General features: G+C 47.7%; 51 protein-coding genes (2 of these 51 only partly in view). 24 read left to right on the forward strand and 27 right to left on the reverse strand.

What is annotated here, in order from left to right; translation table 11 throughout:
• Together FN124_RS29225 and FN124_RS29230 are read left to right on the forward strand one after the other, a co-directional pair.
• A protein-coding gene (locus tag FN124_RS29225) for a DUF5017 domain-containing protein (RefSeq protein ID WP_142688332.1) crosses the window boundary here: on the forward strand, nucleotides 1-53 show its 3' end. The gene continues 859 nt to the left of window position 1, outside the view; the window shows 53 of its 912 coding nt (coding positions 860-912); the start codon falls outside the window, past its left edge; it ends in the stop codon at nucleotides 51-53.
• 3 nt (nucleotides 54-56) lie between these two features.
• A complete protein-coding gene (locus FN124_RS29230) occupies nucleotides 57-1,292 on the forward strand; it encodes a glycoside hydrolase family protein (protein WP_142688333.1) in 1,236 nt (411 codons plus the stop codon).
• Nucleotides 1,293-1,349: 57 nt separating this feature from the next.
• Here FN124_RS29230 and FN124_RS29235 read toward each other — a convergent pair whose 3' ends face one another.
• Nucleotides 1,350-1,661: an EF-hand domain-containing protein gene (locus tag FN124_RS29235; protein WP_142688334.1), complete on the reverse strand. Its 312-nt coding sequence runs from the start codon at nucleotides 1,659-1,661 to the stop codon at nucleotides 1,350-1,352.
• 805 nt (nucleotides 1,662-2,466) lie between these two features.
• Between FN124_RS29235 and FN124_RS29240 the strand changes: the two genes are divergently transcribed.
• Nucleotides 2,467-2,910 (forward strand): hypothetical protein, encoded by a 444-nt coding sequence (locus FN124_RS29240; RefSeq protein WP_142688335.1) that lies wholly within the window; start codon nucleotides 2,467-2,469, stop codon nucleotides 2,908-2,910.
• 113 nt (nucleotides 2,911-3,023) lie between these two features.
• Complete coding sequence (locus FN124_RS29245) at nucleotides 3,024-3,272, forward strand: hypothetical protein (protein ID WP_142688336.1); 249 nt, start codon at nucleotides 3,024-3,026, stop codon at nucleotides 3,270-3,272.
• Between the two features lie 57 nt (nucleotides 3,273-3,329).
• On the opposite strand, the gene FN124_RS29250 is transcribed toward FN124_RS29245, so the two are convergent.
• The 6 genes from FN124_RS29250 to FN124_RS29275 all read right to left on the reverse strand — a co-directional run bounded on the left by FN124_RS29250 (nucleotide 3,330) and on the right by FN124_RS29275 (nucleotide 12,001).
• On the reverse strand, nucleotides 3,330-4,475 hold the full coding sequence (locus FN124_RS29250) for a TlpA disulfide reductase family protein (RefSeq protein WP_142688337.1): 1,146 nt from the start codon (nucleotides 4,473-4,475) through the stop codon (nucleotides 3,330-3,332).
• Nucleotides 4,476-4,533: 58 nt separating this feature from the next.
• Nucleotides 4,534-5,994, reverse strand: coding sequence for a RagB/SusD family nutrient uptake outer membrane protein (locus tag FN124_RS29255; protein WP_142688338.1), 1,461 nt, complete (start codon nucleotides 5,992-5,994; stop codon nucleotides 4,534-4,536).
• Nucleotides 5,995-6,004: 10 nt separating this feature from the next.
• A complete protein-coding gene (locus tag FN124_RS29260; protein ID WP_185937448.1) occupies nucleotides 6,005-9,379 on the reverse strand; it encodes a SusC/RagA family TonB-linked outer membrane protein in 3,375 nt (1,124 codons plus the stop codon).
• A 285-nt stretch (nucleotides 9,380-9,664) separates the two neighbouring features.
• The gene (locus FN124_RS29265) at nucleotides 9,665-10,834 is read right to left on the reverse strand and encodes a FecR family protein (protein ID WP_142688340.1); all 1,170 of its coding nucleotides are present in this window, start codon (nucleotides 10,832-10,834) and stop codon (nucleotides 9,665-9,667) included.
• Nucleotides 10,835-10,881: 47 nt separating this feature from the next.
• Complete coding sequence (locus tag FN124_RS29270; protein ID WP_142688341.1) at nucleotides 10,882-11,466, reverse strand: RNA polymerase sigma factor; 585 nt, start codon at nucleotides 11,464-11,466, stop codon at nucleotides 10,882-10,884.
• Between the two features lie 88 nt (nucleotides 11,467-11,554).
• On the reverse strand, nucleotides 11,555-12,001 hold the full coding sequence (locus FN124_RS29275; RefSeq protein ID WP_142688342.1) for a YqgE/AlgH family protein: 447 nt from the start codon (nucleotides 11,999-12,001) through the stop codon (nucleotides 11,555-11,557).
• A gap of 118 nt (nucleotides 12,002-12,119) precedes the next feature.
• On the opposite strand from FN124_RS29275, the gene FN124_RS29280 reads away from it, so the two are divergent.
• A complete protein-coding gene (locus FN124_RS29280; RefSeq protein ID WP_142688343.1) occupies nucleotides 12,120-12,821 on the forward strand; it encodes a hypothetical protein in 702 nt (233 codons plus the stop codon).
• Nucleotides 12,822-12,924: 103 nt separating this feature from the next.
• On the opposite strand, the gene FN124_RS29285 is transcribed toward FN124_RS29280, so the two are convergent.
• The gene (locus FN124_RS29285; RefSeq protein ID WP_142688344.1) at nucleotides 12,925-14,277 is read right to left on the reverse strand and encodes a beta-L-arabinopyranosidase; all 1,353 of its coding nucleotides are present in this window, start codon (nucleotides 14,275-14,277) and stop codon (nucleotides 12,925-12,927) included.
• On the opposite strand from FN124_RS29285, the gene FN124_RS31080 reads away from it, so the two are divergent.
• Entirely contained in the window at nucleotides 14,276-14,434 is a 159-nt protein-coding gene (locus tag FN124_RS31080) for a hypothetical protein (protein ID WP_185937449.1), read from the forward strand. The genes FN124_RS29285 and FN124_RS31080 overlap by 2 nt on opposite strands.
• An 85-nt stretch (nucleotides 14,435-14,519) precedes the next feature.
• Here FN124_RS31080 and FN124_RS29290 read toward each other — a convergent pair whose 3' ends face one another.
• The 8 genes from FN124_RS29290 to FN124_RS29325 form a co-directional block, all read right to left on the reverse strand.
• Entirely contained in the window at nucleotides 14,520-14,747 is a 228-nt protein-coding gene (locus FN124_RS29290; RefSeq protein ID WP_142688345.1) for a hypothetical protein, read from the reverse strand.
• A 58-nt stretch (nucleotides 14,748-14,805) separates the two neighbouring features.
• On the reverse strand, nucleotides 14,806-16,245 hold the full coding sequence (locus tag FN124_RS29295; protein WP_142688346.1) for a baeRF3 domain-containing protein: 1,440 nt from the start codon (nucleotides 16,243-16,245) through the stop codon (nucleotides 14,806-14,808).
• A gap of 272 nt (nucleotides 16,246-16,517) precedes the next feature.
• Nucleotides 16,518-18,716 (reverse strand): acetolactate decarboxylase, encoded by a 2,199-nt coding sequence (locus FN124_RS29300; protein WP_185937450.1) that lies wholly within the window; start codon nucleotides 18,714-18,716, stop codon nucleotides 16,518-16,520.
• 124 nt (nucleotides 18,717-18,840) lie between these two features.
• Nucleotides 18,841-20,226: a RagB/SusD family nutrient uptake outer membrane protein gene (locus tag FN124_RS29305; protein ID WP_142688348.1), complete on the reverse strand. Its 1,386-nt coding sequence runs from the start codon at nucleotides 20,224-20,226 to the stop codon at nucleotides 18,841-18,843.
• Between the two features lie 20 nt (nucleotides 20,227-20,246).
• Nucleotides 20,247-23,465, reverse strand: coding sequence for a SusC/RagA family TonB-linked outer membrane protein (locus tag FN124_RS29310; protein WP_142688349.1), 3,219 nt, complete (start codon nucleotides 23,463-23,465; stop codon nucleotides 20,247-20,249).
• A gap of 85 nt (nucleotides 23,466-23,550) precedes the next feature.
• On the reverse strand, nucleotides 23,551-24,570 hold the full coding sequence (locus FN124_RS29315; protein WP_142688350.1) for a FecR family protein: 1,020 nt from the start codon (nucleotides 24,568-24,570) through the stop codon (nucleotides 23,551-23,553).
• A gap of 74 nt (nucleotides 24,571-24,644) precedes the next feature.
• Complete coding sequence (locus tag FN124_RS29320) at nucleotides 24,645-25,250, reverse strand: RNA polymerase sigma factor (RefSeq protein ID WP_142688351.1); 606 nt, start codon at nucleotides 25,248-25,250, stop codon at nucleotides 24,645-24,647.
• 96 nt (nucleotides 25,251-25,346) lie between these two features.
• Complete coding sequence (locus FN124_RS29325; protein ID WP_142688352.1) at nucleotides 25,347-26,372, reverse strand: LacI family DNA-binding transcriptional regulator; 1,026 nt, start codon at nucleotides 26,370-26,372, stop codon at nucleotides 25,347-25,349.
• 294 nt (nucleotides 26,373-26,666) lie between these two features.
• Here FN124_RS29325 and FN124_RS29330 point away from each other — a divergent pair, with 294 nt between their 5' ends.
• The 17 genes from FN124_RS29330 (at nucleotide 26,667) to FN124_RS29410 (ending at nucleotide 46,371) form a co-directional block, all read left to right on the forward strand.
• Nucleotides 26,667-27,728 carry a tellurite resistance/C4-dicarboxylate transporter family protein gene (locus FN124_RS29330; protein ID WP_142688354.1) on the forward strand — a complete coding sequence of 354 codons (1,062 nt, stop codon included), beginning with the start codon at nucleotides 26,667-26,669 and terminating at the stop codon, nucleotides 27,726-27,728.
• 39 nt (nucleotides 27,729-27,767) lie between these two features.
• Nucleotides 27,768-28,832, forward strand: a complete 1,065-nt coding sequence (locus FN124_RS29335; RefSeq protein ID WP_142688355.1) for an MFS transporter — start codon at nucleotides 27,768-27,770, stop codon at nucleotides 28,830-28,832.
• A gap of 38 nt (nucleotides 28,833-28,870) precedes the next feature.
• Nucleotides 28,871-31,084 carry a molybdopterin oxidoreductase family protein gene (locus FN124_RS29340; RefSeq protein WP_142688356.1) on the forward strand — a complete coding sequence of 738 codons (2,214 nt, stop codon included), beginning with the start codon at nucleotides 28,871-28,873 and terminating at the stop codon, nucleotides 31,082-31,084.
• 24 nt (nucleotides 31,085-31,108) lie between these two features.
• The gene (locus tag FN124_RS29345) at nucleotides 31,109-31,678 is read left to right on the forward strand and encodes a 4Fe-4S dicluster domain-containing protein (RefSeq protein WP_142688357.1); all 570 of its coding nucleotides are present in this window, start codon (nucleotides 31,109-31,111) and stop codon (nucleotides 31,676-31,678) included.
• A 10-nt stretch (nucleotides 31,679-31,688) separates the two neighbouring features.
• Nucleotides 31,689-32,201: a Rieske (2Fe-2S) protein gene (locus FN124_RS29350; protein ID WP_142688358.1), complete on the forward strand. Its 513-nt coding sequence runs from the start codon at nucleotides 31,689-31,691 to the stop codon at nucleotides 32,199-32,201.
• A 59-nt stretch (nucleotides 32,202-32,260) separates the two neighbouring features.
• Nucleotides 32,261-32,512, forward strand: a complete 252-nt coding sequence (locus FN124_RS29355) for a DUF6755 family protein (RefSeq protein WP_142688359.1) — start codon at nucleotides 32,261-32,263, stop codon at nucleotides 32,510-32,512.
• 157 nt (nucleotides 32,513-32,669) lie between these two features.
• Entirely contained in the window at nucleotides 32,670-33,833 is a 1,164-nt protein-coding gene (locus FN124_RS29360) for an acyltransferase family protein (protein ID WP_221887957.1), read from the forward strand.
• Nucleotides 33,834-34,025: 192 nt separating this feature from the next.
• Complete coding sequence (locus tag FN124_RS29365) at nucleotides 34,026-34,355, forward strand: ArsR/SmtB family transcription factor (protein ID WP_142688361.1); 330 nt, start codon at nucleotides 34,026-34,028, stop codon at nucleotides 34,353-34,355.
• A 40-nt stretch (nucleotides 34,356-34,395) separates the two neighbouring features.
• Nucleotides 34,396-35,490, forward strand: a complete 1,095-nt coding sequence (arsB, locus tag FN124_RS29370) for an ACR3 family arsenite efflux transporter (RefSeq protein ID WP_142688362.1) — start codon at nucleotides 34,396-34,398, stop codon at nucleotides 35,488-35,490.
• Entirely contained in the window at nucleotides 35,483-35,998 is a 516-nt protein-coding gene (locus FN124_RS29375) for a DUF6428 family protein (protein WP_142688363.1), read from the forward strand. Before arsB ends, FN124_RS29375 begins: the two co-directional genes overlap by 8 nt.
• 17 nt (nucleotides 35,999-36,015) lie before the next feature.
• Complete coding sequence (locus tag FN124_RS29380) at nucleotides 36,016-36,429, forward strand: arsenate reductase ArsC (protein ID WP_142688365.1); 414 nt, start codon at nucleotides 36,016-36,018, stop codon at nucleotides 36,427-36,429.
• A 221-nt stretch (nucleotides 36,430-36,650) separates the two neighbouring features.
• Complete coding sequence (locus FN124_RS29385) at nucleotides 36,651-37,196, forward strand: RNA polymerase sigma-70 factor (protein ID WP_142688366.1); 546 nt, start codon at nucleotides 36,651-36,653, stop codon at nucleotides 37,194-37,196.
• Nucleotides 37,197-37,289: 93 nt separating this feature from the next.
• The gene (locus tag FN124_RS29390; protein ID WP_142688368.1) at nucleotides 37,290-38,321 is read left to right on the forward strand and encodes a FecR family protein; all 1,032 of its coding nucleotides are present in this window, start codon (nucleotides 37,290-37,292) and stop codon (nucleotides 38,319-38,321) included.
• A 33-nt stretch (nucleotides 38,322-38,354) separates the two neighbouring features.
• Nucleotides 38,355-41,906 carry a SusC/RagA family TonB-linked outer membrane protein gene (locus tag FN124_RS29395; protein ID WP_142688369.1) on the forward strand — a complete coding sequence of 1,184 codons (3,552 nt, stop codon included), beginning with the start codon at nucleotides 38,355-38,357 and terminating at the stop codon, nucleotides 41,904-41,906.
• A 22-nt stretch (nucleotides 41,907-41,928) separates the two neighbouring features.
• Complete coding sequence (locus FN124_RS29400) at nucleotides 41,929-43,287, forward strand: RagB/SusD family nutrient uptake outer membrane protein (protein WP_142688370.1); 1,359 nt, start codon at nucleotides 41,929-41,931, stop codon at nucleotides 43,285-43,287.
• Nucleotides 43,288-43,309: 22 nt separating this feature from the next.
• Nucleotides 43,310-45,292 carry a TlpA family protein disulfide reductase gene (locus FN124_RS29405; protein WP_142688371.1) on the forward strand — a complete coding sequence of 661 codons (1,983 nt, stop codon included), beginning with the start codon at nucleotides 43,310-43,312 and terminating at the stop codon, nucleotides 45,290-45,292.
• A complete protein-coding gene (locus FN124_RS29410) occupies nucleotides 45,289-46,371 on the forward strand; it encodes an alpha/beta hydrolase family protein (protein WP_142688372.1) in 1,083 nt (360 codons plus the stop codon). The genes FN124_RS29405 and FN124_RS29410 overlap by 4 nt, the downstream gene beginning before the upstream one ends.
• A gap of 49 nt (nucleotides 46,372-46,420) precedes the next feature.
• Here the strand turns inward: FN124_RS29410 and FN124_RS29415 are convergent, their stop codons facing one another.
• Nucleotides 46,421-47,116 (reverse strand): DUF3592 domain-containing protein, encoded by a 696-nt coding sequence (locus tag FN124_RS29415; RefSeq protein WP_142688374.1) that lies wholly within the window; start codon nucleotides 47,114-47,116, stop codon nucleotides 46,421-46,423.
• 120 nt (nucleotides 47,117-47,236) lie between these two features.
• Between FN124_RS29415 and FN124_RS29420 the strand changes: the two genes are divergently transcribed.
• On the forward strand, nucleotides 47,237-48,049 hold the full coding sequence (locus tag FN124_RS29420) for an FkbM family methyltransferase (protein ID WP_142688375.1): 813 nt from the start codon (nucleotides 47,237-47,239) through the stop codon (nucleotides 48,047-48,049).
• Here the strand turns inward: FN124_RS29420 and FN124_RS29425 are convergent.
• The 10 genes in view from FN124_RS29425 to FN124_RS29470 are tightly spaced (at most 38 nt apart) and all read right to left on the reverse strand, a layout consistent with a single transcriptional unit that may run on beyond the window.
• Complete coding sequence (locus tag FN124_RS29425) at nucleotides 48,043-49,446, reverse strand: undecaprenyl-phosphate glucose phosphotransferase (RefSeq protein WP_142688377.1); 1,404 nt, start codon at nucleotides 49,444-49,446, stop codon at nucleotides 48,043-48,045. The two genes, FN124_RS29420 and FN124_RS29425, sit on opposite strands and share 7 nt — an antisense overlap.
• A 38-nt stretch (nucleotides 49,447-49,484) precedes the next feature.
• A complete protein-coding gene (locus tag FN124_RS29430; protein ID WP_142688378.1) occupies nucleotides 49,485-50,675 on the reverse strand; it encodes a glycosyltransferase family 4 protein in 1,191 nt (396 codons plus the stop codon).
• Nucleotides 50,659-51,411, reverse strand: a complete 753-nt coding sequence (locus tag FN124_RS29435; protein ID WP_142688379.1) for an FkbM family methyltransferase — start codon at nucleotides 51,409-51,411, stop codon at nucleotides 50,659-50,661. Before FN124_RS29435 ends, FN124_RS29430 begins: the two co-directional genes overlap by 17 nt.
• Entirely contained in the window at nucleotides 51,408-52,508 is a 1,101-nt protein-coding gene (locus FN124_RS29440) for a glycosyltransferase family 4 protein (protein WP_142688380.1), read from the reverse strand. Before FN124_RS29440 ends, FN124_RS29435 begins: the two co-directional genes overlap by 4 nt.
• A 14-nt stretch (nucleotides 52,509-52,522) precedes the next feature.
• Nucleotides 52,523-53,143: a hypothetical protein gene (locus tag FN124_RS29445; RefSeq protein ID WP_142688381.1), complete on the reverse strand. Its 621-nt coding sequence runs from the start codon at nucleotides 53,141-53,143 to the stop codon at nucleotides 52,523-52,525.
• Nucleotides 53,127-54,557, reverse strand: coding sequence for a hypothetical protein (locus FN124_RS29450; protein ID WP_142688382.1), 1,431 nt, complete (start codon nucleotides 54,555-54,557; stop codon nucleotides 53,127-53,129). The genes FN124_RS29445 and FN124_RS29450 overlap by 17 nt, the downstream gene beginning before the upstream one ends.
• A gap of 13 nt (nucleotides 54,558-54,570) precedes the next feature.
• Nucleotides 54,571-55,476 (reverse strand): nucleotide-diphospho-sugar transferase, encoded by a 906-nt coding sequence (locus FN124_RS29455; RefSeq protein ID WP_142688383.1) that lies wholly within the window; start codon nucleotides 55,474-55,476, stop codon nucleotides 54,571-54,573.
• Nucleotides 55,476-56,123: a class I SAM-dependent methyltransferase gene (locus tag FN124_RS29460; RefSeq protein ID WP_142688384.1), complete on the reverse strand. Its 648-nt coding sequence runs from the start codon at nucleotides 56,121-56,123 to the stop codon at nucleotides 55,476-55,478. Before FN124_RS29460 ends, FN124_RS29455 begins: the two co-directional genes overlap by 1 nt.
• 1 nt (nucleotide 56,124) lies before the next feature.
• A complete protein-coding gene (locus tag FN124_RS29465; protein ID WP_260607613.1) occupies nucleotides 56,125-56,808 on the reverse strand; it encodes an FkbM family methyltransferase in 684 nt (227 codons plus the stop codon).
• Nucleotides 56,809-56,813: 5 nt separating this feature from the next.
• A protein-coding gene (locus FN124_RS29470) for a flippase (RefSeq protein ID WP_142688386.1) crosses the window boundary here: on the reverse strand, nucleotides 56,814-57,671 show its 3' portion. 489 nt of this gene lie beyond the right edge of the window; 858 of the gene's 1,347 nt are visible here — the last part of the coding sequence; its start codon lies off the right edge, out of view; the stop codon is at nucleotides 56,814-56,816.

Here is a 57,671-nt window from a genome sequence, read left to right on the forward strand (position 1 = left end):
TGGATGAAGAAAGGCGTGTAATACGGGAGTTTATCATTAAAGTGATACCATAGCATATGAAACCATTGTTTTATTTCATCTTAACCGCCGGACTGAGTGTTTTCATTGCCGGCGGTGAGAAAGACTTTGTAGACAGTAATGCAGGCTTTGCGAGGCAACAGCTGAAGCATATGCTGAAGGATACGGAATCGCGGGAGCGACTGGCATTTCCCCGTACTACCAATAAAGAGGGAAAAATGATCACCACCTCTATGTACGACTGGACGCCTGGTTTTTTCCCGGGCTCGCTCTGGTATGCCTATGAGCAAACCAAAGATCCTGTATGGCAGCGGGAGGCTGTTAAATGGACAGAGAAACTGGAGCCGCTGAAGGATTTTACCCAACACCATGATCTTGGCTTCATGATGTATTGCAGCTATGGTAATGCTTACCGTCTTACCGGTAACAAAACATACCGCGATATCCTCATCCAGGGCGCCCGCTCACTCAGCACCCGCTTTAACCCTGTAACCCGGAGCATTAAGTCATGGAACGCCTTTAAATCCTGGCATGGCCAGCAGATGTATTACTATCCTGTGATCATCGACAACCTGATGAACCTGGAGCTGTTGTTCTTTGCTTCCAGGGAAACGGGCGATACCAGCTTCCGCCACATAGCGGTGAGCCATGCAGAAACAGCCATGCACAACCAGGTACGGCCCGATTACAGTTCCTATCATGTAGTATGCTACGATACCACCAATGGTAAGGTACTGGCCCGGGAAACCGCGCAGGGCTATGCAGATAATTCTACCTGGTCGCGCGGCCAGGCATGGGGCATTTATGGTTTTACCATGATCTACCGGGAAACGCATGATCCCCGTTTTCTTAAAACAGCAGCCGGGATGGCGGATTGGTTCCTGGATAATAAAAATCTGCCGGAAGACAAAGTGCCTTATTGGGATTTCAACGCAGAGGAAGCAGGGTATCAACCTGGCATACGTTCCAATGCCAACCGCGTAAAAACAAAATACCGGGATGTTTCTGCTGCCGCTATCGTGTCGTCGGCATTATTTGAATTGAGTGGTTATGTAGATAAGAGCAAGGGAGAGGGCTACCGTAAGGCGGCCATCGCCATACTGCATTCACTGGCAAGTGCTGCATACAGGGCGCCGGAAGGGAAGAACGGTAATTTTATACTGATGCATAGCGTGGGAAGCATTCCGCATAATACGGAGATTGATGTGCCGCTGGTGTATGCGGACTATTACTTTATGGAAGCACTGGAGCGCTACAAGGCTTCACTTGATTGAGATAAAGAGTAAAGAGGGCAGTTGTCCGGTGATCCGGATAACTGCCACTTTTTTGTGCTATTTATTACCGTCCTCTTTTTTGCGTGGTCCCTGACTTTTTCTATATGCCTTCAGCTCATCTTTGTCAAGAAAAGAATCCTTGTTAGTATCAATAGCGGCGAAGTTTTCGCTTATTTTGGAAAGCCGCTTATTGTCTTTAGCCGCTGCATCTACTTCCGTTTTGCTCAGTTTACCATCCCCGTCTGTATCAATCTTCTTAAAGAATCCTTCCCGGTCGTGTTGCTGTGGCTGTTGCGGTTGCTGTGCATAAGATTTTACAGAAACCAGTGTTGTCATTAACAAACCTGCTACAAGAAAATGCTTCATCATAATTGTGTGTTTTTAGTTTTGAATGAATTAATGTTCCTGGTGTTAACTACAGAAACCAGTTCGACATATAGTTTTTAGATGGTTAGCGGGAATGGAAGTTTAAGGAGAGAGAAGCAGAGGCTGAGGGGCTGCAGGATAAGTTGGCGGCTGGTATGGCTTGATAGTATTGGATTTAGGTGTGTTTTAATGGTTGGGGTCCTTAACACTGTTTAACGTTGGTTAGTAGTAATTAACGGTTGTTCTGCCAGATGTGAGCCCGCTATATTAACTTTAGGGCATCATGAAGCGTATAGAAAATATTGAAAGCATTACTGCATTTTTTTCCGATTGGAGGAGCTGCAGAATTGGTGATTGAGAAAAAATGAATACAATATATTAGCATTGCAATGCTCTCATGATCCGCCGAAGGCGCTCAGGTGCCACTCTACGGATAATTGCAACAGATACCGGTATACGAATTGAAATAAAGTCTACCGCTAAATTACCATCCAGGCAATAAGTGGTAAAATCAACCCGCCGGTTTTGCCGCTTATTGCCGGTTCTCGTGACCCGTAAATTGGGTAAGTGCATGCACTAAGCATTGAAATTGCATCATTAGTGCGTGATTGCTGTATGAAGAGTATATGAGGACTATATGATGAGTACTACATATAGACGACTCTTAAGTATGCGAGAAGTATCTATGCGCTCATTCATCTTTTATTGTAAAAAAAATTATCTTGAACAATTAAAGCCTCATTGTGTAATGAAGCAGATGAAGATATTCTTTTTTGAAGTTATCTGAAATAACTGATTATATCATTTTATGAAAGACAAAAAATATAAACCATCTAAATTATTATCAATCTTCAGAAGAAAAGGCGGTGAAGGGTTAATGACTAAAATAATCAACAATGAAAACAGCCCTGACTTTCATCATCAATTTACTTTTTTAAAAACCGGTGAGCAACCGTTATTATGTTTTAAGCAAGATGAATCAAATTGGTTGTTAGTAACGGGTGACCGGATCATAGAAGAGAAAAATGGAGCAACATTGTTTATACCCTATCGGGAGCTGATTGAAGTAGGTATTGCACTTTATGAGGAATATAAAGATGGGGTAATAGATAAAACTGCATTTACACGCCTTGTTTTAAAAGATACTAATGGTAAAAGCTATATCATAAAGTCAGAGAAAGGAGAAGCATATAAGGGAATTTATCAGATGTTGCATCATGTGGCTTCAACTGCCAAAGATAGTACTACGTAATAGCGATATTTATTTTTCTTACGCTAGCAACACTGAACAGCTTTTAGCTATGGAAACAAATTTTTTCCGAACTTTGTATAAGGAAACAACATTCATCACTTAATACCCTTTAAATGGACACAAGAATAACTTTACCTAAAGGTGGTGACTTTTATCCTTTCGTTTTCCAGCTTTTCGAAAAGAAAGAGCAGGCTGCTATTCTTTATGAAGACAATGGGGTTACACGTGCCAATGGAATAATAGTAAGTATTTTTGAACGCGATGGCAAACGCTGGTTAAAGCTGGAGGATCAGACAGAGATCAGTCTTGATAAGCTGTACGCGTTAAACGGTGTATTCTCAGCCGAATATTCTGAATGTTAGAGATACGTGTGTTAGTAAAAAAAATTAACTAACACACGTCATACAAATAACCTCTTATCATCTCCCCAATATCTCTCCAAGCCTCTCTTCCAACATCTCTCCCCGCAGGTTCTTTGCCACAATCTTCCCACCGGGATCAATCAGGAAATTCTGAGGTATCGAGTGCACCTGGTACAACTTCGCGGCGGCATTTTTCCAGAATTGCAGATCGGAAACCTGGGTCCATGGTAAACCATCTTTTTCAATCGCTCCAAGCCATGCTGCTTTTTTTCCGGGTTGATCCAGCGAAACACCAAGTACGGTAAAGTTGTTATCCCTGAACTTGTGGTATGCTTTAACCAGGTTCGGGTTTTCAGCCCGGCATGGCCCGCACCAGGAGGCCCAGAAATCCACCAGTACATATTTCCCCCTGAAATCAGAAAGCTTTACAGGTTTGTCGTTTACATCGTTTTGTGTAAAATCAGGGGCAATTGCTCCAATGGAAAGGGGGCCCAGGTCGTACAGTATTTCCGCAAATCGTTTACCGCTATTGCTGTGCTGCAATACAGGAGAAAGCGTTTGGAAGATCGGCTTAATACGGGGTACATCTATATCATTCCCGGCCACTTCCACCAGGGTAAACAGGCTGATATAAGAGGCTGGATTGCGGCGGATGAAAACATATTTCAGGGAATCCGTTTTCTTTGAAACTTCCCGGTATTGTTTCATCACGCTATCCATCAGTGCAGGGTCTTTTTTCCGTTGGTCTGATGCGGTACGGAATATGGAATCCATGGACCTGCTCATCTGATCCATATAAAGCAGTACCGTTTGTTTGTATCGCTTGTAGTCGTTGTTTACAGGTCCGCCTTTAACGGTAGCGTTTTTGACAGTGCTTGTACCGGTAATGTCTATACGGCCTTTTTCCAGGTAGCAGTCAATAACATCGGCTGTCTTTGTCCATTTTCGGGCTGCTCCTCCGTCATGATCAATGAGCACAGTTACTTTTGAAGGTTCATCTACCTGTCCGTTAAAAGTATAAATACCTTTATGAGGCATTACCGAATCGAGAAGCTGCTGGTTGTTCCATCCGTAATCTTTTACCAGGTAAGCCTTTGCAGGTGTTGCGGTGGTGTTGAGCCTGACAGTCAGCGTGTATTTACCGGATTGTGCAAATGCAAGTCCGGGCGCCAGCAGGGCGGCAATGAAAATATTTTTTTTCATAAAAAGATTTTGTTGAGAAGAACAGGACAGCAGTTTTGCTATCCTGTTCCGGTATTATTTATTGAAGATATCCCGGGTTGGGAGTAAGGTTAGGATTTTGCAGCAGGTCGCCGGGCGGAATAGGCCAATACGCCATGTAACTTTTCCAGGTGGTTAATTTGATGGGCGCTACAACAGCCATTACGGCATCAATGGTACCGGTACGTTTCAGGTCGAAGAAACGGTGGCCGCTTTCTGTGAACAGTTCCGTTTGCCGTTCCCGGGCAATGGCGGCAACGAGAACAGCCTGGTTGCTGTTGGGTAAGGCTTGCAGCCCGGCACGCAGGCGTACAACGTTCAGGTCTTCCACTGCAGTGCTTTTATTTTGCATGGCCCTCGCTTCTGCACGGATCAGGTATTGTTCCGAAAGCCGCAGCAGCACCTGGTATTCTGCATTGGGTACGGCAGATTTATATTTGGCGGGGAAGTAGTAAGTGACCGCCGGACTGGTAGAAGTGGCGGCAACCGTTGAGGTACGCGTCCAACTGGTAAAACGCTGGTCCCCGTTCTCAAAGGTATTGAGCAAAATGCTGCTCAGCGCCACGAAAACGCTGGAGGAAGCAGGTGTTTGCGGCGGCGTGATAGTAGCCGGCATGCCATTATTGTAGTAGGAATATTCACTGGTTGTTTTCGGGTTGTTGGTAGCCAGCGCCCAGATGGTTTCTTTGCTGTTGGCAAGGAATACCTTATCCGGCGCAGGCATCTCATAATTCGTGTTGCCGATCAGTGCAGTAGCCTGCGCCTCTGCATTGGCCCAGTCTTTCGCATACAGGTATACCCTGGCCAGCATGGCTGTAGCTACCGCTTTATTAGGGCGAAATCGATTAGGAGTGGTGATGCCATAACCGTTTTTATATTCATCGCTCAGCAGCGATTGCGCCATTTTAAGATCGGCAATGATCTGCTTGTATACATCTGCTTCCGGTGCGCGCGACAACCGGTTGTTTATTGCGTAGTCGTTTGTTAGCGCAAGCGGTACAGGTCCGTAGATATTGACCAGGTAATAGTAGAAATACGCGCGGAGGAAATAGCACTCGCCCAGCCATTGATCTTTATAAACCAGGTTGCCTTTGCTGGTATTGATACCATCAATAGCGGTGTTAACTGTGAAAAGCTGCTTATACAAATCTGCCCAGTTGCCGCTTTGCCCGCTTTGAACCGCATTTTTATAAAACACATCTGCAAAGTTACCAGACAGCAGGCTTTTGAGCTCATCGGTATACAAGCCCATGGTATAACCTATATTGCCGCTCGCGTTGCCGGTAAAAGGGCCGGAGCTGTTCATGGCCAGGTAAAGGCCTGTAACAACCGTGGACACCATGTTGTCGTTGGAATAAACATCGGCAGCCGCAATGGTGTTGGCGGGCAGCTGAGTGCCGTCCAGGTAGGATTCACAGCTGCTTAGCGTGAAGGTAAGCATCGCTGCAGCAGCAAGCAGGCATTTTGGTAAGCTATGATCAGTATGAAATATCATCTTCATTTTCTCTACATTAAAGTGTTACATTAATTCCGGCTGTAAATACGCGCAATGGAGGAATTACGCCGGCGTTCAGGTTCTCCGGGTCGAGGCCGTCGAAGTTGGAAATGGTAAGCAGGTTTTGTCCCTGGAGGTAAACCGACAGGTTTTTCAGATGCAGCATTTTATTTACTTCAGGGCTGAAGCTATAGCGTATGCTTACGTTTTGCAGCCTTGCATAAGTAGCATTGCTGTATGCCCCGGTACTTTCCTGCAGTAGCCACTGCCGGAATATGCTGGTGAACTGGGAGCTTAGTTTGGGAATATCGGTTACATCACCCGGTTGCTGCCAGCGGCGCAGCCACATGGTGGACCCATTCAGGCCGTATAAGCCAAAAGGAAAGGCAGTTTGTCCAAGGAAGTTTTTACCTGTCCGGCTGGTAAAGCTGAATGAAAAGTCGAAGGTGAGCCGCTTATAGGTAAAGGAGTTTTGCAGTCCCCCGAAATATTTCGGGGCCAGGTCTACAAATTCAGTTTTATCTGCCCGTGTTAATCCTCCTGTGAAATCTGAAACATTGCCTTTTGCATCAGTGAAGCTGTAGTAGCCTGTTTCAGGGTTTACCCCGTTGTATTTATAAAGTAATATCCCGGTAACCGGTTTGTTCAGCACATAGTTCGAATTCTGGTTACTTTGAGATGGAAGCCGCAGCAGCTTGCTCTTTGGTACAGAAATGTTGAACCGTGTTGACCAGGTAAAATTTTTGCTTTTGATATTGGTGGTGCTAAGACTGGCTTCCCAGCCACTGGTGCGGATCAGCGCATCAGAGTTCAGGGTATAGCTGGTATAACCCGTAACGCTCGACAGGGGCTGTCCGAGCAGCTGGTTGCCGGCGCGGTTATGATAATAACTAACATCGGTTGTAATCCTGTCGTTGAAGAAACCCAGCTCCAGGCCGGCTTCTGAATTAAAGTTACGTTCCCAGTTCAACAGGGGATTGGGAAGGGAGTTGGGAGATAATCCTACCTTACCATCATAGGAGCCACCGGTCACACTATAAGTACCAAGATAGCGGAAGTCGCCAATGGCATCGCCGCCTACTACGCCGCTGCTCACTCTTAACTTACCAAAGCTGAGCCAGGGCAGGTTGTCCTTTACCAGCTTTTCCCCGCTGAAGATCCAGGCCAGCGCTGCAGAACCAAAATTTCCTATACGGCGCCCCGGGCCGAATTTAGTGGAACCATCCCTCCGTGTATTAATATCGATAATATATTTATCATCCCAAACAAATTTTATAATCCCATACATACCGATAGACCTGTACTCGGTGAGATTATAATCGGTTGTTACGGTAGACCCGGCGGAAGGATTGTTCAGCAAAGCATCTGATGGAAAACCTTTCCCGGTGATCTCATCAAAATAGGTTACCTGGTTGTTCACTTCACCGCCCAGTTTAATACTCAGATCACCTTTCTTACCAATTAAGGTATTGTATTCGCCATAAGGTGAAATAGTGATAGAGCGGGTATTATACTGGTGAAGAATACCTACTGTTTGCGTAGCTGCCTGGGTGTTGGTAGGATTAATGGTAGAAGTGGGATAGCCGATCAGTTCTTTCCCGGAAATCGTATTATACCCGAAAATACTGCGAAGGGTCACCTTCTTAACAGGTTTGTAGGTAAGTGTAGCATTGGCAAGCAGGTTATTGGTCACGTTTTTATACAACCTGTTTGCATTACTTGCGGTGCCGCTGCTGTTAACGTCATTCCCGATGGATGCCCAGTTGAGGCTGCCGTCTTTATTATAAGCCGGCGGCGCATTGGGCGGTGTGAGCGCGCTAACGGAGAAGTCGTATGGCACCATATCATTTTTGGAGGAGAGATAAGTACCGGTAATGCCCATCGTGAATTTATTGTTTGCCGAGTTTGTGTTTAATGAAAACCTGAGAGAGCCATCCCTGTTTGATCCTTTATGGCGCTGGATGTTACCCATATCACGGAGACTTCCGCTGATAAGATAAGTAGTGTTCTGCGCGCCGCCGCTGTAAGTGAGATTGGCATTGGTGGTGGCTGCGGACTTTCCCATAAACTCCTTTCTCCAGTTCGTGTAGCGGTCGGCCGGCCAGGTACCATTCAGGTCATTATCGCTGGCAGATATATCCAGGCCATCATTCTTTATTGCTTCGCGGCGCAGCATCAGGTATTGCTGGGTATTAAGCAGGGGAGGCGTTTGGCCGCTGACCGATACGCCTGTATAGATATTGGCGTTAAAGGATTGCTGGGCCGACCTGGATTTTTTTGTGGTGATGAGAATTACGCCATAGGCGCCGGAAGAGCCATAGATAGCGGTGGCATCCACATCTTTGAGCACATCGATGCTTTCAATATCGTTTGGATTGATGTAGTTTAAGCCGCTGCCGCCCTGCAGGAAATCCTGCGTACCATAGGCGGTGTTGGTAGAAAGGGGCAATGTGCCACCGGGAAAACGTACGCCATCCACAATGATCAGCGGCTGTGTGGCGCCGGTGGTAAGATTGGCGGAGCCGCGCATCCTGATGGTAAAAGCGCCTCCCGGCTGACCGGTCACCTGTTGTATAAACAGACCCGGTACTTTGCCCTGTAATGCTTCCAGCACATTGTTTACCGGGTTCTTGGCTATTTCTTTAGCTGTAATAGTAGTAATGTTACCCGCGTTAAATCTTTTTGTAGTGGTACCATAGGCAGTTATCTGTACTTCATCAATAGGAGAAGTGCTCACAGCAAGCTGTATGATGAGCGCCGAAGGATTTCCGGATACCAGTTTCGAGGAACCGGCCCGGGAAGTATTCTCCTCCTTATCCTGCTGCCCGGCATTCACCACCTGTACATGATCACCTGTGAAACGAAGGGTGAGCGGAGCGAATCCTACGGCAGATATCTTAAGCACATCTCCCTCACTGGCATCAATGGAAAAATAGCCATTAGCCGTGGAAGTAGTGCCTTTCTTTGTACCGGTTATTACCACGTTCACTCCCGCCAGAGGTTGTCCGTCGGAAGAGCGGACAATACCTCTTACAGGAATAAGCGTGTTAATATAGGAAGCGGAAGGAGAAGGCGTTTTAACAGGAGCTGCGGGCGCCACTTTCCGGGAAACAAGGATCGTTTTGCCCTCTATCACATACTCCAATGGCTGGGTTTTAAAAATATCGTTTAACAGGTCTGTGAGGGGCTGGTCCTTAACAGACAGCGATACCGGCCTGGAATCGGCCAGCACTCCTTTCTGGTTAAGCAACACATAGCCCGTCTGTTTTTTAATGACAGCAAACACCTGTTTTAAACTCAGGTTCCTGCCTGAAATAGTGACGTTTTGCGCCATACTGGTGGCCTGGGCATGAATAAAAGCGGCCGTTAATAGTAAGGTAGTTAATTTCATAACCTTAAAGATTTTGGTAGGCGATCCTTTTTTTAAGGAGGCGCTGGATCCGGCTTTCGCGGATCGGGCAATGCCCTGGCATTCCCCCTGGTTGGCGGGGGGGCAATAGCATTTTTTTTGCATAGATTTGCAGCAGATTTGGTTGTTAATAAAAGTGGTTGGCAAACCGTTTTTTGGACCAGCTGAATTTATCCACCGTCACAGGCCTAAACTGTGACGGTTTTTTTTTAAAAGCTGACCCGGTATATATTGTTATGCCGCTTAAAAGCAGCAGCACAGCATATTCTATTGGACAATCAATTTCCTGCCTTCAATTCGAAAGCGTACATCCGTTCTTTTCAGCATGATCAGTAAACCGTTTAATGATACATCTTTGGTCATCTCCCCTTCAAATTCAATATCGGGAACACCATTTTCATACACTACCTCTATATCGTACCAGCGCTCCATCTGTCGCATGATTTCAGCCAGCGTGGCTCCATCGAAATAGAACAGTCCATTTTTCCAGGCAACCGCTTTTTCCGTATTCGCATTTGCCACCTTAATCCCGGTTATATCGGCATTGCTCAATTGCGCCTGCTGACCGGGACGAAGAACCACAGCTCCCGGTCCACGCCGGTTAGCCACAGAAACCCGTACCGATCCTTCCAGTAAGGTAGTGGCAATAGATTGCTCATTTTCGTAGGCATTCACATTAAAATGAGTGCCCAGCACTTCTATTTCCGCTTTATTGTTTACCCTCACCCTGAAGGGGACAGAGGGGTTCTTTACCACTTCAAAGTAGGCTTCGCCGGTCACTTCCACTTTTCTTTCCTTACCGGGAAACACGGTAGGATAGCGTATTGAGCTGGCTGCATTTAACCATACCAGGGTGCCATCAGGTAAAGTAAGACGGAATTGCCTGCCTCTCGGGGTCGACATCGTATTAAATACCACTTCTCCATTCGTATTGCCCGTGGGATCATACGCAACCAGCCCGTTGGCCAGCACCACCTGTGCGCCGTTCTGTTTGGCAATAACGCCATTGCCGAGGCTGTCCAGCTTTATTTTGGAGCCATCGGCCAGGGTAAGGGTAGCGCCCTCCCTGCCGGGGCCTATGTCTGTGGCTTTAGCCGCTATAGCTACGGTGTGTGTATTTTTTTTATGGACTGTCCAGTAGTAAGCACCGGCGGCAAGCACCAGCAAAACCGACGCAGCGGCCCAGCTCCAGCGGGGCAGGAAATGAATGCGGCGAACAGGCTTATCGCTGTTTAGTGCCTGCTGCAACAGCCGCAGCAAGGCCTCATCCCGGGGGATGTTCATATCCGGTTCTCCCGCCAGCGCCTCAAATGCGGCCTGCAATGCCTCCTGGTGAGCAGGGGCTTGTAACAGGCGCTGGAACTCTTCCTGCTCTGCTTCGCCCAGGCTTTTTTCCAGGTACCGCCCGGTAAGATAATATATGCGTGTATTGTCCATACTCTGATAATAAGATGCGCGGGAAAATGAGTTGTCACTATCCGGCACTAAAAAAATAAAAAAATAATAATGACCGGCAGCCGTATAGCCTGTGGCAGGAAGCTGCGGATAGTTTGGAGGGCGGCGCTCAGCGCATTGCGTACATACCCGTCTGAAAGGCCAAGTTGAGCAGCTATTTCTTTTGTAGGCATACCTTTTTCCCTGCTGAGCTCATAAATGGTACGGCGCTGGGGAGGCATTGACAGGAGCGCGTGCTTCACCGCATGTTGTATTTCCTTAACGGAAATAGTATGGAGTGCAAGGTTAAAACTGGCATCTTCCTGTTTAAGGTTATCCAGTTTGGCATTGTATAAAGAAGTTTTTCGGAGATATTGCAAACATTCATGGATCATGACCTTCCTGAGCCATGGGCCGGGAGTTTGTACATCCGACAGCCGGTCCCGGTTCAGCCATATCTTAATAAAAAACTCCTGTAATACCTCCTGTTTTGCGGTTTCGCTCTGAAGCATACGCAAGGCGATGGCTGCTAATGGTGTGGAATAAAGATTAAACAGGATTGTGAAAGCAGCTTCATCTCCCTCTGCAATACGTAAAAGCAGCTCTTTTTCATTATATGTTTGGTTGGATGACAATTATCTTCAGAGGCCGGATTATTTTGCAAACTAGGGCAAAAAATTATAAGTAGGTAGTGATCCGTGTAATTATTTTTGTTGTATTGTTTTAATTCCCAAACAATGCCGCTTCGTTTATTACCTCCCAGGAGCCTTCCCTGATCTCTTCCTCCAGTTCTTTCCCATCCCATCCACAGTACCCTATAAATATCCTGATATCATCAGCGGTAAGGGTATAGTTGTTGATCAGTTCCATCGCCGCTGCAAAATCCCCGCCCAGGCAAATGTTGCCGGTTACCAGTTCACCATTTTTTATAAGATCGGGGCGTTGATGTATAAAATAAAGATGTTCCTGGTCCACCGGGCCTCCTTCATGTAACGGGAAGGGAATACTGTTTTTAAACTCTTCCAGCTCGTTTATGGCCCGGGGAAATACTTTATTGACCACAAATCCCAGGGCGCCTTTTTCATTCTTTTCAGTAATGAAAATGAGGGTGTCCTCGAAATAGGTGTTGTTGAGGAGGGAGGTGCTTTGTAAGAATATACCTGCGTTCATGGGGTAAAAATAAAACAATGCCGGGAGCCCGGAAAAATATTTATGAATGCCTTCGGATTGGCTTTTTGCTTACATTCAAATACCGTTGTTATTTTCAAAAGTTTAAATGTAAAGGAGCATGGATTTTTTTGATAGTATAAAAAATATCTTTAGAAAGAAAAATAAAGAGATAAATGAAAGAACGTACGCAGGTACTGATGCACGTGTGGAGGCATATATAGAGAAGCATTTAAAAGAAGTGAACAGTAGAATCCCCGGGTTGGAAGAACTTTATGGGACAGATTTTTACCAGTTTTTCTACAGGCCGGACGCGGGTGAGTTTATACGTAAAGAACTGTTGGATGTACTTGGGATTTCACCAGTAGATTGCTTTGATAATGATCACTGGGAGGAAAAGCACCCGTTTAATTTCCCGGGACCTTTCTATACCGGGGAGTCCGACACCTGTGGCACAGGGGAAACAGAGGCGCCTTTCAATGTGCTGTTTGACGCTAATTGCATGGAGTATGTTTTCAGACAACCGAAAAATTATGCTGAATTACTATGCGTGATTGATGCCGGGGCAGTGGAGGTTCGGGACAGTTATTCCTGTAATGGGAATAACCATTGGACGTATAGCGAATGTAAAAACTGGTGGGCAAACAGGGAGAATCTTATACTCCAGTTATCTGATGCAGAACTAAGTAGCGTAAATAGAGGGAAGGAGCAGCTTTATATAAACTATCTTAATTCAGATGCAGCGCATGATTTGAGAAAGTATTGTTTTTTTCTTGAAAATAACTTTTATCCCGGCGAAGGAGTGGCATTGCCTGAGTTGTAAGGCTGGCCTGAAATATAATGAGGTCGCTGCGCCTCGCTTAGGTGGGTAAGAAAAGGTGTATCATATTTTTGATACACCTTTTCTTTATCTTCAAAACACCAGGCTATTTCTTTTTGTCGATCCTGTACAACCCTGCACCATGACGGGCAATAGCCGGGGCGAAAGTCCCTGAAAAGCTGCCCATCCGTTTCCCGGACCAAAGATCCGTTATAACACAGGAGCCGGTAACGCCTAATGTGCTCAGGTCAACTTTAACAGCCGTGGCTGGCGTGGAAGGGTTATCAGCTGTATTGAATACTGCAAGATATTTTGCATCGGTAGCAGGATCTTCTGCCGTCCAGGCGGCCTTATCATCTTCTGTAAAAAGAGGACGGTTGCCTGTGCTGGTGTTTAATACTTTCAGTACATTCTTATTGGTGAGCAGGGATAATGTAAAAGGATCGTTGTCGGGAAGATTACCACCAAACATCAGGGGCGATTTAAAGATAGCCCATAAAGTCATGAGGGTGTATTGCTCATCTTTTGTAAACCCGCTCATACGGGGCTGTCCGCGTTCAGCACGGATACCGATACGGCCCAGTGGCAGCATGTCGCCATCAGGATACGCGCCCGGCGCTCTCCATTTATTCCAGCGCTCAAATACCTGGAAATGTTCTTTCAGCTGTTTCCAGTTATCCCAGAAATCGCCCACGGTCCTCCACATGTTGGCATATTGCTGCACATGAGCGGCATGGTCAATAGGCGTTTCACCCGGAGAGGTGCTTAATACTATTTTACGCCCGGTGCGGTCGATTGCTTTGCGGATCATTTCAATTTCCCCTGCAAAATAGATAGGGGAAGAAAGATCATCTACCTTTACAAAATCCAGTCCCCAGGCAGCATACATCTCAAAAAGGGAGTTATAATAAGCCTGCGCGCCTTCCTTTTCAGGAAGAATAGTGTACATGTCGTGCAGCCATAGGCATTGGCCTTCCTTGGAATATATATCTGCAGCCCGTGCGGAGCTGCCTTTCACCGGCAAATTTTCCATAACGGCTTTAACAGGTATTCCTCTCATAATATGAATACCGAACTTTAATCCTTTGCTGTGGATATAGTCGGCGAGGGGTTTAAATCCCTGCCCGTTTTTAGAAGAAGGGAAGCGGTTTACTGCCGGTACAAATCTTCCATACTGGTCTATATTGTAATCAGGATCTGTTTCATTATAGCCATGCGATTTATCATTGCTCACATACCATCTGATATCTACCACCACATACTCCCATCCGAAAGGCTTCAGGTATCTGGCCATATAGTCTGTGTTGGCCTTTACTTCTGCTTCTGTAACAGTAGGGCCATAACAATCCCAGCTGTTCCAGCCCATAGGAGGGCCCGGAGCCCATTTGTGAAAGTCCTGGCTCTGCCCGCGCTGCGCAAAAAATGTAGTAAGGATAATGAGAGCTAATAATCGCATCATGATAATAGTATTGTTAAAACTGACATGGAATTTATACGGTAATAAGGAACTACCGGAAGCCGAAAGTAATAATTTAAATTATAATTGTCAATTTAACACTTTAATTTTTTACCGGGAGGATGCAAAAGCAAGTGAAGAGCGTATTGGTGAAGAATGAAGTAAAGGTAACGGGAGTTTTATATTTTTAGCTTTATAAAACAGCCCTGTGAAACAACGGTTCACAGAGCTGTTTTGGAAGGAAACTATTGTTCCTGTGTATTTTCTTTTTTTGTCGGTTCCTCCGGGTGACTGTCCTTATGCGAAGGTGGCTGACTTTCCAGCATGGATGCTTTTTTTTCGATGGCCTCTTTGGTAGCAGGGTCATCGGAGGTAACGCCGGAATTATAGTTTCCTCCAACAGACGTTTTCTCTTCCTCATCCTTTCCGGGAACAGCTTTAGAGGTTTTATTATTGTTATCTTGCTCTTTCATAAAAAATGTATTTATTCAATGTTAACTTCACATAAGGCATGCCAGGAAAGCTTTATGATCAGTATCTCATCAGGGCGGCCACAGGGCTGTCTGCCGGCATTTCCTCCTTTTCCACTGTAAATACCTGTCCGCCGTTGGTGATGGTTTTTATCACCGCCTTATTAAGCAGGTCTTCATTATCGCCGGTCATGCCATCATCCATCTGCAGGGTATTGCTCATTTCATCAAATGTTCCCCATGCCTGTGTGTTATTTGCCACAAATAAGGTATCTACCTGCCCATAGTGAGCTGCGGGTATTACATCTGCAATGATGGAAGAAGTAAGGCCAGTGGCCGATTGATTGGCGTATCTTTCTTTTACTTTCTGCAGCTCCCTGTTGAAGTAGGGTTGCAACAGCGTACGCGCCTGCCGGCATAATGCCTGTATATCATCGTATTTACGGTTGCCTGTCACTGTTTCGGGGTACAGCTGCGTATATGCAGTTACAGATGCATATAACGCCACCAGCTCTTCCGGCCCCGCCAGTACCAGTGGTACGTTTTCACTATGCAGCACTTCCCTGAAAAGAATATCATCTATTGCTTTCAGGTATTCCGTGCTGTTGTTGTTGCTGGTGCCGCCAATACCCTGGTAGTTGGTGTCACCGTTTGCCACATCGGGATCTTCAGGCCGGTTAGTGGCTGTGCTGTCAGGAAGCCCGGCAACCTTTACTTCGTTCATGCCTGAAGCATCGCCTTTGAAAATTTTAGCAGTATGCCTGCTGATCACCAGGAGGTAAAAATTTTCGGCCACCAGCATCTCCGGTACCAGTGGAGATAACTGGAACGAAGTGTTTACTACCAGTTGTTCCGGCGGTGCCGACTGCATCCTCATATAGCGGGAAAAATCAGGCGCCAGGAACAAGGCCAGCCCTGTCTGCTGGCTGCGCCAGAAGTCGTTGTCGTATACCAGCGCATAACCGGGCCCCAGTAATTTCACGATATCTGGTTGTTTCAGACCCTTCTCCTGTAATAGTTTTTCTGCCTCCTGCAGTTTATTTTTAAAAAGCACTGCATCAGACAGCTCATTCACCGCTTCACCGGATTCATGTGTGGGAATATAAACCGATACACAATATTTTCCCGAGATGGAAGCCAGTTGACTGAAATCGTCTTTCGTAAGCACACCGGGCAGTTCTTCCGGCGGCGCGGCCGCCGTTTGGGCGATGGGAACACGTTTACGGGCGTTATCTTCCTGTTCTTTTTCGTGATCAGGCTTACCGCTTGTTTTGGTTCCGTATCCCCTGGATGTATTTGCTTTTGAAGTATTCCTGTTGGGATGCAACAGGTGAACATTGGGCGCCAGCTCATCCGGACCGCTGGTATATTTTTCTGTCATTTCATTGTATTCATCCATTTTTTCCGGCGGAGTAGCCTGTGCTCCAAGTCCTTCTTCTTTATTGGCTCCTGAAGGTTTTCCTTTACCTGGATGGAAAATGCCGTCTCTGTTTTTTCCCATAAATTTATTTTTAGAGCGTTGAACAATGACTGGTGTTTCTTTTCCGGAGTATCCACAGCAACTGTACCAATTGCGGCAACAAGGGGATAAAAAATAGAATGTGGAAATTCACCGCGTATTGATTTTTTGAGGAAGGGATTTTACATCAGATAAGCAGTGGCAGGAATGCTGACAACCGCATCCGGATTGGGAGGAGAAGACAACGGCAGATGTTTTCCGGATAAATGTTGCCCGGGCTAATGCAGGCCCGGGCATTGAGTTATGCAGCAGGATTACCTGATCTGCAGGCTCTGAAATATTTTCTTTTCGAGATCAAACAGGTATTCCTGGCGCTCATCTTCGTTAGACAGGATAACCATACCCAGTGAAGAGTGCGGATACATGGTACATAAAGCGTTATAACCGGCATCGTGCCCGCTGTGGAAAATACGCAATCCTTTATCCCATGTGTCGGTCATCATCCATGTAAGACCTAATGCAAACCACCGTACATCGCCATAGTTGGGTTTATGGGATAAAAGAATGGCCAGGTCCTTTTCCTGTACATTGGCGGCAACATACCTGAGTATGTCGGCCGGGGTGGACTTTACCGTGAATATGGACCCGGTTGATTTTAACATGGGCTCTATTTCTTCTCCTTTCGCATTGTAAGGAATAGCCAGGTGTAATATATCAGTTGCTTCCAGGTTGAGTTTTGTGTGGCGCATGCCCAATGTATTGCCAAAATAACCCCGCACTAACGTATCTAACGGTTTTGTATATACGTTTTCAAGGGCCATTCTTAGCAGCATAATGCCCCCTAAAGAGTAGGAATAGTTTGTGCCGGGAAGAGTATCTAATTTTAGGGAGTGCCAGTCCTGCATATACCTGGATATAGGGTAGCTATAAAAAAACTCGTTTTGTTGATGTGAGCTCCAGTTGTCGAAACCTTCGGGGAAGTTAATAAGGTTAAACCGGTTAAAGCCTCCTGTATGGGTAGCAAGATTTACCAGCTGTATGGCATGGCCCTGGTACTGTAAATTGGGAAAACTGCCTTTTAAATATTTACGGATATCATCATTAAGCTGCATTTTCCTGTCTGTTACGGCCTTTGCGAGTAATATACCTACAAATGTTTTAGCTACCGAACCTACCTGGTAAATGGTATTGCTGTCTGGAAGCTCATTTGTTTTTTTATTGGCTACGCCATAGTTGTATATCTGCTGTTTCCCGTCCTTATAGATGCCGATGGAAAGGCCAGCTGCTCTTTTGTCGCTCATATAGATGAGCGCCTGTTTATGCACAATGGAATCCAGCTGCGTTTTTAATGGGTTATCGGTAGGTACCTCTTTAAGGGAATCCGCTTCCTGCAGTACAAGATTGCCGAAATCAAACAGCTTCATCTGTCCGTCTTCTACTCTTAATTCAAAGTCTGAATTCTGATTCCTGCCCCGCCATTTGAAATGTTTAACACTACCGAAATCATCTGTCAGTTCGCTTGATAGAATATCGCCGCTGACAGCCTTATTCTCTTTGAACCTGCTGATGCAGTAATCTTTACTGATATTTATCCTGAACCATTCATTCCCCAGGTCATAAATACCGTCAAAATCGTTGCGGTTATACCGGGCGATGATGGAATCATTCACTGTTTTGCTGCTTGTTATTGCAGCGGTTTGAACAGGAGCTGCCGTCCCTCTTTCTACGCTCTTGATATCTTCCTGCCGGTCTTTCTTAAAATCGAACCGGTTAAATGCCGGATTATCCGGCACTGCTATGGTGTAGCTGTTCAGCGGGGATATTTCAATGGTAACATCACTGGTGATGAGATCAACAATATGCCCGCCTGCATCTTTTTGCCCGGAAAGATAATGGAAATGATAACCGGAGATGTTGGTGTTGTCCATATATGCCGGCAGGCGGTATCCCACCAGGTCGCCGTTGCTGTTGCTGTATTCAAAGAAGTGCTGCAGGCTCAGCATACCGGCCAGTTGCGGATAGGGTTGTTTATCCACCGGCGGAAAGGCGCGTGTTTTTATATACCGGAATTTACCTTTAACATGGATGGCATACATACCATTCATGTTAGGCATAATGCTGTCGAGGTAATGATAGAAGGCAGCTTTGTTCATGCTGTCCGGAACATGTATCACCTTATCTGCCCGGAAGAAATTAACCATGCAAAAGGGGAGAAGGTGATGATGATCCTGTACTTCAAATGTTTTTCCTGTGTACAGTGTCTGGTACACCTTTCCATTCAGCACCAGCAATTCTCCATCAAGTTTATCCGGGGCTCCCAGGCCAAAATCGCCTTTTGTTTTCAGGGGGTCAATAGGGTAGAAGCCATCGTACAGGCCGCCCATTAATCCGCTGGCCACGCCGGTGGTAAAAAGGTGATGATATTTTACGGGCTGTGCCAGCTGCGCTTTGATAAAAGCGGGGCATAGTAATAATAACGCTGTTAGTCTGATAAAAGCCGGGGAAATAGCCATAAAATGTATAATAAGGCCACAAGTTATATGTTTATGGATGAATAATGAAAAGATACAGAGTGAATGCGGGGGCCTATTTATATCTGGCATAGCAAATACCCCGGCAATTGCCGGGGCATTTTTCTTATTGATATCCTTCGTTCTGCGGGAAAGCGGCCGGGTTGTTCATGATATCTATCTCCTGCTGGGGAATAGGATAGATCAGCCTGTATGCCGGCAGCGTTACTTTTTTATTGGCGAGTATTTCAGAAATGGCCCTGTTGGTGCGCACCAGGTCGAACCACCGGTCGCATTCAAACGGCAACTCCAGGCGGCGCTGTTTATACACTTCCGCCCGGAAAGCAGCCTGGTTGGGTAATGCCGCAGAGGTAAGCGCCGGGAGCCCTGCCCTTGTGCGCACATTATTCAGGAAGGTAAATGCGTTGCCCTGTGGAAGGTATCCCTGCTCATTCAGTATTTCTGCCTGCATAAGCAGTACATCTGCAAAACGCAGCACGGGGAAATCGTTCCCGGCATTTCCGTTTACCGGCTGGTCAAGGAATTTGCGCGGCATGATGTTGGCATTGCCGGTGGGCTTTACCGGGTCGCTGAGCGTTTTCCGCAGGTCGGTAGGGTCATAGGCTTTCGTCAGCGTGGTATCTACAGTAACCACCTGTGAGTTGGCATACCAGAACCCGTGATCCTGGTTGGCAATGCCTTTGGCGAAACGCACGGCAAACAGGATCTCTGCATTGTATTTATTGGTGGTGCTGAATACATCTGCAACATTGGGCAGCAGCACAAATACTTTTGAATCTATTACCTGCTGTAATATCATTTGTGCTTCTGCATATTTTTTCTGGTACAGGTATACCTTGCCCAACAAACCTTTGGCGGCGCCGGTGGTAACACGTCCCAGGTCATTGGCGCTGTAGATTGCCGGCAAATTGGCGGCAGCGAAAACCAGGTCGTCTTCTATCTGCTTATAAACTACCGGTACCGCATCTCTTTTTAAATTAACGGCGCTCACCGGGTCTGTAACAGCCGTTAATACCGGTACTGCGCCCCAGAGACGCACCAGGTTAAAATAGCTCAGTGCGCGGATGAACCTTGCTTCTCCTTTAATACGGTTCTTCAGCACATCATCCATTTTAATGGCGTCGATATTTGTAAGTAATGTATTGCAACGGAATATACCGTTATAAATGCCCGTCCAGCTGTTATAGAAATTGGTATTGCCCGGGTTATCGGAGTAGCGGTTGATCTGGTAGTTCTGACCGGCGCCTGACGACGGGTCCTGGTCGGTGTAATTATCAGCGCGGGCTTCCATTAATACCTGGAAAGTGGCTCCATACTGGTTGCTCAACGCCAGGGATTTATAACAGCCGTTTACCGCTGTTACGGCGTCATTAGCTGTTTTGAAAAAAGCCCCGGGCGATATAGCGGATGGAGGCGTGAGATCAAGGAATTCCTTGTTGCAGGAAGCGAATATAAACAGTAATGCTGGAAGATACAGTAGATGCCTTTTCATGATTGCTATAGATTGCTGCATTAGAAAGTGATGTTAAGTCCAACGGAATAAATACGCGCCAGCGGGTAAGAGCCATAGTCTTCCCCTGCTGTCAGCGAGTTATCGGTACGATTACTGATTTCAGGATTGAACAAAGAGTACTTCGTAAAGGTGAACGGGTTATGTACAGCGCCGTAAACCCTTATGGCTGTTACCTGGAGGCGGTTCATCAGTGAGGCGGGGAAATTATATCCCAACGCAATATTCCGTACTCTCACAAATGATCCGTCTTCCACATGCCAGGAGGAAGTGATGCCATTACCACCGGTAGCAAGGCGGTTGGCCCTGTTGATATCGCCGGTGCCTATGTTATCGGGAGACACATAATGCCCTTTTACAAACGACAGGTTATTAAAGTTCCCTTCCACATTGGCAATGTAGCGTCTGAACAGGCTTAATATCTTATTTCCCTGGCTGCCTTGTATAGAAAAGCTCAGGTCCAGTTGTTTATATCTTACGGTGTTGCTGAAACCGAAAATATACTTTGGCTGGAAGCTGCCTATGATGGCCCTGTCGTTGGCATCTATTTTTCCATCGTTATTGATATCCCTGAATTTCAGGTCGCCAACGTAAGTAGGATTGCTTGTTTTGGCAGAAGCATCGAGATCCGCTTTGTCGCGGTAAATACCATCGTTGATGTACAGGTAGTAAGAACCGATGGTTTCGCCGATCTTGGTAATAAAATATGTATTGCCGGTTCCGCCGGTAGCAATGATAGGGGCGCCTGAAGGGCCCAGTTTAGTGACTTTGTTTTTATTGAAGGCAATGTTGGCGTTTGTTTCGAACGACCAGTTCCTGCCCAGTTTCTTATTAAAAGATAATGCTACTTCCACCCCGCGGTTATTAAGCGCGCCGATATTTTGCAGGTAGTTGCTGAAACCTGAAGTACCAGGTACCGGGAGGTTCAGTAATAAGCGGGTGGTATTTGAATTATAGTAATCAACGGTCAGGTTAAGGGCATCGTCAAAGAAGCCGGCTTCCAGCCCCAGGTCAAAGCTGGAGGTGCTTTCCCAGGTAAGCCCCGGGTTGGCGGGCGTAGTAATGGATACGCCGTTCACCAGCATCTGGTTACCAAAAATATAATTACCGTCTGTATTGCTTAGCTGTGCCAGGGAACCATAGTTAGGGATCTGGAAATTACCCGTGGAACCATAGCTGCTCCTGAGTTTGAGTGAGCTGATATATGCTGATTTGGGAAAGAAGGATTCATTGGAGATTTGCCATGCGCCGGAGATCGCGGGAAAGGAGGCCCATTTTTTATTGATACCAAAACGGGAAGATCCGTCCCTTCTTACAGACCCGGTGAGAAAATATTTATCGTTGTAGCTGTACTGCACCCTGGCCAGGTAGGAGTTCAGGCTCCACTGTTCCTGCGTGGAGTTACCAGCGCTGATCTGGCCTGCATTCAGCGTGGTTACTATATCCGTCGGGAAATTGGTGGAAGTGAGGGTATTGTGCTCCTGGTTTTCTTTTTGCACTGTGAAGCCTGCGAGCGCATCTATTTTATGCTTACCAAAACTCCTGGCATACGTGAGCGTATGTTCTATAAGCCAGTTGGTGTATTGATCCGTATTGGAAAAACCCGTTGCCACAGAAAGTAACGTGCCGGAAGGCAGCGGCAGGGTGGAAGGCCGGTAGTAGTCGCGCCGGAAAGTATTGATATCCGTACCTGCGGAAAGTTTGTATTTCAGTCCTGCTATAAACTCATACTCCATATAGGCATTGGCCAGCAGGCGGAAATTCTTGATGCGGTCTTTGATCAGCGTGGCTACTGCTACGGGGTTAAGCTGGTTGGTTTGTCCATATCCCCATACGTTCACAAAATCGGCAAAGGTACCATCGGGGTTATGCACTGGGAAGATGGGCGCATAGCCCAGGGCGAGCGCTATTACGCCTGAATTGGGCGCAAACCATGGGCCTTCGGCATTCACTACATGATTGTCTGTGAAAGACGGGTTCATATTTACCCCGAAGCGGAACTTCTTATGGCCACCGTCGATGCGGAAACGGCTGGCGTAGCGCTTGTAATTATTATTGATAACAATACCATCCTGGTTGAGATAGTTGCCGGAGAAATAATACGACAGCTCTTCTGTACCGCCGGAGATACTGATATTATGATTTTGCATGGGCGCCTGCCGGAAGATCTCTTTTTGCCAGTCGGTGTTGGTGAGGCCCTGTTCACCTGCCAGATAAGGCAATATCTGCGGGGGTATCCAGGTGGATGGGTTATTGGGCCGCATACTGTTGGGATCTGTAGGTTTGCCACCGGGAACGGCGTCGAGGTAAGCATTATTATGACCATCGTATACGAGCTTTGCATAATCGTATGCATTGAGCACATCTATATGCTTGTTCACGGACTGTGTGCCGTAACTACCATCATAGGTAACTGTCATCCTGCCTGCGGCTCCTCTTTTGGTGCGGATCAGCACTACGCCGGTAGAGCCCCTGGAGCCGTATATGGCCGCGGAGGCGGCGTCTTTGAGCACATCAATAGAGGCGATATCATTCACGTTGATCGCAGCCAATGGATTAAAGGGTTGCTGGTAGGTGTTAACACCAGGCGATGCGTTGCGGGTATCGTTGGTAACGGGGATGCCATCTATCACAAAGAGGGGATTGTTACCTGCGCTGATAGAGCCTACGCCGCGGACGCGTATAGATACGTTGCCTCCGGGCGCGCCGTTGGTTTGCATCACCTGTATGCCGGCCATTTTCCCGGCCAGGGCCTGGTCGAAGGAGGTAACCGCCTGTTGTTTCAGATCGCCGGAGCGTACAGAGGCCACAGCGCCGGTAAGTTCTTTTTTGGTACGGGTACCGTAACCAACTACTACCAGTTCATTCAGGCCGCGACTGGCTTCTTTCATTCTTACCAGCAACAGGTTGCCTTCGCCTTCTTTCACCTGGAAACCATTTACATGGCTGCTTTCATAACCAATAAAGTTGAATACAAAATCATACACCGCACCGGCTTTTAATCCCTGGAGCTGGAAAACGCCCTGTTCGTTGGTGGAGGCGTTGTATTTTTCTTTGCCTTGCTGTTGCTTAACGGAGATGGATACACCAATGAGTGGCTCGCCGTTTTCGCTCATTACGGTACCTTTTACCAGGATAGGTTTGGAGTCCTGTGAAAAGGCGCTCATAGCGCATAGTAACAGCAAAAGAACACAGGTGTACTCTTTTAAAAGTCTGATCATTTGATGGATGTTTATAATGATTTATGAATGAATAAGCTTCCCTTCAGCCGCACGGAGTGCTGCTGTTAGCTGTTGAACAGATGATTTATTTCCGGCTGCTGATAATTGTGCTGTCGTTGTTTACCGTAACCACCAGCTGGTTCATGGCGCCGATGGCGGAGAGGATATTTTTCAGGGAATCCTTTTTCAGGATACTGCCTGTAAAATACAGTTTGCTGATGTCCTCTTTATTATAATAAACTGGTTTTTTAAAGTGCTTCTCCAATGAATGCAATACATTTTCCAGCGGCTCATTTTTAAATGAAAGGACTACATCACTGGCAGCATCGCGGGAAAGGGTTTCCTGTTTGCCTGTTTCTTTCACCACCGTAAATAACCGGGTACCGGTGTTTACGGTAAATGCTTCGCCTGGCGACAGGTAAATATCTTTCCCGTTATCCGGCGTATGAATAAGCACCTTTCCTTCTGATAGTTTCACAGAGATCCTGCCCGGTGTGAGCGTGCTAACGGTAAATGTTGTTCCCAGTGCAGTGGTAGCAATGCCGCCTGCATGCACGGTAAACGGTTTGTTCTTATCTGCCTGCACGATGAAAGCAGCCTGTCCCTGAAGGTTTACACAGCGTTCTTTGTTCACCCAGGAAAGCGTACTGTTGGGCGATAGTTTTACTACAGAGCCATCTGCCATAGCCAGGATCTTTATAACCTCCCCTTTATTGCTGATCCTGTTCACTGTTTGCTGAACAGCGGCGGCAACAGCAGTAGTGCGGGAGCCGTTATTCAGGTATTTCATACCGGCAATACCGGCAATTATCAGCACCGAGGCTGCAGCAGCAACCTGCCTCCATACCGTTATCCGGCGCGGCGCCTTTAAAGGAGGTGCCGCATCAGCTTCCATGCGGGCATGCAGCCTGGATAGTATCTCCGCGGTTTTTTCAGGAGCAAGTACCTGTTCCTTATCAGCTACAGTGCGCTGGTATGCTTCCAACAGCTGTTGCTTTAACGCGGCGTCTTCCTCCCGGAGCAGCATCTCTTCCAGCAGCGCAATGTCTGCAGCCGTAGCTATACCGTTCCTTATTTTCTGTAATAATAAACTGATCTGTTCCATGCTTTCATCTATAAAAACTCTATTACCCGCAAAAGGGGGGGATAGGTTATATTACCAAATTGTTAAGCCGGGAATCAATACTGGAAATAGGCGGTAAGCAGTAACAGGCCTGCTGCGGGAATGGTGGCTTGTTTGGTGGCGATATGATTTTTGATAAAGGTGGAAGATGCTTTGAGATATTCTTTGGCAGTATGGGGAGAAATACCAAGAATGGCGGCGGCTTCCTGTAATGATTTACCTTCCAGGCGGCAAAGCCGGAAGATCATTTTCTTTTTCGGGGATAATTTTTCAATGGCATCGTTAATAAGATGCAGCTGCAGGTCTTTCAGGGTGTTGGGCTCTTCTTCTGCTGTAGATAGGGGGAGCTGAGGATGTGTTACCAGTACCAGTTTCTCCCTGGCGGAAGTTTTCAGGTACTGCATGGATTTATTATAGCTCACTACAAACAACCATCCGCCCGCCCCGTTTTCCAGGTCAAGTTTATGACGGTTATTCCACAATGCCAGGAATACTTCCTGCAAAATATCTTCGGCTACCTCATGCTGGGTAACCAGTTTGCATATGTTCTTAAATACCGCATGGTGATATTGATGATAGATACTGTCAAATGCAGCAACTTCGGCCTTGCTCAGCGTTGTCAATGTTGTTGTATTTTCAGACATGGCATTAATGATGGCCAAAAATACGGTTGAATGAACAAGAAAGAAGAGGGGGTACGTTATTTAATGATTATCATTATCGTTATGCCGCTAGCTTTTCCGCTGAAGATGGAATAGTTATACACTCCTTAGTGATGACCCTCGCAATATCAGTTCGCAACCGATCACTTCTCTGGAGGAAGTGATTGTTTTTTTTGATGCCAGCTGTTCAAAGTAAAAACCGGCGGCGCGTTTCCCTATTTCCTGGGTAAATTGTTCCACAGAAGATAAGCCCGGTGTAAGCATCTCCGCAAACATCTCGTTGGCAAAGCCGAATACCCCGAGTTGTTCCGGTATTTTTATACCCAGTCCTGCTGCGGTTTTCATCACACCCAATGCTACGTAGTCGGTAGCTGTGAAGATGGCATCCGGCGGTTCCTTCAACTGTAGCAGTTCCCCGGCTATTACGGAGCCGTTTTCTCTTGTGAGTGCGTTATCATTAACGAAGTGATAGGGGATGGAGATATCTGCTTCTTTTAATGCCTGGAGATAACCCGCTTTTCTTTCTTTATAGATACCGATATGTTCCGGTCCGCCAATATAGGCAATCCTGGTATATCCCTGCTGAAGCAGGTGTTTTACTACTTTATATGCGGTTTCCCTGTTGTTGTTGATGATCTGGTGACTGCTGATTTTATCGGTGGTTCTGTCGAACTGGATCAGCTGTATATTGTTGTTCTTTACTTCTTCCAGGTGATTGAATGTAATGGTTTGGGAAGAAAGGGAGATGATAATGCAATCTACGTTTAGCCGTACCAGTTTTTCCACTGCCAGTACTTCCTTTTCAAACAGTTCTTCCGACTGGCAGATGATCAAATGATGTTTATGTTCAAAGCAGGTAGCTTCTATACCGGCAATAACATTGGAGAAGAAGCTTTCATTGATTTTTGGAACTACCACCCCGATGGTGCGGGAAGAGCCCATTCTTAAATTGGCTGCATTTGAATTGTGCCGGTAGTTCAGTTCCTTTGCTTTCATTTTTACCAGCATCTTCATCTTATCACTGATGCTGGGATGATCATTGAGCGCCCTCGACACATAAGAGGCGGAGATGCCCAGTTCATTCGCCAGGTCATAGATGGTGATCCTTTTATTCTTCTTCATTCGCTAAGCGAGGTTTACTAGTTGTAAATCGATTTTACAAGTTACAAAAACTTTTGTCTTGGAACACTGATTTCGATGATTATGATGATTTCACTGATGTTTATAACTTTTTTAAGTATCTCCGTTTCAGCAGCTTTAAAATAGCTGCTGATTCTTTTTGTTTAAAGGATTTCAAAAACTTTCTCTGGAAAATATCAGTGAAATCATCATAATCATCGAAATCAGTGTTCCAAGACAAAATTCGCCTGTTTACATTATTTTTACAGTAACTAGTTACTCACCAAAACCCTGGTCATGCCTCAAGCAACCCTCGCGCATCCTGGTCAGCCCGTTAATGCTACATCGCTGGAAACCTTTTTCCCCGGTTACTTTGCACTTGTAATGGCCACCGGAATTGTATCTATCGGCTTATTCCTCTGGGGATACGCCTGGCCGGCCGGTATGTTTTTGTGGCTCAATATTGTGTTTTATGCATTGTTATGGATCATATTGATCATGCGTATTATCAGGTACCCGGCCATTGTGTGGAACGACCTGCATCATTCTGCCAGGGGCGTTACTTTTCTTACCCTGGTGGCGGGCAATAATGTACTTGGCAGCCAGGTGGCTATTATTACCGGCAGGATGGATATTGCATTGGTATTATGGATAACGGGGTTTATCCTTTGGGCATTGTTGCTGTATACTTTCTTCCTCGTTAATATTCTGAAAGAGCCGAAGCCCACGCTGGAACAAAGTATCAACGGGGCCTGGCTGCTGATCGTAGTGGCTACGGAGTCTGTGGCAGTACTGGGCGCCATTATTGCCAACAGCAGCGCTTTCCACTGGCTTATTGCTTTTATTTCACTGTGCGCTTACATGATAGGAGGGATGTTCTATTTTGTACTGATAGGGCTGATCCTTTACCGCTGGCTGTTTTTCAGCATGAAGGCAGAAACGCTCACACCGCCGTACAGGATCAATATGGGAGCAGTGGCCATCATTACGCTGGCGGGCTCACGACTGGTAATGTATGCGCGTAAGCATGAGGCGCTGAGCCCATGGTCCGATTTCGTACAGGCGTTCACGATGTTTTTCTGGGCGTTTGCCAGCTGGTGGCTGCCATTGTTATTCCTGATGTTTGCCTATCGCCATTTTATTGCCAGGGTGCCGCTGAAGTATGATCCGCAGTACTGGTCCATGGTATTCCCGTTGGGCATGTACGGCGTATGTACGTTCACCTATGCCGGCGTTACGGGTTTTACATTTCTTAAACCTGTTTCGGCTTTATTTGTTATTTTAGCTGTAGGTACCTGGGTGATTGTTTTTATAGGATTATTCATTGATCTCTTTTCATCAGGAAAAGAAAGAAAGTAACATCGTTTCTGTGTTTCTGATAACCATAAATAGGTGTCAATGCATGCTTCTCTCAATAAAAAAGCCTTACTGGTTGCAACAATTGTTACTCTCGGCTGCGTAGTGATCTCTTTTTACGGGTCCAGGAAACTGCAGAATTTTGACCCGGCACTGATTGCTTATTTATTCGGAACCCTGTTTGCCCTGTTTGGCGGCATCTACCGTTATTGTGTATGGCTGCAGCGGCCTCCCACCTGGATGTATTTCCGGCGCACCTGGCAGTTTATATTCAAAGGCAGTTTTTTTGTTCATATCTGGTTACTGCTGGAAGATTCAGTAAAGAACCTCCTGTTCCAGCGCTTTATTTACCCCAGGGGAAAGAAAAGATGGTTCGCGCATTTTATGCTCGCTTCCGGTTGCCTGGCCGCATTTGCAATTACCATCCCCTTAACGCTGGGCTGGATCAATTTTACACTGGACCCTGGCACCGCACTGGATCCCGGCGCTGTGAAGCTGTATAACGCCAATTTTTTCGGGTTTAAGGTTATGTCCTTTAAACTTGGCTCCGTATTGGCCTTTCTCATCTTTCATGCGCTTACCTGGTGCTCCTGGGCAGTAATTGCCGGAGCGGTTATTTTTTTCGTAAGAAGATTAACCAATGCGGGCCTTATTGCTTCGCAAACTTTTGAAGGCGACCTTCTACCGCTTATATTGCTCATCATCATTTCAGTAACAGGGCTTGGGCTTAATTTCAGCTATGCTTTTATGAAAGGCATGGCCTATGATTTTATGTCCGTTACACATGCTATCTCCGTGATACTGTTCCTGGTATGGATCCCCTTCGGGAAATTTTTTCATATTATCCAGCGGCCGGCGCAAATAGGCGCACATATCTATAAACGGGAAGGCAAAAAAAGAGGCATGGCCGTATGCCCCCACACCGGTAAGGAATTTACCACCCAGCTGCACGTAAATGATCTTAAAATAGTGACCAAACAGGTAGGCTTCGACTTCACACTCGAAGACGGCAGCTCCCACCTGGACTACAGCCCCGAAGGCAAACGCTCCCTGCTTGCCAAAGCGCACCTCAAAGCCAGGCAGGAAGGCGGATCTTTTTTTGGATAACCATTTCGTAAAACCCGGTATACTCAATTACTATCTGTATGGCAAAATTACCCGTATCACCAGAAAAGATCATCGAAGATTTTGGCCCGCACCTGAACTTCACGCCCACTGAAGGCTACCCCGGCAGGGATGAGCCGGATGCCACCGTGAAAACGCATTGCTGCTTTTGCGGTATGCAGTGCGGTATCCAGTTGCTCGTGAAAAATAACAAGGTGGTGGGTTTTGAGCCGTGGATGGAATTTCCTTTTAATGAAGGAAGACTTTGCCCCAAAGGAGTTCAGCGCTACCTGCAGGACAATCACCCCGACCGCCTGCTGGATCCCCTGGAAAGAGTGGAAGGCAAAGGGTTTAAGCCGGTATCCTGGGATACGGCGCTCGACCGCGTAACTGCAGAAATACAGCGTATACAGCAAGCCTATGGTAAAGACGCTTTTTCTATCTTGTCAGGCGTTTCCCTCACCAATGAAAAAAGTTACCTCATGGGCAAGTTTGCCCGCGTTGCCGTTAAAACAAGCAACCTCGATTATAACGGGCGACTGTGTATGGTAAGCGCCGGCGCCGGTAATAAAAAGGCATTCGGGCTAGACCGTACCTCCAATAACTACACCGACCTTGCGCATGCAGAAGTGATCATTGTAGCCGGCGCTAATGTAAGTGAAACCTTTCCTACACTTACCTACTGGATCTGGCGCGCAAGAGACAACGGCGCCAAACTGATAGTGGTGGATCCCCGGGTGATCCCGCTGGCGCGTACCGCCGATATCCATCTGCCCATAAAACCAGGCACCGATTCTGCGCTGTACGGCGCCATGCTTAAGTACCTGGTGGACCATGATATGCTGGATCACGATTTTATCAATAACCATACAACCGGTTTTGATGAAACCATTGCAGCTGTAAAAGATTATACCCTGGAATGGGCAGAGCAGGTAACCGGTATTGAGAAAGAAAAAATAGAACAGGCCGCCGCCATGTGGGGCAAGGCCAGTACCAGTTTCCTGTTGCATGCGCGTGGCATAGAGCATCATTCAAAAGGAGTGGAGAACGTGCTGGGCTGTATCAATCTTGTATTAGCCACAGGCCGTATCGGCCGCCCGTACTGCGGCTATGGCACCATCACCGGGCAGGGCAACGGGCAGGGCGGCAGGGAGCACGGGCATAAATGTGATCAGCTGCCGGGCAACCGGGATATTACCAATCCTGAGCACCGGAAATATATTGCAGGAGTATGGGGCATTCCTGAATCCGAATTGCCGGGAAAAGGGCTTACTGCCTATGAACTGATAGAAGCCATCCACCGCGGTGAAGTAAAAGGGTTGTTGTCTATATGTTTCAACCCGCTGGTATCACTGCCTAATAACAACTATGTAAGGGAAGCGCTGGAGAAACTGGAGTTCTATGTGGCGATCGACTTCTTCCTGAATGAAACGGCAAGGCATGCAGACATTATCCTGGCAGGCTCCCTTCATGAAGAAGAAGAGGGGACCGTTACCACTGCGGAAGGCCGTGTAGTTCGTATACGCGCAGCCGTTAGTCCGCCTGCAAACGCCCGTACAGATACCTCCATTATCCTGGATCTTGCTGCAAGGCTGGGAGCGGCCGATAAATTCACCTATAAAGATTCCGAAGCCATTTTTAATGAACTGCGCATAGCCTCTAAAGGAGGAACGGCCAATTACTACGGCATCACCTATAAGAAAATAGAAGATAACATGGGCGTTTTCTGGCCCTGTCCTTCAGAAGATCATCCCGGTACGCCGCGTTTATGGGAAGATAAAAAGTTCGCCACGCCCGATGGCAAGGCGCATTTTAATCCTGTTCATTACCGCGATCCTGGAGAAGTAACGGATGAAGAATACCCGGTGGTGCTTACCACCGGCCGCGTAGTATCGCAATACCTCAGCGGTACCCAAACCAGGCGTATCGGGAAGCTGGTAGGACTGATACCCGAACCGTTGCTGGAAATTCACCCTGAACTGGCAATGAAATACGGGATCAGGCAACGGGAAATGGTAAAGGTGAGCACCCGCCGGGGTACAGGCGAGTTCCCTGCAAATATTGTGGAAACCATCCGTAAAGACACGGTGTTTATTCCTTATCACTGGCCGGGCAGGAAATCGGCTAACCAGCTTACTATAGGCACGCTCGATCCTGTATCAAAGATCCCGGAGTTTAAAGTATGCGCCTGTAAACTGGAGCCATTGGGAGTTATATCCAGGCCGGGAGAAACAACAGCGTTCGACAGTATCTGATGATCATTAAACCACATTCGCAAAATGGAAGTTACTGCCTACAAAACAGACATGGAGTTTTTCGTTGACATGCAACGATGCATCGGTTGTAAGGCCTGTGAAATGGCCTGTGCGGAGTGTGAAACCAATGGCCAGGAAAGCATGATACATGTGAACTATGTGGAGCGTGCTGTTACTATTCAAACTACCGTACAGGTATGCATGCATTGCGATGACCCGGTATGCGCCAAGGTATGCCCGGCGGATGCTATCAGCAAAGATGATTTCGGGGTGGTGCACAGCGCCAATACCTCCCGCTGCATCGGCTGTTCCAACTGTGTGATGGCCTGCCCCTTTGGAGTGCCTATCAAGGAAGAGAAGTATGATATGATGATGAAGTGTAACATGTGCTACGATCGTACCAGTGCAGGAAAAAAACCGATGTGCGCAACGGTTTGTCCCAGCCAGGCGCTGTTTTACGGCACCCGTGAAGAAATAAGCCGTATGCGGCCTAACAGCACGCCTGTTAATACATTTGTTTTCGGGGAACAGGTAGTGACCACCAAGGTGAATATCATGATGCCTAAAGGAAGTACACAATTGAAAGTTCATTAAACTGAAAGATATGTCTGATCATACTGCAAAAGAACCTAACTGGAAACAGGATTTCCCGGTGGAAAGAACAGAGGCCACATCTGTAAGCCGAAGGGACTTTGCACGGTTTTTATGCCTGGTGTCCGGCGGCCTGGCTGTTGGCAGCGCTTATGTAGCGGTGAAGGCTAATTTCTTTCCACAGGAAGAAGTAAAGGGAGAACATTTTGTTTGCAAAGCAGACAGTGTGCCTGTAGGGGGTACACGCTCCTTCATTATTGCAGGAAGCGCCATCCCTTATATTCTTATCCGGCTGGAGAATGGCCATTGGAGAGCCTATGAGCAGAAATGTACGCATTTATCGTGCGCTGTATATTATAAACCGGGCAGCGGGCAGGTAGTTTGTCCCTGTCATGAGGGCTACTTCGACGCTATGACCGGCGAAGTGGTGGCCGGTCCTCCGCCACGCCCATTGCCGGCCCTGGAGGTGCTGTTAAAAGGCGACGATGTGTATGTAAGAGCACATGGAAAGGAAACCCGTAGTTGATCGATCATCTTAAATAATTTAAGATCATCCAAACAATCATCTCCCTAAAATCACTATATATGAGCAATTTTAAAGAAGCTCAGAACAAGGCTCATCCCAACAAATCGAACACGCTGATGTCGGCGCTGATCGTGATCCTCATTTTAAATATCGGCATCCAGATCTGGCTGTTGTATACCGGCCTCAATAACGCTCTTGGCGATAACAGGGATATTGCATTGCCCGCATTTATAGCCTCTGCGGTTTTATTCCTGATCGGTTTTTTCTGGTTGTATTTCCTGCCCATGGGAGATAGAAAAAAAGACCAATAAAAAATCCTAACAGCGTCTGATCAACATAATCATTGTAATCAGTCTAATCCTGAGTCAGACAACCTCCGCTTCATCTCCGCACCCGCCTTTTTTTATTTTTCTTAAAAAGTTCTCCTTTTTTATTAGCTTGTATCCTGCCAAAATCAGTTACTACACCATGAGCACATTAACAGCAATGCCAGTGGACTCCGGGGCCGCGCCAGTGGCGGCGACCCGCGACAATGAAAAAAAAGGCCGTCTCTATTCCTTAGATGCCCTCCGGGGATTTGATATGTTCTGGATCATGGGGGGAGGCTCCATTTTCCAAACGATCGCCAATGTAACAGGATCCCCTTTCTGGGAGGGAGTAGCCGTACAGCTGGAGCACCCCGCATGGAACGGTTTCCATTTTTATGATCTCATTTTTCCGCTCTTCCTGTTCATGGCCGGCGTGTCTACCCCGTATTCAGTGGGCCGTGAGATAGAGAAAGGCAAGAGCAGGAGCCAGCTTTTATTACGCGTTATCAAAAGAGGGCTGATACTGGTGTTGCTGGGTATTATCTACAACAACGGTTTGCAGATCCAGCCGGTTTCCCAGATCCGTTTCGGCAGTGTGTTGGGGCGCATAGGGCTGGCCTATATGTTTGCCAATATCATTTATCTGTATACAAAGGAGCGGGCGCAGATGATCTGGTTTGCCGCTATCCTGGTGGTTTACTGGCTGTTGCTGAAGTTTACTGCTGCGCCGGGGTTTCCTGCCGGCGATCTTACCATGGAGGGGAATTTTGCCTCGTATCTCGATCGCTGCATCCTGCCTGGTAAACTATACCTGGGTATTCACGACCCGGAAGGGTTTACTTCCACCTTCCCGGCCATCAGCACGGCGATGCTGGGCATCCTTACCGGTAATTTATTACGCAACAGCACTATGGCCCCCGTTAGAAAAGTAGGCGTAATGGCCCTTACCGGTGTGGTTTTCCTGGTGCTGGCGCAGATATGGAATCTCGATTTTCCTATCAATAAAAACCTGTGGACCAGCTCCTTTGTGCTGCAGGTGGGCGGTATCAGCCTGTTGCTGCTGGCCCTCTTTTATTACGTGATCGATATAGCAGGCTACAGGAAATGGGCTTTCTTTTTCCGGGTGATAGGCATGAACTCCATCCTCATTTATATTTCCGGTCATTTTATTGATTGGGGATATACCAACAACGCCCTGTTTAAGTGGCTGGGGCAACTGATGGGCGATCCGTTCGGAGCTGTGGCCATGGCCGTCTCCCTGGTGTTTGTAAAATGGTTGTTCCTGTATTTTATGTATAAACAGAAGGTGTTCCTGAAAGTGTAGAACAATGATATTCAATGAAAGAGGCTGTATCATAAATAACTTTTACCCGATTTTACCCGGGTACCGGGTGGAGAAAATTTTCGTATATGCGATTCTCACACCCATTAAGTTAGTTATGATACAGCCTCTTTTTTTATTTTGCAGATCCGTTAAGTAATCGTAATATTGCGATGTGTTAAAACGCTAATATTTATGGGCGCTACAAAATCAGATCTCTTTACGAAACAGCAAAATGAAATCGCCAACATGGCGAAGGCGTTGGCGCATCCCGCCCGCATCGCTATTTTGCAGTACCTCGTTAAGAAGAATGCCTGCGTTTGCGGCGACCTGGTAGAGGAGCTTGGGCTGGCCCAGGCCACCACTTCTCAGCACCTGAAGGAACTGAAAACCGCCGGTCTGATCCAGGGAACAATTGAAGGAGCCAGCGTTTGCTACTGTATTAATCCAAAAGTATGGAACCAGTACGGTAAAATATTCGGGGCATTCTTCACAGAAGCAATGGATATCAAATCCTGCTGTTAAAATTTTTTGTTTACTTATATCGTAATATTGCAATTATACAATGAATCAGAACTGCAATCCGGTAAACCGTAAAAAGCTTAGCTTTTCAGACAGGTACCTTACGTTGTGGATCTTCCTGGCTATGGCCATTGGCATAGGCGCCGGGTATTTCTTTCCTTCGCTTCCCACTTTTATAAACTCCTTTTCTTCGGGTACTACCAATGTCCCGCTGGCTATAGGTCTTATCCTGATGATGTATCCGCCACTGGCAAAAGTAAAATATAACCGGGTAGGGGAAGTGTTCCGCAATACAAAAGTGCTGTCCTTATCCCTGTTGCTGAACTGGATAATTGGGCCCCTGCTGATGTTCGGACTGGCAGTGTTGTTCCTGCACGGGTACCCGGAATATATGACAGGGCTTATCCTGATCGGCCTGGCCAGGTGTATTGCCATGGTGATCGTGTGGAACGAACTGGCCGGAGGCAACCGGGAATATGCAGCAGGATTGGTAGCGCTCAACAGCATTTTCCAGGTATTGCTTTACAGCGTATATGCGTATGTGTTCATTACCTGGCTGCCAACTGTGTTTGGCCTGAAAGGAATTACAGTACAGGTATCTATTGGTGAAATCGCGAAAAGCGTGGGCATCTATCTGGGCATACCCTTCGCCGCCGGTATTATCAGCCAATATGGCCTGGTGGCACTGAAAGGAGAGGAATGGTTCCGGGAAAAATTCATCCCCTTTATTTCCCCGCTTACGCTGATGGCCCTCCTGTTTACCATCGTGGTGATGTTCAGCCTGAAAGGGGAACTGATTGTGCAGATCCCCCTGGATGTGGTACGGATAGCTGTTCCGCTGATGATATACTTTGTGATCATGTTCCTGGTGAGCTTTGTATTGGGTAAAGTGGCAGGTGCAGATTATTCCAGGAATGCAGCTATTGCCTTTACCGCAGCAGGCAACAATTTTGAACTGGCCATCGCAGTAGCCATCGGGGTATTTGGTATTAACTCAGGGCAGGCTTTTGTAGGCGTTATCGGCCCGCTGGTGGAAGTGCCTGCACTGATGGCGCTCGTGAATGTGGCCTTCCGCCTCCGTAAGCATTGGTATGGCAATACAGCATCTGAAAAAAATAAACCTTTATATCATGAGTAACACAAGAATGACCTGGCAGTCCTTCAGGGATCAGCTGGAAAAATACCCGGAGCAAATACTGCAGTTCGAATATGCAGCAGGTACATTGGTGGCGCCATCTTACCATATTACGGAAATTAAACAGGCGCCTGTTACCTCGGTTGACTGTGGTGGTAAGATGAATACATGGACAGAGATCATTGTACAATTATGGGAGCCGGAAGAATCGCAAACCCACCGGGCAATGGCGGTGAACAAAGCTTTGAAGATAGTGGACCTGGTAGAGAAAAATATGGACCTGCACCCGAAGGCGATAGTAAAAATTGAATTTGGTAACGCCGCATTTGATACCCGGCAGATGTACCCTGCTGAATTGCGGCTGGAAGGGGAGAACCTGGTGGTGAACCTGCAGCCGGATGCCACACAGTGTAAGGCAACGGAGCGTGGCGCTACCTGCGGTACGCCAAAAGAAATACCCGTAACATTGAAAGCCGGTACTTCCTGCACGCCAGGAGGCGGTTGCTGCTGATCTATAAAACAAACAACATGAAAAAAGTACTAGTATTATGCACGGGCAACAGCTGCCGGAGCCAGATCGCCGAAGGTTACCTGAAACATTTTGCAGGCGGCAAAGCGGAAATTTACAGCGCAGGAGTGGAAACACATGGTGTTAATCCCCGTGCCATAGCCACCATGGCGGAAGACGGCATCGACATCTCCACACATACTTCCAACAACATTAATGAGTACAGGGATATCGACTTCGATTACGTAATTACGGTTTGCGATAACGCAAAGGAACGATGCCCCTTTTTCCCTTCAAGCGCCACAAAACTGCATGAAAATTTTCCCGACCCCGCAAAGGCTACCGGCAGCGAAGAACAGGTGATGGCGGCCTTCAGGGAAGTACGGCAAACAATAAAAGACTACACAAAAAATTTCGTAGCGCAATACCTGTAAATTGTCTTGGAACACTGATTACGCTGATTTTGATGATTTCATTGATATTTTTTTGGGGAATATTTAAGGGAGACAAAGGCATATATCCACTTTTATCTCCCTTAATTATTTTCAATCTCTAAAATAAAATCAACTAATCATCAAAATCAGCGTAATCAGTGTTCCAAGACAAAATCCGCGAAACTTTCAATACATTTGTGGCTCAACTTTAGAATACAGGGATGAAGCGGAAAGAGATCACAAACGGGGAGGAGTTGCTGCTACAGGAGCAGTTTACCGCCTATTTCCGGCTGTATGAGTACCCGCTCTATTGCTTCGCCCTGAAAACCATCCAGTCCGAATTACTCGCCCGCGACATTATCCAGGAAGTATTTATTAAGCTATGGACGGTGCGCGACCAGTTCAGCACCATTACCAATATAGAAGATTACCTCTATAAGATGGTCCGTAATAAAGTAGTGGATGTACTTCGCCAGCTGGCAAACGATCGCCGCCTCCGCGCAGAATACTTCAACGATCACCAGTGGGAGGAAAGCCGTACCTACGATAATATGATCGCTAAAGAATATGAATTTGCCCTGTCGGAAGCCATTAACCAGCTGCCACCCCAGCGCCGGATCATTTACCAGTTAAGCCAGGTGGAAGGCCGCACCCGCAACGAAATAGCGGAAAAGCTCAGCATTTCCCCATCTACCGTAAAGAACCAGTTAACCGCCGCCCTGAGCTATCTCCGTAAAATTGCCGCCGGGCAGATTAAATTATTTTAAATTTTTTCCCCCCCAATAGGACATCGCTGTTTTTCAAACGTCAGTAAGATATAGTCCTTTATCAGGACCTGTCATTTTTAATACGAACAGAGATTGGATCAGGCACATTTTACACATCTTTTCAGGTTATACATTTCCGGCAAATGCACGCCGGAAGAAAGGAATGAATTCTTCGACCTCCTGGATGCCAATAAGGAGAACGACCTGATGATATCCCTGCTGGACCGGCTTTACAGTGAAGTACGGCAGGAAACACCGTCGGCCACCTATGTCAATAACCGCGGAGAGATAGACCTGGCTGTCCGTCCTGCTGCACCTGCAAAACTGATCCCTTTCTACAGGCAACGCAATACCATTCGCTGGATGGCCGCCGCCTCTTTCCTGCTGCTGCTGGGCGCAGGCGCATGGATGTATGCCACCCGGCGCAGTCCCGCGCCATTGGCGGCCACCGTCCAGGAAAAGCATACGCCTGCACTGATCGCTACCACCACTTCCATCCGTACCGGCAACCGGGAACGTAAAGTGCTGGTATTGCCAGACAGTACGCGGATTGTACTGAACAGCGGATCGGAAGTTAGGTATCCTGATCAGTTCAACCCGCAACGCAGGGAAATATTCCTGGAAGGGGAAGCCTTTTTTGAAGTGTCCAATGCAGCGGCATGGCCCTTTGTGATCCATTCCGCCGGCGGAATGACCACCACCGTACTCGGCACCTCTTTCAATATTAAAGCCTATCCGGGCCGCCGCCAGGCCATCGTATCGGTGGTTACAGGAAAAGTGAAAATTTCAAAAGATAAAAAAGATATATCCACCCTTATAAAAGGACAGGAAATGCACCTCACCATGCTTACCGGTGAAGTGACACAACGCAATACCAGCGGCATTAATGCCGCCGGATGGCAAACAGGAGACATCAGCTTCAACGATGAGCCACTGGCCGATATTCTGAAAGATCTTCAGATCTTTTACGGGATCAATATAAAAATAAACAACCCGGGATTGGCCAACCTGCTGATCACCACCGGGTTTAAGAAGAATACATCTGTTGACAGTGCCCTTGATATCATATGTGAACTGGCCAATGCAAAGTATGCCAGGAATCAGGACGGTTACGTAGTTTACTGACTACATATTTAAATCAACCAATTAAAGTACGAGATGACAAAAAAGATTGTTGCAGTGCTGCTGGCATTGCTATGCCTGAACTTTTCCCTTTCCTATGCGCAGGAAAAAGAAGAAAGAGTTACCCTGCACCTGGCCAACACTACCCTGAAGGAAGTGTTCCGGCAAATGCAGGCCCAAACGGGTAAATATTTCGGGTACCAGTCGAAAGACCTGGAAGCCCTTCCCCGCGTACAATTCGATTGTACCAATGAACGGCTGGAAGATGCCCTGAAGCAATTGTTGCAAAACACCGGTTTAACCTTCACCGTGAAAGGAAATAATGTGCTCATCAAAAAAAGCCGGGAAACTCCCGCCAGCTCCCGGCAACCGGAAATCACCATTACCCGTGCGGGAAACAGGACCATCACCGGGAAAGTGAGCAACGGCGAACAACAGGGCATACCCGGCGTTAGTATCCTGGGGCTCAACTCTAAGAAAACCGCTTTCACCAACGATAACGGCGAATATTTTATACAACTGCCGGAAGATGAAACCATGATATCTTTTTCCAGCATAGGCTTTGAAAGCCGGAACGTAATGCTGGGCGCATCAAAAAACTATAATGTTATCTTACCGGAACGCGTAGGCAACCTGAAACAAGTGGAAGTAGTATCCACCGGCTATGTAAACCTGCCAAAAGAACGCGCCACCGGCTCCTTTGGCGTAGTTACGGCCAAAGACCTGGAAAAGATCCCGGTGCCTAATGTGCTTTACCGCCTGGAAGGGCAGGTGCCCGGCGTTCTCCTGAACCTTACCGAATCAGACAACACCTTTGTATATGGTAACCTGAATGGTGCCGTACAGGGAAACGGCAGTTATGATATCGCCATCAGGGGCGCCAGCACACTGAACAATGATGTAAATAAAAAACCACTGGTGGTGATAGATGGGTTTCCTACGGAGATGGATATGCGTACTATCAACCCGGCTGATGTGGAACAGATCACTTTCCTGAAAGATGCCGCCGCCGCTTCTATCTGGGGCGCACGCGCCTCTGCAGGGGTGATTGTGATCACTACCAAAAAAGGGAAAGTAAATGACGGCGCGCCACATATCTCCTTTACAGCAGGACTGGGCCTGAACGGCAAGCCCAGGTTATCATCCATGCCAATGATGAACGCAGCGCAGATGATCGATTATGAGCAGGAACTGGTGAACAAAGGTTTTATCACCGATCCGGCCAGCCTGCCCGCCTCCAGCCAGCGGCCCGTAAGCCAGGCGGTGGACTGGCTTTTCCGCCTCAAAAGAAATGAAGTGACCCAGGCCCAGGCAGATGCCGCATTGGCTGTTCTGAAAAGCCGCGATTCCAGGAAACAGGTGGAACAATATCTCCTAAAACCTGCTTCTACCAGCCACTATGATCTTAGTATCAGCGGCGGTACGGGCAGGCATACCTATTTTGTTTCCGGCGCTTACGACCGGGAAAATACCAGCACCAAAAAAACTTTCGGGGAAAGGATCACCCTAACAGCCAACCAGGAATTTACCTTCTTCAAAAATGTAACCCTGTCGGCCAACCTGCGCGGGAACTGGTTCCGCTACAGCACCGGCGGGCTGGGCACCAGCGTATACGCTCCTTCGCCCACACCGCTCATGCCTTACGACCAGCTCGTGGACGATAACGGTAATAACGTAGGTTATTCGCAGGCGTATTATTCAGGAAGATTAACCCAGCTGGAAGCACGGGGATATATGCCCTGGCGCTATAATTATATGGACGAACAGGACATGGTGGACAACATCACCAATGAAAGCAACTACGCCGCTATCCTGGGGCTGAATATACCACTGTACAAGGGGCTTAGCTTTAATGCGCAGTATATGGCAGAACGGTCATCCTCTTCGGGAAAATTCTTTCATCCCGACAGCTCCTACTATACCCGCAACCTGCTGAACATGGCTACATCAATTGATGCAAACGGGAAGCTGGTGTATGGCATCCCCCTGGGCGCTGTCATGGAAACATCCGACTACTCGAAAAATAATTATAGTGTACGCGGACAGCTCAGCCTGGACAGGAACTTTTCCGGCAACCACCAGGTGAACGCACTGGCAGGTATGGAAGCACGGCAAACCATCGACGGAAGCAATACCAACCGCCTGTATGGATTTAATACACAAACACAATTCAGCAAACCGGTAGATTATGTAACTCCCTATGTTACGGTAGACGGCTACCAGGGAACAGTTCCATATAGTGTAAATTACGCTTCCAAACGGAAACGCTACCTGTCTTACTACGGCAACTTTTCGTATACCTATGCAGGTAAGTATACCCTGTCGGGAAGCGCACGGTACGACGACTACAATAACTTCGGCCTTGATAAAAAATACCGCGCAAAACCTTTCTGGTCCACCGGTATAGCATGGGCATTATCCAAAGAGGATTTTATGCAGCAGGTTAGCTGGATCAGCGGGCTTACCCTGCGCGCTACCTACGGCATCAACGGTAATATCAGCACTACCGCTTTGCCATACGACCAGCTGTACCTGGCAAATGATTACCAATACCCGTTCGATCCTTACGCATCGGTAGGTTCGCCGGCCAATCCCTCCCTGCGTTGGGAGCAAACCGGGGTGTATAATGTAGGTATAGACTATGCCTTATTTGATAACCGCCTGTATGGTACTGCAGAATTCTATTATAAAAAAGGCACCGACCTTTTTGCCACTTTCCCGATAGATAATACCGTGGGATTTGACAATGTTACCCGTAACACTTCTTCCCTGAGCGGGAAAGGGATCGACCTCTCACTTGGCGGCAGGATTATCCGCCAGCATGCCTTTGAATGGTCGGCCAACGTGGTGTTCTCCTATAACACCAACAAGGTAACGGACGCAAGGTATAATGTAACCAGCGCCCTGCTCAGATCAGCCGGTGTGAGCGGTCCTATAGAAGGATTGCCTACAGACTACCTGATGGTGTTCCGCTATGCAGGATTGGATAGCAAAGGCAGCCCGCTGGTGCTGGGCGGCAAAGGCGATACGTTGAATATTAACCAGTCGCCAAAGGATATCAGCGACCTGAAAAATGCAGGCCGCCTGTCCGCGCCCTACTTCGGAAGCCTGAGCCAAACGTTCCGTTACAAAGGCTTCTCGCTCGATGTAATGATCACCTATAAACTTGGCTATGTGTTCCAGCGGCCGGTACCCAACAATTATCCCGGCCGTTTCGGATTCCAGAACTACGAGTATAACAACCTGCTTGATAAGCGCTGGCGTAAACCAGGCGATGAAGCCTTTACCAATGTGCCGGGCCTGAGTGGCAACAGCGCAGGAGCCATCAGGTATATCAATGCCGATATCAATGTACTGCCAGGAGATCATATCCGCTTACGCGAAGTGGCGCTCAGTTATAAAGTGCCGGCCCCGCTGTTCAGCCGCCTGCCGGTGAAAGGCATTTCCTTCACGGGCGCCGCCAGGAACCTGGCCCTGCTATGGACCAAAAACGCCGACGGCATAGATCCCGATTTCCCGCCAAGCATCCGGAATATGAAGCTGCCGCCATCGGCATCGTATAATTTTTCACTGAATGTAAGCTTCTGATCTCATCTCAAAATGCAGCCAAATGAAACGATATAAAATATTCCTTCTTTTTATTATTGCCGGCACGCTTCTTCAATCGTGCAGCAAATACACGGATATAAAAACAGAAGGCGCGCTTACGCCCGATGATTATATTAACTACCGTTACCTGATGAACAACCGCCTGGACATGGAACGCTCCGTGGATATGCCGGATATGACGGCAGACGATATTGAGTATACCGGTGCAGGTATGCAGCAACGGCTGTCGCCCGAATTCATGAACGCCTATATGTGGGGCGCCGAATACTATAATGCCCTCACTGCCGATCCCGACTGGAAAATACTGTACGCTACTGTTTATCCCTGCAACCTGGTGATCCGGGATGTAATGAACAGCAATGGTGGTACTGTGCCGCTGAAAAAACAGGTATTGGCAGAAGCAAGAGTACACCGCGCATACAGCTATTTTACCCTGGTAAATATGTATGCCAAACAGTACAATGAAAGCAGCAAAGCTACCGACCCGGGAGTACCTTTGCTCCTGGAACCGGATGTATCTGTTGTAGCCACCCGCGCTACTGTACAGCAGGTGTACGACCAGGTGCTCAGCGACCTGCAGGCCGCCATCCCCGACCTGCCGGCACAAAACACTTACAATCTTTATCCGTCCAAAGTAGCGGCCTATGCCATGCTGGCAAGAGCTTACCTGCAAATGGGACAATACACGGCAGCACTTGAAAATGCAGACAATGCCCTGAACATCCGGTCAGGCCTGCTGGACCTGCCCACGCTTACAAGCTACCCGCAACGGACGGATAACCCCGAGATCATTTTTTCCAAAATAGCGGGCATGAGCCACCAGTATTCCAATTTACAGGTATTGAGCCGGGGCCTGCTGTCGTTATACGATGTGAAGGATTACCGCTACAGCTATCTTACCAGCGACTATACCGATGGGGGAATTACCTATCGTATTTCTTCCAGGGAAGCTGTTGCCGGCGCTAACCGCAACCTCGGCGTGTCGGTCCCTGAAATGCTGCTCATTAAAGCGGAATGCCAGGCCAGGGCCGGCAATGCAACAGGCGCTATGGGCACGGTGAATATTTTAAGGGCCAAACGCTTTGCGGCGGCCGACTTTCAGCCATTGACCGCCAGCAGTGCAGCCGATGCGCTGGTAAAGGTTTTGCAGGAAAGAAGAAGGGAATTATGTTTTACCTGTATCCGCTGGTTTGATCAGAAACGTCTTTTTACAGACAGCCGTTTCGCAGAAAATATTACCCGTACCAATATTGCTACCGGTGAAGCCTATACGCTTACGCCCGGCAGCAATAGGTATATTTTCCCCATCCCGGCATTTAATATCCAGCTGAATCCATCGCTGGTACAAAACCCGAGATAAACACTATAAAAAGAATCTTCAGATGAATAAAGTAAAAACGGCCTTCGTGGTGCCAGCGGTGTTATGCGCCGGGATGGCCTTTTCACAATCGGCCATGAAATTTACGCCGGCGCATCCAATTGCAGGCGATACAGTAACGCTTCACTACAATCCTGAAAATACCCCGCTGAAAGGGCAGGCGCCCGTTACCGGTGTGATCTATCTTTACAAGAACGATCAGTGGGAAACAAAAGACCTGGATATGAAAATGACAGATTCAGGTTGGGTAACACGGTATTATGTACCGGAAAAAACTGCGCTGGTAGTAGCTAACTTTTCTGCCAACGGTATTACAGATAAAGGGGGCACTCCTACCTATGCCATCATTCTCTCTAACCCCGCAGGCGGGCAGATGCCCACCGGCTATGCTGCCTGGGCTTTTTTACGCCTCCCGGAGTTGAAGGAAACAGTGCCGCCCGCAGTAGATGATAGTGTGAAGATCACCAGTGAGGTAGGTCTTTTCTGGATGAACAACGAGCTACGGTTCCACCCGGAAAGCAGGCGGCATATTTTCTATAACGCAATGGCGATCCTGAAAAACGCTGATGAGAAACGCGCCGATACCATCATTCCCCGGGAAATAAATTATATAAGCAGCCTGAAAGATGTTACCGAAGCGGAATTAATGGAGGTGAGCAGGGCGTATAAAAATTTATTGGGAGACAGGGCCCGCGCAGACTCCATGAATAAAGTGATCATTGACAGGTTCCCCTCCGGTGTGGCTGCACGCGATGCGATGGTATATAAAATCTTCACCGGCAAGCCCGGTAGCCGCTATGATATGTGGCAGGAGCTCGTGAAAAAATTTCCGCCGCAGCAGTTTGAGAACGTAAGCACGGAGATCCAGCAAATGTATTACAACAAGGCATTTCGCAGCGTGGTGTATGAAAGGGTAATGGCCACAAAGAAACTGGATATACTGGACGAAATGATGGATGTATCCTCTTTCGAGTCGCTCACGGAATTTCATCGTCACCTGGTCGTGAATGCGCTGGCGCATGATGAAATAAAACCGGAAGCTGCACTGCCCTGGTCCCAAAAACTGGTGGAGCATATTGAAGCAGCTACCAATAAAAAGACCGGCGCTGAAAGCCGCTTCTATTCACCCCTGCAGTGGAAGGCAAAGTTGCCCGGCTACGCGGTACCCGCTTTCCTGGGACATGCTTCTCTCTTGCACACACTCGGCGATGATAAAACCGCCCTGTTGTGGATGGAAAAGGTAAAAAACCAGCCGGCGGCCAACAGTGCCGATTTCATGAGCCTGTATGCCACCCTGCTGGAAAATACCGGTAAGCACGCGGATGCGGTACAGGTGGTGGAGAATGCCGCCAGGGCCAACAAAGCCACGCCGGAAGTAATAGCGTTGCTAAAACAGGAATACATCCGTAAGCACAAAAAAGAAGCAGGCTTCGACGCTTATTTCCAGGGCATGAAATGCGCAGCAGATGTATCTGCGGAAAGGGAAGCCCTGCGGGCGCAACTGATCCGCGAGCCGGCGCCCGGTTTTAAACTGCAGCAGCTCACCGGCGGCATCGCCAACCTGGCCGGTATGAAAGGCAAAATTATAGTACTGGATTTCTGGGCTACCTGGTGCGGACCATGTAAAGCAGCCATGCCGGGTATGCAGATGGCGGTAGATAAATACAGTAAAGACAAAAACGTGAGCTTCTACTTTATTGCTACCATGGAAACCAAACCGGATTACCGCGACCAGATCAGGAAATTCCTGTCGTCAAAAAACCTCCACCTGGATGTATTGCTGGATGCCAGGAGCGATAGCACCGGCCAGCTGGACGACACCTATAACAAGTATGCCAAAGCCCTGTCTTTCTCCGGTATCCCGGCAAAAGTGATCATCGATCAGCATGGCGTGATCCGCTGGCTGGGAACCGGTTATTACGGAAGTCCCAGCGCGCTGGCAGATGAAATATCCTACCTCATTGAGTTATTAAAGAAAGAAGGATGAGTATAAGAAGATGCCTGGCAGTTGTTTGGATTATTATGCTGGCAGGCCCGCAGGTACATGCCCAGGCTACCGGCGCCCGCAGCACCAACGTTTATTTCAGTAATAAAGATAAAAGTATCCGCTTCGGGGGCACGCTTACCATCCCGGCCAATCGTAAAAGCTTTCCCGCCGTTGTGTTAATATCCGGTACCGGCAAACAGGACCGGGACGGCACTATGGCAGGTCACAAAATGTTCAAAGCCCTGGCAGATTCCCTGGCGGCAGCAGGCATTGCAACGCTGCGCACCGACGACCGCGGCACGGGGGAAACCAACGGGGTATACGAAACAGCTACCACCAAGGATTTTGCAAACGATGCACAGGCTGCTATCAGTTTCCTGCGGTTGCAACCCGGCGTTACAGTAACAGGGCTCATAGGCCATAGCGAAGGCGGAGCCGCCGCTATTATCGCCGCCGCAGAAAGTAAAGAGGTGGCTTTTGTGATCACCCTGGCAGGACTTGCCACCACCGGTATCCAGGCGCTGAAGCTGCAAAACAATGCCATCATTGATGCGGCGCCCATTTCCGATTACGACAAAAACCGCCACCGTACCATCACCACGCTGATGTTTGATACGGCTTACCGTTACGCCTATACGCCGGAACTGGAGCCACGGCTCCGCGCTACGTACAATGCCTGGAAACATGCAGACGACAGCGCCTATGCAAAAGACAAAGCCGGGGAGGCAGATCATATGCGCTTCTTCCTGGAATCTTATATCCGGCAGGCTACCGGCCCATGGTATCAATGCCACCTGCGCTATGATCCTGTGCCTTTCCTGCGGCAGATCAAAGTGCCTTTCCTGGCGTTGAACGGCAACAAAGACATCATGGTGCCTTATAAAGAAAACCTGGCCACCATTGAAACCGTATTAAAGGAGAACGGTAATAACCAGGTAACGGTGAAAGTACTGCCTGGCTTAAATCATCTTTTCCTGCATTGTGAAAGCTGCACCAACAGTGAGTTGCCACAGCTGAAAGGCGACTTTGCGCCTGAAGCATGGACGGTGATCAGCAAGTGGATGCAGATGTTCTTATAAGATCAATCATTAGAACGATGACTGCCATCCCTTTACAGGGATGGCTTTTTTATCTTTCGAAAGAAGAAATATCAACATAATACTTCCTGAAATTATTCCTGTCCACGTATACATCTATCTTTTTATCCCGCTCAATATACGGGGTAGGGTCCGACCAGATAAAACCACTTTTAAAAGGATGCGTTATCCCGGTAAGCGGGTCTTTCCATTCACAGCGGATAAAAAAAGGATGGCGGCGGTTAACGGAAACATACCTGTTTACATCTACTGAAATAAAACTGGCGGGTACCAGCTGTCCCGATTGTTTCAGTTGTTCCTGCCGCGAACGGCCCACCTTTCTCACAATATGATATCCCAAACCAATAAGGCCAAATATCAATGCAAATGCACCGGTGATAAATGCGCCGAAATATTGTCGCCAGCCGGCTATTTTAGCATCATCAGGATCATTGGGGTTGTAGCAGATCTCCACGTTGTCGCCAATGTTGTACCCTGCCGGGCTGGAAGATACATCGGAAATATAACGGTGCTTCACCCCGGCATTATCATTAAAGGTCACAACAGGGGAATAGGTAGTGGATTTGGATCCTCTTTTGGCGATCAGATCTACCACGGTGCCACTGGTTTTTACTGCGGAATCGTTGAACTTTTTTACGTTATAAAGAATAACAAGGGTGATGATGAGTGTAACAATGCCTACTCCCAGGAAAATGTTGAAAACTAAAGATACGGAACTGCGTTTCATGTAAACAATGGGTTAAATAAGGGTGCAAGATACCAAAATAAAGAAATGAATAAAGTGAATAGACTGCACCTGCATAAATATCAGTATTTTTAATACCACGCATCAACCAAAATTTACACTATGAATGCGCTCGGAAAGTCTGTAAAAAAAGTATACGTACTCTTATTTGCGCGAAGGGTCTTTTACCCTGTAAATCTCTTTTTATATAAGCTAAGCATGTTTGGGTTGGGTATCAGGAACCATGAGAACGACATCGTGTCCGGGGAAAAAGCATTCATCAGGTTTTTAAAAGCCCAAAGGAAGCTGGATACCGGTGTAATCCTTGACATCGGCGCTAATATGGGAAACTATTCCGTAATGCTGAGAAAGAACGGGATTACCCTACCGGTGTTTGCTTTTGAGCCGCATCCTGTAGCCTTCCGGAAGCTAAGCGCTGTGGCGGAAACATACAACTTTACCGCGGTGCCACTGGGCGCCGGGGAAGAAAGCAGTGCTGCCACTATCTACGATTACCAGGGCGATGGCGGCTCCGAACATGCCAGTATGTACAAGGGCGTTATTGAACATCTTCATAAGGGAAAAGCGGAAGAAGTACCTGTTGCGTTGATCAGCATCGATGAGTTTGTTGCGCAGCATCATATTCGGAAGATAGCGCTATTGAAGATAGACACAGAAGGCCATGAGCTGAGCGTACTGAAGGGAGCCAGGCAAACAATTGCCGGTGGGCTGGCGGAAGTGATCCAGGTAGAGTTCAACGAAATGAATATCATCTCCAGAACCTTTTTCAGGGATATTGTTGATATATTACCAGGCTACGATTTTTACCGGTTATTACCCGACGGGCTGAAAGCGTTGGGCGCCTATAACAGCACCAGCTATGAAATATTTTCATTCCAGAATATTGTGGCCATGAAACGCCCGCTTCATCAGTAAGCATTCTTATCCCCTTTGATCATATTCATCAAGGTCTGGAAAATGATCTGGCAATCGAGCCAGAAACTATAATTTTCAATATACCACAAATCAAAGTCGACACGTTTCTGCATCAGGCCCGAAGCCCTGGTTTCCCCCCTGTACCCGTTTACCTGCGCCCAGCCGGTAATGCCGGGCTTCACCACATGCCTCAGCATATAGTTTTGAATAGTATTCCTCGATTCCTGGTGCAACGCCATGGGATGGGGGCGGGGTCCTACCAGCGACATATCGCCTCTTAAAACGTTAAAGAACTGGGGCAGCTCATCAAGATTGGTTTTACGCAGGAAGCGACCCACGGGTGTAATCCTGGCATCATGCTGCGTGGCTTGCAGGTATCGGCCGTTTGCATCTACTGTATCGCTGTTCCTGGTCATAGAGCGGAACTTGTAGCAGGTGATCTTTTTGTTCTTCAGCCCCTGCCGGGTTTGTTTGAACAGTATAGGGCCGGGAGACGATAATTTGATCAGGAGGGCAATGAGAGGGAACAGCCACCAGAATACGGTGAGGAAAAGTGCTATCGTAAAGCATAGTTCAAAAAGGCGCTTAAACCGTTGTTTTGCCGGGTCATCCAGCGGGGAGGTACGGATCGTTAACAGCGGGAAGTTGCCAAACAGGTTCATGCTGGCAGTAGAAGTACAGAAGCGGTAGCAGTCGGCAATGATCCTTACCCGTTTTGCTTCCTTCTCACTGGTGATGATGATCTTTTCCATTTCTGCGCCGGGCGTTTCCGGCAGGGCTACAATCACATCATCAATTTCATGATCTTCCAGTACCCGCTGAAGATCCGCTATTTTCCCCAGGTACTGCCCGTTGAGATAAGGATTGGTTTGCTCGTCCACAAAACCAACGCACCGGTAACCAAAATGATCGTTGGATAAAATGGTTCTGTAGAAGTTCATCCCGGTATCGCCGGTGCCTACAATGAGTATGTTCTTTATGTTGTAACCGTTTGACCTTAGCCTGAGCAGGGACTGCTTTACAAGGAATTTCATGATGATGATGCCTATAAAGGTCAGGGAAGCATTGAGCAGTGTAAATGTGCGGGGATAAGGATAATACTTGAAACAATAGAAGAACAGGAAGGTGAAGAAACAGGCATGAAGTAAGGTTGTTTTGAGGATGGCAACAAATTCATAGGAGAACGACCTGGTTCTGAATTCATCGTATAAATGAAGCGACAGGCCGATGATGGTCCACGCGGTAATGCTTATCCCAAGCAATAAGCCGTTAAACGGAGAAAAGAATACATCTCCCAAACCGGAAATATACTGCCGGGTACACAAAAAGGCCAGTACCAGTACCAGGTAGTCGATCAACAATCTTAACAGGAAATTGATATGGTTGCCGGGTTTCATGATTTTGTGCTTGAAGGATGACGAATGTTTGTATCAGTTCAGATAGTATTAAATATTTGCAGGAATTTGTTTTCTATATGCTGTATGTCGAAAGTCCTTTCTGCGTATGCGCGGCCGTTGCGCCCCATTTCTTCCCGTAGCGCCGGATCAGTCACCAGTTTCTCAATTTGCCGGCAGAAGCCCTGCGGGTTATCAGGGGCAATACAATAGCCAGCTTTGTTATCCAGTACAATAGCGGCGCTCAGGTTATCCGGCGGCATGGCCAGTACGATGGGCTTTTCCGCGCACAGGTAAGTGAGCACCTTTGATGGTACTGAATAGGCGCCGGCATCCTGCTCCAGTATAGCCAGCAAAATGTCGGCGGCGCCAAGTACCTGGCTCATCTCCCGGAAGTCCTGGAAGGGCAGCAGCAGGAGGTTGTCCAGCTGCTGCTGTTCTTTTTCCTTTTGCAGGAAGTCGGCCCCCAAACCTTCAGAGATCACAATAAACACTACATCCTTATGTTGGCGGAAATACGCCGCGGCGGCGGAGAGCATGGACGGATTATGTTTTAACCCCAATGTGCCTGAATAAACGATACAGGTTTTATCGGCCACCTGGTGCCGGCTGGCCCATTCATTTTTCTTTTTTGCAGGCGTTATTTCCCCCAGTGGCGCCCAGTTGGGGATACAGGTTACCTGTTGTGGGCGGATCTTCCATTTTTGAAAAAGATCATTAAAGCCGGGAGTGATGCTCACCACATGCGCGCTTTTTTTCAGTAAACCGGCTTCCAGTTTTTTGAAGTAGTGCCATAAGGGAAAACCGATGAAACCCAGCCTGCGGCGGGCGATCTGCCGGATGGCAATGGTATAGATATCCTGGCACCAGTACACAAATTTGATTCCCTTATTGATGCAGTATTGCTGTACATGCTGTTGTACAAACAATGGCGTAGTGCCGCTCAGCACCACATCAGGCCTGAATATTTCCAGCTGGCGTATAAGCTGGCGGGCGTAGTCAATTTCCTGTTCCCGTCTTTTTAAAAGAGAGTATTTATCAAATGCGCCTTTGATCATAATGGGCAGTATTGTTAAACTGGTTCCGGATACGGGCAGGTCTTCAAAGTTGCCCTTGGGCGATTGAAAGGAAACAGAGTAGGCATGCAATACTTCATGCCCGCTTTGTGCAAACTGCCGGCTTAACTGCAGGGTGAATGCGTGGCCGGAATGGTCGTTAACTACAATTCTCATGGGTTTTTCTTTTATAAAGCAGGTCCATTTGCAGGATTTGTAATTTTTCTGATTGAAGAAATCCTACCGGGGCAATGAATTCAAATCCAAGCTCTTTTACAAAATGATGCATTTCATCAAACAATGGCTCGCCGTCGTACATCTGTACAAAAGAGGTTTCAAACAACAGGTAGTCGATCTGCCACAGGCTTTTGATGGCGCCTTTCAATACTTCTTTCTCAAATCCCTGTACATCCATTTTCAGCAGTACCGGCGGGATAAAAGTGAGCCGGTGCAGAAGGTCGTCCAGCCGCTGCACAGGCACCTCTATCTGGCGGGTGGTAGCTGTTTTGGGCAGCATGTTTTTTTGCAGAGCAGATACATTCAGCGCTGAGCTGGCGTGGGAGTAGGCATTGCTGTGAAATTCCAGCGTTCCGTTGCAATTGCCCAGGGCCATGTTATAGGTGCTGATATTGCTAAGTCTCCTCGTATTACGTTGCAGCAGGGCAAACACATGGGGAAGGGGCTCAAAGGAATGGATGCGCGCACGGGGGTAAAAGTGAGCGGCAGCCATGGCAAACTGGCCCTGGTTGGCGCCTGCATCTATGATAGCGCCCAACGTGGGAATATAATGCCGGCAGTTATGTAGTATCCGGGTGGAAGCTACGGAGGCGCCTTTTTCCAGCAGTGAGCCAAATCCCCTGCCGGAGCTGAGGAATACCTTTACGGTGTCTGCTATTTTGAAAATAATACTCATGTGGAGAATTTGAGGTTCCAGCAATCTTTGTAAAAACCAATTGTTTCCTGTACGCTTTTATCCCATGTAAATTGCTGCACCCGTTGCAGGCCCTGTTGAATCAGCTGCTGCCGGTAGTTTTCATTTTCGAGTGCGCTGATCTTTTCTGCAAATAATACGGGGTCGGCCGAATCGGCCATCAGGCCTGCATCGCCCACTACTTCAGGCATGGAGGTAGCGTCGGTGGTTACTACCGGGCAACCGGCTTTCATGGCTTCTCCCGGCGGAAAGCCAAATCCCTCATACGCAGAAGTATAGAGCAAACAGAAAGCATGGTTGTATAAAACATTCAGATCGGCCTGGCTGATGGCAGGAAAAATATGATAACGGCCGGCTATCTTTTCCTCCATCATATTCATTTCTTTTTTATTCCAGGGTTCTCCACCCACAGCTACCAGGTGGCAGGAAGGGGAAAGCAGCTCCATTGTTTTTACGGCCATGAAAAAATTCTTATAATGCCTGCGCGCGCCAACATACAGGATGAATTTTTTCTGCAGATCCATGTGCAGCGAACAGCTTACCGGTTGTTGTTTGCTGATGGGGAAGAAGTTGCCGATACCATGATGGATCACTTTTACCTTTGCAGGATGAATGTCCGGGAAGAAGTGCAGCAACTCTCTCCGGGTACTGTCTGAAATACAGATAATGCCATCGGCACGGCGGATGCTGTAGGCTTTTTGCAGGATGTTTGCCAGTCCGCGGGGGAACTTTGTAGCCAGTTTCCGCTCATGGGCAAAGTCGTGCACCGTAAGGATATTCAGGATATCTTTTTGTGGAGATACACGGAGGTAACCTCCATGAAAAACAGCAGCAGGGGGCAGGGAATAACGGAGGGGCAGGTACCGCAGGTATTTGTGGGGGATCCAGCTTTCGCGGATACAGTTAAAGCGGTGGTAATCTATGTTCCGCTCAAAAATATTGTCTGATTGCGGTCTTGCGTTTAAGCAGCCAACAGACAGGCCGCTGTTGCTCATACCGCACAGCAGCTCATACCAGTAGGCGGATACGCCACCGGCTTTCTGAATAGAGAACACAATATTGTCTAAAAATACCTGCATCTTTTATATTGCCGTTAGATCCACATGTGTAGCATCACCGGGTTGCCGGAGATGTAATGAATTCCCTTTACCAGGTGATTGTATTCCGGCACCACGCCTTTTATCAATGCGATCAGCTGTTCGTAGTCCTGTCCTTCGTGATAAGTGGTGATCGCTATAATGATCACTTTGTTTTTATGACGGAAAAGCTCCCGCAGTGAGTCCACAAAAAGGGGTAAGGGCTCCAGCACAAAGATGCGGCTAGCGGTATGCTGGTGTTTGAAGGCAAAGAATCCTTCGGCGCTGCCACAGTCTACCACCACGTCGCCGGGTGCAACGGCTGTTTGAGGGATCTCGTAGTAATGCCAGTGTTGCGGTCTTGCTTCCGCCATCACCATGGCAAAGCTGTACAGCGGGGCGGATGCGGGGTAAATAAATGTATCGTCATAACCCTTTATCCGGTAATAACTGTATTTTTCATCCTTGTTTATCAGGGTAGCTCTTTCATTGGCTACCGCGTACATGCGCGGCGAAAACAGATGGTACCGCATTTCATGCCAGGCCGTTCTCTTCCGTACCTTTTTGTTGAAAAGATAGTGGTATAACAAAGACGACCTGAATTTTAATCCCCAAAGGATACTATGTACTTTGTTCATCTCCCTTTTCGTTTACTGGTTCGTTATAATATGCACAGAGTAATGCCACTATAATCAGGAAAAGATCTATCTGGCTGAAAAAGAAACAAACCGCGACATACGCCAGGTAGCTGCGCTGAAACGGCGGAACGTCCTGCCCTGTGCGGGTTAGTATCAGGAAGAAGAAGAACAGGGAAACCGCCCCGAATTCAGCCAGGATAAAGAACCAGCGCATATTCAGATTGCGGCCGCCAACGCCTTCTATACTACTTTGATAACTGAGCTGTCCGAAGAAATAATTGGGGGGGATAAAGGGGCTGTTGCCTGCACCGTAGCCGGATATCAGGAGATAGGGCTCATCCCGCAGAAAATCCACCACCGGCAGTTCCATATCCCTTTGCAGCGGAATGCCGAGAATGATATTGCTCTTGCCCCAGATTTCCTCGTTGTCGTAGCGGTAGGCGGATCTTTCAAAAAGCAGCTGGTATACCGGTTGATGACGGTTCTCCATATAATGTTTCAGGAAATATTCCTTGGATGCAGCCACTCCCAGGAAAATGCCAATGATCATCCCCAGGGTGGCTGTTATCTTCCATCTTACCGGCACAGGTCCCGGTAAGCATAAAAACAGGAGACCACCAGCCAGGATATTGATCCAGAATGTTTGGGACGAAGTGAGTATGCCCGCCACTATCATCACCGCCGTAGCCTTGTAATTCCGGTCTCTCATAAAGAAAGGGATCGCAAGGGAGAGAAAGGCGCCAAACATTTTAGGTTCCCCGAATAATGCCTGTACCCGTAATCCCAGCGGACCGTTGATCTCCTTCATCAGGTAACGGCTTTGCAACCCGAGTAATTCACTCAGCTCCAAATTGTGGAAAATGAGCTGTACAGCTACCTGGATGGAGGCAATCACACAGGATATGACCGCAATTTTTTTTATGCTCAGGGCGAATTGTTCAAAGGAAAGCTGCTTTCGTTCCTGTACTATCTTGGCGCCGATAGCAAACAGGGGAAGGTAGGTTTTCAGGTAAAAGTACAGGGGCTTTGTATAGAACACAAACAGCTTACCGCCGGGATAATTGAAAGGATCTTTGTAAAGCTGCGTGATCAGGAATACCGCGATACTTGAAAGCAGCGGCAACAGCAGCAGGAAAAGATATTCCTTCCGGATATACTGCCGGCCGGTAAACAATTGATGGGCCTGTTCAAAAAAGATGAACATACCTACGAAAAATGTAGCGGTAAAAGTTGGCCCGATAGTTAGCAAGGTATAGGCTTCCGATGCAAAGGCGTACAACAGCATGTCTATAATGCTGATCCGCCTGTTGTAATACAGGTACAGCAATATGGCCGCAATGATCAGGGGCATGCTTTCCCTGAAACATTCCACGAATAGATTACTGCTTTGAAGACTGCTGTTTACGGTTTCCATATTATTTTACGGGTCAGGAAATGCGTTTGTACATGTTGTATAGAAACGTATTGTTTTTTACTATTTTTTTTATCCTGAGATATAACCTGCCGGGGTTATACAAGGTGTTGATGGTATACCTGTCTGCTTCTTCGTTGATATGGTGACTGCCGGGATGAGTGATGTCCGTTATAGCGCCATACCGGATACTTTTAAACCAGCGGGGAACCACACGGGTATGGGTGGCATCTTTGCCATAGCCAATGTTTTCAACAAGACTTATATTAGGCGTGATCACCCATCCCTTATTGAACCACACGGTCATAAACCATTGAATATCCCAGGTGTCCACCCGTTTGTCGTAAATAGCCTGCAGCTCCGATTGCAGGAAGGTATTGAGCCCTTCCCGGGATGCGTGTTTATATCGTTGAAGGGTAAAGTCATAATACTGCCAGGCACGCCGCCAGGTGGCCCATCCCCATATATGCGCATAACGGGAAAAATAATAGGAAGCGTTTCCCCGCCGGATGCCCGATTGGTAATTACCGCCGTTGATATGCATAATGGTTTCATTCATGCGGTATTGCGTTAACATCTCAGTACAAAAAGAAAAAAAAGTGGGGTCCGGTACACAGTCATCTTCCAGTATAATCCCTTCTTCCACATGGCTGAAGAACCAGTCGATCGCCGAGCTTACGACTTTACCGCAGCCCAGGTTATGGGTGCGGAACAGGGTAGTTACTTTACAGGGCCAGTCGATACCATTGAGTATGGCTGTGCGGGTGGCCTCGCACAACTCCGCTTCCCCGGGTTTGCCGGCCCGCGGCCCGTCGGCGGCAATGAACAGCTGTTCCGGCTGTTGCAACCGGATTTGCCCGAATACCTGCAATGCCTGTCCGGGACGGTTAAATACCAGGAATAAGACCGGCGTGTGTAACATCATTTAGTTGCCTCCAATGCAACGGCGTTATTAAATCTTATTTCTTCTTCCACCAGTTTGAACATGCTGTCGGGGCTGTCGTTGAATGCACAGTGTCTTATGTTCTTAAACCCCGCGGCGGCCAGCTGGTGCGATAAGGAAAGGTGATCCCACATATACAGGTGCTCCCGGTTGCCCAGTGCCAGCTGGATCAGCTGTTTGAATCCCCGCACCCTTTCTTCCTTTCCAAGCAGGGTTTCTTCCATGAACCCCGTATTGGCTTTAGGATCATTCTCCGAAAGCTGTGCAATATATCTCCTGGCGGCGCCGGCCAGGTCGGGCACTACGCACCTGAAGTAACCGCCGGGCTTCAGGATATGAAAGGTATTCCTGATAGCAAGGAGGCAGTCGTTATAAGCCAGGTGCTCCAGTACATGCGAACAATAAATGCCATCGCATGAACTCTCTTTTATCCCCGGAAGCCCCTTTAATATATCGCCTTTCAATACGTCGGGATGGAAAGTAACATGCATGGCCGGCTTCAGCAGTTTCCCTATCAGGGGAACCCGCTGAAGCCTCAGCGTAGGCGAGGAATCATAGTTTTTCCAGCCGGCAGGTGCTGAAAAAGGCCCACAACCATATTGTACATATAACTTGCTTCCAGGCATTTTATGTGTTCATGTTTTTAAAGAAATAGGTGTAATATGTTTTGGCAAACATGCGGTATCCCACGGTTTGCATAAACCGGCATAACTCGCAGGGCCCGGCCTGTAATACATCAAATGGAGGCGACTCCGCCAGCACATAGGCGGGCCTGTATTTATCCCAGTTATTGGATCGCAGTACTTCCATATCAAATCCTTCTGCATCAATAGTTAGGATGTCGATCTTAACATCTTTAGCCAGGTAAGTATCCAGGATCTCTGCCAGGGGCCAGGTATCTATCTTCTTTTCATCAATCACCCGGTACCTGGATACCTGCGTGTATTCCTTCACTTTTTCAGGAGAGAAAGTGTTTAAAGCAGGTTCGTTAAATATGAAATAGGTGAGTTGTTGCTTTACTGCCGACACACCTATTTCCAGGTTGATATCTTTAGGCCGGTACCTGTTGAATAAGGCCATTGAGCCAGGCATGGGATCAATGTTAATCCCCGTCCACCTGCGCTTGTAAAGCAGGTAGGTATTGGATACCCGGAAGGGGTGATGGGCGCCCACATCTATATAAACACCTCTCTTTTTCCCGTCAAAGATCCTTTGTAAAATGAGGTCTTCCCCTTCCGAGCTGTAAGCACGTACACCGTAACTAAGCCTTGGAAACAGGGTAGTAACCAGTTTGGCCGCGATATTTCTCATGCTGCTCATTTGGTATACTGTTTTTGGTTGAAGGTAAACAGACGGGTGGCGAAGATCCACAGGTTGCTGTGTACCTGTTTGATATCTGCAAGGGCCTGTATGGGATGAAACATTCTTTTGGCAAGCAGGTAGCCCTCGCCGCTTTTGTCGAGCAAAACCAACATGGCATACACGGTGCTGTAAGCCCCTACGGTGGCGATAGCCGCGCCTGTGCCGCCATAAGCGGGGATAATGAAAAAGTTTACCCCTACATTAACGAGCAGGCCCGACAGGTTGCCGTACAGGTAGCTCTTGTATTCTCCTTCTACGAACAGGTACTGTACCATTACAACGCTGAGGAACACAGGTATCCCTGCCCATATATGGATCCTCAGCATCCGGGAAGCGGCCGCGTAGCCTTCGCCGTACAGGAAAGGAATGATGAGGTGCGCAGTGAATGTGATCAGCAATGCAATACCCAGGCTTAGCCAGAACGACAGGCGCAGCCACTTTTCCAGCGCGGCCAGGTAAGCACTGCGGCTGCTCTTTTTCTTTTGAATAAGACCGGGCAGTATGGCTACGGATATCACTGTAGGAATGGCGTACCATAGCTCCGAGATCCGTGCCGCGCTTACATATTTCCCCAGTTCCCCCGGGTTGGAAAGCAGGTCCAGCAGCACCAGGTCTATCTTCATAAATAATACCACCACCAGGTTGGAAAGTATCAGCGGCCAGCTTTGCACCAGCAGCGTTTTAGCCAGTGTACGGTCAATACGAAGGGTGAAATCTGCCGTATTGTAGTAGCCATAGATCGCTATTACTACCAGGTAGGTGACCACCAGTTCTATCACGGATGTCCACAGGAATGCCATCAGCGAGCCATC

The sequence above is a fragment of the Chitinophaga polysaccharea genome, from assembly GCF_902150045.1.
Lineage (GTDB): Bacteria > Bacteroidota > Bacteroidia > Chitinophagales > Chitinophagaceae > Chitinophaga > Chitinophaga polysaccharea_A.

Excerpts from the sequence above, each read along its gene's own strand:
- FN124_RS29230 (WP_142688333.1), top strand. The coding sequence starts at position 57 with ATGAAACCATTGTTTTATTTCATCTTAACCGCCGGACTGAGTGTTTTC.
- FN124_RS29235 (WP_142688334.1), bottom strand. The coding sequence starts at position 1,661 with ATGATGAAGCATTTTCTTGTAGCAGGTTTGTTAATGACAACACTGGTT.
- FN124_RS29240 (WP_142688335.1), top strand. The coding sequence starts at position 2,467 with ATGAAAGACAAAAAATATAAACCATCTAAATTATTATCAATCTTCAGA.
- FN124_RS29245 (WP_142688336.1), top strand. The coding sequence starts at position 3,024 with ATGGACACAAGAATAACTTTACCTAAAGGTGGTGACTTTTATCCTTTC.
- FN124_RS29250 (WP_142688337.1), bottom strand. The coding sequence starts at position 4,475 with ATGAAAAAAAATATTTTCATTGCCGCCCTGCTGGCGCCCGGACTTGCA.
- FN124_RS29255 (WP_142688338.1), bottom strand. The coding sequence starts at position 5,994 with ATGAAGATGATATTTCATACTGATCATAGCTTACCAAAATGCCTGCTT.
- FN124_RS29260 (WP_185937448.1), bottom strand. The coding sequence starts at position 9,379 with ATGAAATTAACTACCTTACTATTAACGGCCGCTTTTATTCATGCCCAG.
- FN124_RS29265 (WP_142688340.1), bottom strand. The coding sequence starts at position 10,834 with ATGGACAATACACGCATATATTATCTTACCGGGCGGTACCTGGAAAAA.
- FN124_RS29275 (WP_142688342.1), bottom strand. The coding sequence starts at position 12,001 with ATGAACGCAGGTATATTCTTACAAAGCACCTCCCTCCTCAACAACACC.
- FN124_RS29280 (WP_142688343.1), top strand. The coding sequence starts at position 12,120 with ATGGATTTTTTTGATAGTATAAAAAATATCTTTAGAAAGAAAAATAAA.
- FN124_RS31080 (WP_185937449.1), top strand. The coding sequence starts at position 14,276 with ATGATAATAGTATTGTTAAAACTGACATGGAATTTATACGGTAATAAG.
- FN124_RS29285 (WP_142688344.1), bottom strand. The coding sequence starts at position 14,277 with ATGATGCGATTATTAGCTCTCATTATCCTTACTACATTTTTTGCGCAG.
- FN124_RS29290 (WP_142688345.1), bottom strand. The coding sequence starts at position 14,747 with ATGAAAGAGCAAGATAACAATAATAAAACCTCTAAAGCTGTTCCCGGA.
- FN124_RS29295 (WP_142688346.1), bottom strand. The coding sequence starts at position 16,245 with ATGGGAAAAAACAGAGACGGCATTTTCCATCCAGGTAAAGGAAAACCT.
- FN124_RS29300 (WP_185937450.1), bottom strand. The coding sequence starts at position 18,716 with ATGGCTATTTCCCCGGCTTTTATCAGACTAACAGCGTTATTATTACTA.
- FN124_RS29305 (WP_142688348.1), bottom strand. The coding sequence starts at position 20,226 with ATGAAAAGGCATCTACTGTATCTTCCAGCATTACTGTTTATATTCGCT.
- FN124_RS29310 (WP_142688349.1), bottom strand. The coding sequence starts at position 23,465 with ATGATCAGACTTTTAAAAGAGTACACCTGTGTTCTTTTGCTGTTACTA.
- FN124_RS29315 (WP_142688350.1), bottom strand. The coding sequence starts at position 24,570 with ATGGAACAGATCAGTTTATTATTACAGAAAATAAGGAACGGTATAGCT.
- FN124_RS29325 (WP_142688352.1), bottom strand. The coding sequence starts at position 26,372 with ATGAAGAAGAATAAAAGGATCACCATCTATGACCTGGCGAATGAACTG.
- FN124_RS29330 (WP_142688354.1), top strand. The coding sequence starts at position 26,667 with ATGCCTCAAGCAACCCTCGCGCATCCTGGTCAGCCCGTTAATGCTACA.
- FN124_RS29335 (WP_142688355.1), top strand. The coding sequence starts at position 27,768 with ATGCATGCTTCTCTCAATAAAAAAGCCTTACTGGTTGCAACAATTGTT.
- FN124_RS29340 (WP_142688356.1), top strand. The coding sequence starts at position 28,871 with ATGGCAAAATTACCCGTATCACCAGAAAAGATCATCGAAGATTTTGGC.
- FN124_RS29345 (WP_142688357.1), top strand. The coding sequence starts at position 31,109 with ATGGAAGTTACTGCCTACAAAACAGACATGGAGTTTTTCGTTGACATG.
- FN124_RS29350 (WP_142688358.1), top strand. The coding sequence starts at position 31,689 with ATGTCTGATCATACTGCAAAAGAACCTAACTGGAAACAGGATTTCCCG.
- FN124_RS29355 (WP_142688359.1), top strand. The coding sequence starts at position 32,261 with ATGAGCAATTTTAAAGAAGCTCAGAACAAGGCTCATCCCAACAAATCG.
- FN124_RS29360 (WP_221887957.1), top strand. The coding sequence starts at position 32,670 with ATGAGCACATTAACAGCAATGCCAGTGGACTCCGGGGCCGCGCCAGTG.
- FN124_RS29365 (WP_142688361.1), top strand. The coding sequence starts at position 34,026 with ATGGGCGCTACAAAATCAGATCTCTTTACGAAACAGCAAAATGAAATC.
- arsB (WP_142688362.1), top strand. The coding sequence starts at position 34,396 with ATGAATCAGAACTGCAATCCGGTAAACCGTAAAAAGCTTAGCTTTTCA.
- FN124_RS29375 (WP_142688363.1), top strand. The coding sequence starts at position 35,483 with ATGAGTAACACAAGAATGACCTGGCAGTCCTTCAGGGATCAGCTGGAA.
- FN124_RS29380 (WP_142688365.1), top strand. The coding sequence starts at position 36,016 with ATGAAAAAAGTACTAGTATTATGCACGGGCAACAGCTGCCGGAGCCAG.
- FN124_RS29385 (WP_142688366.1), top strand. The coding sequence starts at position 36,651 with ATGAAGCGGAAAGAGATCACAAACGGGGAGGAGTTGCTGCTACAGGAG.
- FN124_RS29395 (WP_142688369.1), top strand. The coding sequence starts at position 38,355 with ATGACAAAAAAGATTGTTGCAGTGCTGCTGGCATTGCTATGCCTGAAC.
- FN124_RS29400 (WP_142688370.1), top strand. The coding sequence starts at position 41,929 with ATGAAACGATATAAAATATTCCTTCTTTTTATTATTGCCGGCACGCTT.
- FN124_RS29405 (WP_142688371.1), top strand. The coding sequence starts at position 43,310 with ATGAATAAAGTAAAAACGGCCTTCGTGGTGCCAGCGGTGTTATGCGCC.
- FN124_RS29410 (WP_142688372.1), top strand. The coding sequence starts at position 45,289 with ATGAGTATAAGAAGATGCCTGGCAGTTGTTTGGATTATTATGCTGGCA.
- FN124_RS29415 (WP_142688374.1), bottom strand. The coding sequence starts at position 47,116 with ATGAAACGCAGTTCCGTATCTTTAGTTTTCAACATTTTCCTGGGAGTA.
- FN124_RS29420 (WP_142688375.1), top strand. The coding sequence starts at position 47,237 with ATGAATGCGCTCGGAAAGTCTGTAAAAAAAGTATACGTACTCTTATTT.
- FN124_RS29425 (WP_142688377.1), bottom strand. The coding sequence starts at position 49,446 with ATGAAACCCGGCAACCATATCAATTTCCTGTTAAGATTGTTGATCGAC.
- FN124_RS29430 (WP_142688378.1), bottom strand. The coding sequence starts at position 50,675 with ATGAGAATTGTAGTTAACGACCATTCCGGCCACGCATTCACCCTGCAG.
- FN124_RS29435 (WP_142688379.1), bottom strand. The coding sequence starts at position 51,411 with ATGAGTATTATTTTCAAAATAGCAGACACCGTAAAGGTATTCCTCAGC.
- FN124_RS29440 (WP_142688380.1), bottom strand. The coding sequence starts at position 52,508 with ATGCAGGTATTTTTAGACAATATTGTGTTCTCTATTCAGAAAGCCGGT.
- FN124_RS29445 (WP_142688381.1), bottom strand. The coding sequence starts at position 53,143 with ATGAACAAAGTACATAGTATCCTTTGGGGATTAAAATTCAGGTCGTCT.
- FN124_RS29450 (WP_142688382.1), bottom strand. The coding sequence starts at position 54,557 with ATGGAAACCGTAAACAGCAGTCTTCAAAGCAGTAATCTATTCGTGGAA.
- FN124_RS29455 (WP_142688383.1), bottom strand. The coding sequence starts at position 55,476 with ATGTTACACACGCCGGTCTTATTCCTGGTATTTAACCGTCCCGGACAG.
- FN124_RS29460 (WP_142688384.1), bottom strand. The coding sequence starts at position 56,123 with ATGCCTGGAAGCAAGTTATATGTACAATATGGTTGTGGGCCTTTTTCA.
- FN124_RS29465 (WP_260607613.1), bottom strand. The coding sequence starts at position 56,808 with ATGAGAAATATCGCGGCCAAACTGGTTACTACCCTGTTTCCAAGGCTT.